At 67.0% G+C, this 57,135-nt stretch carries 49 protein-coding genes, 1 other RNA gene, 2 pseudogenes and 1 riboswitch (2 of these 53 only partly in view); of the genes and pseudogenes, 24 read left to right on the top strand and 28 right to left on the bottom strand.

The annotated features are described in order from the left end of the window. The 10 genes from SLW52_RS00805 to SLW52_RS00760 form a co-directional block, all read left to right on the top strand. Nucleotides 1-243 carry the final stretch of an electron transfer flavoprotein subunit beta/FixA family protein gene (locus SLW52_RS00805; protein WP_295936694.1) on the top strand. 504 nt of this gene lie to the left of the window's left edge, so the window shows 243 of its 747 coding nt (coding positions 505-747); its start codon lies off the left edge, out of view; the stop codon is at nt 241-243. Continuing rightward, nucleotides 243-1,184: an electron transfer flavoprotein subunit alpha/FixB family protein gene (locus SLW52_RS00800; RefSeq protein ID WP_295936696.1), complete on the top strand. Its 942-nt coding sequence runs from the start codon at nt 243-245 to the stop codon at nt 1,182-1,184. Before SLW52_RS00805 ends, SLW52_RS00800 begins: the two co-directional genes overlap by 1 nt. Before the next feature lie 20 nt (nt 1,185-1,204). After that, nucleotides 1,205-2,182 (top strand): lysylphosphatidylglycerol synthase transmembrane domain-containing protein, encoded by a 978-nt coding sequence (locus SLW52_RS00795; RefSeq protein ID WP_320739651.1) that lies wholly within the window; start codon nt 1,205-1,207, stop codon nt 2,180-2,182. A 107-nt stretch (nt 2,183-2,289) separates the two neighbouring features. After that, nucleotides 2,290-3,678, top strand: a complete 1,389-nt coding sequence (locus SLW52_RS00790; RefSeq protein ID WP_320739652.1) for a UbiA family prenyltransferase — start codon at nt 2,290-2,292, stop codon at nt 3,676-3,678. Further along, on the top strand, nt 3,678-4,985 hold the full coding sequence (locus SLW52_RS00785; RefSeq protein WP_320739653.1) for an FAD-binding oxidoreductase: 1,308 nt from the start codon (nt 3,678-3,680) through the stop codon (nt 4,983-4,985). Before SLW52_RS00790 ends, SLW52_RS00785 begins: the two co-directional genes overlap by 1 nt. A gap of 2 nt (nt 4,986-4,987) precedes the next feature. Next, on the top strand, nt 4,988-5,716 hold the full coding sequence (locus SLW52_RS00780; protein ID WP_320739654.1) for an SDR family oxidoreductase: 729 nt from the start codon (nt 4,988-4,990) through the stop codon (nt 5,714-5,716). A gap of 1 nt (nt 5,717) precedes the next feature. Further along, complete coding sequence (locus tag SLW52_RS00775) at nt 5,718-6,662, top strand: NAD-dependent epimerase/dehydratase family protein (protein ID WP_320739655.1); 945 nt, start codon at nt 5,718-5,720, stop codon at nt 6,660-6,662. A gap of 22 nt (nt 6,663-6,684) precedes the next feature. Then, nucleotides 6,685-7,992 (top strand): NAD(P)/FAD-dependent oxidoreductase, encoded by a 1,308-nt coding sequence (locus tag SLW52_RS00770; protein ID WP_320739656.1) that lies wholly within the window; start codon nt 6,685-6,687, stop codon nt 7,990-7,992. Further along, on the top strand, nt 7,989-8,408 hold the full coding sequence (locus tag SLW52_RS00765; protein WP_295936715.1) for a GtrA family protein: 420 nt from the start codon (nt 7,989-7,991) through the stop codon (nt 8,406-8,408). Before SLW52_RS00770 ends, SLW52_RS00765 begins: the two co-directional genes overlap by 4 nt. Nucleotides 8,409-8,484: 76 nt before the next feature. Next, complete coding sequence (locus tag SLW52_RS00760) at nt 8,485-9,699, top strand: hypothetical protein (protein ID WP_320739657.1); 1,215 nt, start codon at nt 8,485-8,487, stop codon at nt 9,697-9,699. A gap of 25 nt (nt 9,700-9,724) precedes the next feature. Here the strand turns inward: SLW52_RS00760 and SLW52_RS00755 are convergent. The 14 genes and pseudogenes from SLW52_RS00755 to SLW52_RS00690 form a co-directional block, all read right to left on the bottom strand. Next, a non-coding RNA gene (locus SLW52_RS00755) (sX9 sRNA) lies at nt 9,725-9,800 on the bottom strand. Then, nucleotides 9,792-10,722, bottom strand: a pseudogene (locus SLW52_RS00750) (IS481 family transposase); the annotation flags it as partial. The gene SLW52_RS00755 and the pseudogene SLW52_RS00750, both read right to left, overlap by 9 nt. A 246-nt stretch (nt 10,723-10,968) precedes the next feature. Beyond that, nucleotides 10,969-13,308: a hypothetical protein gene (locus SLW52_RS00745; RefSeq protein WP_320739658.1), complete on the bottom strand. Its 2,340-nt coding sequence runs from the start codon at nt 13,306-13,308 to the stop codon at nt 10,969-10,971. Between the two features lie 851 nt (nt 13,309-14,159). Then, on the bottom strand, nt 14,160-15,872 hold the full coding sequence (locus SLW52_RS00740) for a rhamnan synthesis F family protein (RefSeq protein WP_320739659.1): 1,713 nt from the start codon (nt 15,870-15,872) through the stop codon (nt 14,160-14,162). Continuing rightward, a complete protein-coding gene (locus SLW52_RS00735; RefSeq protein WP_295936728.1) occupies nt 15,860-17,179 on the bottom strand; it encodes a glycoside hydrolase family 99-like domain-containing protein in 1,320 nt (439 codons plus the stop codon). Before SLW52_RS00735 ends, SLW52_RS00740 begins: the two co-directional genes overlap by 13 nt. A gap of 442 nt (nt 17,180-17,621) precedes the next feature. Then, the gene (locus SLW52_RS00730) at nt 17,622-18,656 is read right to left on the bottom strand and encodes a class I SAM-dependent methyltransferase (RefSeq protein WP_320744229.1); all 1,035 of its coding nucleotides are present in this window, start codon (nt 18,654-18,656) and stop codon (nt 17,622-17,624) included. After that, a complete protein-coding gene (locus SLW52_RS00725; protein ID WP_295936734.1) occupies nt 18,653-19,249 on the bottom strand; it encodes a CatB-related O-acetyltransferase in 597 nt (198 codons plus the stop codon). Before SLW52_RS00725 ends, SLW52_RS00730 begins: the two co-directional genes overlap by 4 nt. Next, on the bottom strand, nt 19,246-20,613 hold the full coding sequence (locus tag SLW52_RS00720) for an ABC transporter ATP-binding protein (protein WP_320739660.1): 1,368 nt from the start codon (nt 20,611-20,613) through the stop codon (nt 19,246-19,248). The genes SLW52_RS00725 and SLW52_RS00720 overlap by 4 nt, the downstream gene beginning before the upstream one ends. Beyond that, complete coding sequence (locus SLW52_RS00715) at nt 20,603-21,442, bottom strand: ABC transporter permease (protein ID WP_295936739.1); 840 nt, start codon at nt 21,440-21,442, stop codon at nt 20,603-20,605. Before SLW52_RS00715 ends, SLW52_RS00720 begins: the two co-directional genes overlap by 11 nt. Beyond that, a complete protein-coding gene (locus SLW52_RS00710; protein ID WP_320739661.1) occupies nt 21,439-22,635 on the bottom strand; it encodes a cystathionine gamma-synthase in 1,197 nt (398 codons plus the stop codon). Before SLW52_RS00710 ends, SLW52_RS00715 begins: the two co-directional genes overlap by 4 nt. A gap of 83 nt (nt 22,636-22,718) precedes the next feature. Next, a complete protein-coding gene (locus SLW52_RS00705) occupies nt 22,719-24,089 on the bottom strand; it encodes a pyridoxal-phosphate dependent enzyme (protein ID WP_320739662.1) in 1,371 nt (456 codons plus the stop codon). Nucleotides 24,090-24,279: 190 nt separating this feature from the next. After that, a complete protein-coding gene (locus SLW52_RS00700; RefSeq protein WP_010340228.1) occupies nt 24,280-24,498 on the bottom strand; it encodes a YdcH family protein in 219 nt (72 codons plus the stop codon). 335 nt (nt 24,499-24,833) lie between these two features. Beyond that, a complete protein-coding gene (locus SLW52_RS00695) occupies nt 24,834-25,706 on the bottom strand; it encodes a hypothetical protein (protein ID WP_152236069.1) in 873 nt (290 codons plus the stop codon). 17 nt (nt 25,707-25,723) lie between these two features. Then, the gene (locus SLW52_RS00690; protein WP_026144112.1) at nt 25,724-26,116 is read right to left on the bottom strand and encodes a DUF4398 domain-containing protein; all 393 of its coding nucleotides are present in this window, start codon (nt 26,114-26,116) and stop codon (nt 25,724-25,726) included. A gap of 99 nt (nt 26,117-26,215) precedes the next feature. On the opposite strand from SLW52_RS00690, the gene SLW52_RS00685 reads away from it, so the two are divergent. Next, nucleotides 26,216-27,355 (top strand): PilT/PilU family type 4a pilus ATPase, encoded by a 1,140-nt coding sequence (locus tag SLW52_RS00685; protein ID WP_017907532.1) that lies wholly within the window; start codon nt 26,216-26,218, stop codon nt 27,353-27,355. A 502-nt stretch (nt 27,356-27,857) separates the two neighbouring features. Here the strand turns inward: SLW52_RS00685 and maiA are convergent. Together maiA and SLW52_RS00675 are read right to left on the bottom strand one after the other, a co-directional pair. Then, nucleotides 27,858-28,514: a maleylacetoacetate isomerase gene (gene maiA, locus SLW52_RS00680; protein WP_152182542.1), complete on the bottom strand. Its 657-nt coding sequence runs from the start codon at nt 28,512-28,514 to the stop codon at nt 27,858-27,860. An 89-nt stretch (nt 28,515-28,603) separates the two neighbouring features. Beyond that, on the bottom strand, nt 28,604-29,593 hold the full coding sequence (locus SLW52_RS00675) for a fumarylacetoacetate hydrolase family protein (protein ID WP_320739663.1): 990 nt from the start codon (nt 29,591-29,593) through the stop codon (nt 28,604-28,606). A 345-nt stretch (nt 29,594-29,938) separates the two neighbouring features. On the opposite strand from SLW52_RS00675, the gene SLW52_RS00670 reads away from it, so the two are divergent. The 3 genes from SLW52_RS00670 to SLW52_RS00660 all read left to right on the top strand — a co-directional run bounded on the left by SLW52_RS00670 (nt 29,939) and on the right by SLW52_RS00660 (nt 32,502). Continuing rightward, nucleotides 29,939-31,312, top strand: coding sequence for a DEAD/DEAH box helicase (locus SLW52_RS00670; protein WP_043093333.1), 1,374 nt, complete (start codon nt 29,939-29,941; stop codon nt 31,310-31,312). Between the two features lie 177 nt (nt 31,313-31,489). Then, nucleotides 31,490-31,849, top strand: coding sequence for a 6-carboxytetrahydropterin synthase QueD (queD, locus tag SLW52_RS00665; protein WP_295957707.1), 360 nt, complete (start codon nt 31,490-31,492; stop codon nt 31,847-31,849). Nucleotides 31,850-32,124: 275 nt separating this feature from the next. Next, nucleotides 32,125-32,502, top strand: coding sequence for a phasin family protein (locus SLW52_RS00660; protein ID WP_026143664.1), 378 nt, complete (start codon nt 32,125-32,127; stop codon nt 32,500-32,502). A gap of 422 nt (nt 32,503-32,924) precedes the next feature. On the opposite strand, the gene bioD is transcribed toward SLW52_RS00660, so the two are convergent. After that, nucleotides 32,925-33,614: a dethiobiotin synthase gene (bioD, locus tag SLW52_RS00655; protein WP_295957705.1), complete on the bottom strand. Its 690-nt coding sequence runs from the start codon at nt 33,612-33,614 to the stop codon at nt 32,925-32,927. Nucleotides 33,615-33,730: 116 nt separating this feature from the next. Here bioD and SLW52_RS00650 point away from each other — a divergent pair, with 116 nt between their 5' ends. The 3 genes from SLW52_RS00650 to btuB all read left to right on the top strand — a co-directional run bounded on the left by SLW52_RS00650 (nt 33,731) and on the right by btuB (nt 36,876). Beyond that, entirely contained in the window at nt 33,731-34,213 is a 483-nt protein-coding gene (locus SLW52_RS00650) for a GAF domain-containing protein (RefSeq protein WP_017912553.1), read from the top strand. After that, nucleotides 34,210-34,647, top strand: coding sequence for a TfoX/Sxy family protein (locus tag SLW52_RS00645; protein WP_295846231.1), 438 nt, complete (start codon nt 34,210-34,212; stop codon nt 34,645-34,647). The genes SLW52_RS00650 and SLW52_RS00645 overlap by 4 nt, the downstream gene beginning before the upstream one ends. Before the next feature lie 25 nt (nt 34,648-34,672). Beyond that, nucleotides 34,673-34,891, top strand: a riboswitch (cobalamin riboswitch). 113 nt (nt 34,892-35,004) lie between these two features. After that, nucleotides 35,005-36,876 (top strand): TonB-dependent vitamin B12 receptor, encoded by a 1,872-nt coding sequence (btuB, locus tag SLW52_RS00640; RefSeq protein WP_320739664.1) that lies wholly within the window; start codon nt 35,005-35,007, stop codon nt 36,874-36,876. A 486-nt stretch (nt 36,877-37,362) separates the two neighbouring features. On the opposite strand, the gene gph is transcribed toward btuB, so the two are convergent. Both gph and dinB read right to left on the bottom strand, forming a co-directional pair. Then, nucleotides 37,363-38,016, bottom strand: a complete 654-nt coding sequence (gph, locus tag SLW52_RS00635) for a phosphoglycolate phosphatase (RefSeq protein ID WP_295947661.1) — start codon at nt 38,014-38,016, stop codon at nt 37,363-37,365. 675 nt (nt 38,017-38,691) lie between these two features. Then, nucleotides 38,692-39,762, bottom strand: coding sequence for a DNA polymerase IV (gene dinB, locus SLW52_RS00630; RefSeq protein WP_193312708.1), 1,071 nt, complete (start codon nt 39,760-39,762; stop codon nt 38,692-38,694). Between the two features lie 200 nt (nt 39,763-39,962). Here dinB and fabA point away from each other — a divergent pair, with 200 nt between their 5' ends. Together fabA and fabB are read left to right on the top strand one after the other, a co-directional pair. Beyond that, nucleotides 39,963-40,478 (top strand): 3-hydroxyacyl-[acyl-carrier-protein] dehydratase FabA, encoded by a 516-nt coding sequence (gene fabA / locus SLW52_RS00625; RefSeq protein WP_043093347.1) that lies wholly within the window; start codon nt 39,963-39,965, stop codon nt 40,476-40,478. Next, the gene (fabB, locus tag SLW52_RS00620; protein WP_152237869.1) at nt 40,478-41,686 is read left to right on the top strand and encodes a beta-ketoacyl-ACP synthase I; all 1,209 of its coding nucleotides are present in this window, start codon (nt 40,478-40,480) and stop codon (nt 41,684-41,686) included. Before fabA ends, fabB begins: the two co-directional genes overlap by 1 nt. 45 nt (nt 41,687-41,731) lie before the next feature. Here fabB and SLW52_RS00615 read toward each other — a convergent pair whose 3' ends face one another. From SLW52_RS00615 to SLW52_RS00590, 6 genes are all read right to left on the bottom strand, one after another. Further along, the gene (locus SLW52_RS00615; RefSeq protein ID WP_320739666.1) at nt 41,732-42,580 is read right to left on the bottom strand and encodes a hypothetical protein; all 849 of its coding nucleotides are present in this window, start codon (nt 42,578-42,580) and stop codon (nt 41,732-41,734) included. 407 nt (nt 42,581-42,987) lie between these two features. Next, a complete protein-coding gene (locus SLW52_RS00610; protein WP_320739667.1) occupies nt 42,988-45,012 on the bottom strand; it encodes a M3 family metallopeptidase in 2,025 nt (674 codons plus the stop codon). Nucleotides 45,013-45,073: 61 nt separating this feature from the next. Continuing rightward, nucleotides 45,074-46,177, bottom strand: coding sequence for a PLP-dependent cysteine synthase family protein (locus SLW52_RS00605; RefSeq protein ID WP_320739669.1), 1,104 nt, complete (start codon nt 46,175-46,177; stop codon nt 45,074-45,076). Nucleotides 46,178-46,298: 121 nt separating this feature from the next. Further along, nucleotides 46,299-46,511, bottom strand: a complete 213-nt coding sequence (locus SLW52_RS00600) for a heavy metal-associated domain-containing protein (protein WP_267092915.1) — start codon at nt 46,509-46,511, stop codon at nt 46,299-46,301. 34 nt (nt 46,512-46,545) lie between these two features. After that, nucleotides 46,546-48,984, bottom strand: a complete 2,439-nt coding sequence (locus SLW52_RS00595) for a heavy metal translocating P-type ATPase (RefSeq protein WP_320739670.1) — start codon at nt 48,982-48,984, stop codon at nt 46,546-46,548. Then, entirely contained in the window at nt 48,981-49,421 is a 441-nt protein-coding gene (locus tag SLW52_RS00590; RefSeq protein WP_267120653.1) for a heavy metal-responsive transcriptional regulator, read from the bottom strand. Before SLW52_RS00590 ends, SLW52_RS00595 begins: the two co-directional genes overlap by 4 nt. Before the next feature lie 120 nt (nt 49,422-49,541). Here SLW52_RS00590 and SLW52_RS00585 point away from each other — a divergent pair, with 120 nt between their 5' ends. The 4 genes from SLW52_RS00585 (at nt 49,542) to SLW52_RS00570 (ending at nt 53,686) form a co-directional block, all read left to right on the top strand. Further along, nucleotides 49,542-49,949 carry a CopL family metal-binding regulatory protein gene (locus SLW52_RS00585; protein WP_284467814.1) on the top strand — a complete coding sequence of 136 codons (408 nt, stop codon included), beginning with the start codon at nt 49,542-49,544 and terminating at the stop codon, nt 49,947-49,949. A gap of 119 nt (nt 49,950-50,068) precedes the next feature. After that, nucleotides 50,069-51,886, top strand: a complete 1,818-nt coding sequence (locus tag SLW52_RS00580) for a copper resistance system multicopper oxidase (protein WP_320739671.1) — start codon at nt 50,069-50,071, stop codon at nt 51,884-51,886. Beyond that, on the top strand, nt 51,883-53,094 hold the full coding sequence (locus tag SLW52_RS00575) for a copper resistance protein B (protein ID WP_320739672.1): 1,212 nt from the start codon (nt 51,883-51,885) through the stop codon (nt 53,092-53,094). The genes SLW52_RS00580 and SLW52_RS00575 overlap by 4 nt, the downstream gene beginning before the upstream one ends. 154 nt (nt 53,095-53,248) lie before the next feature. Beyond that, nucleotides 53,249-53,686: a hypothetical protein gene (locus tag SLW52_RS00570; RefSeq protein ID WP_267085196.1), complete on the top strand. Its 438-nt coding sequence runs from the start codon at nt 53,249-53,251 to the stop codon at nt 53,684-53,686. Between the two features lie 201 nt (nt 53,687-53,887). Here SLW52_RS00570 and SLW52_RS00565 read toward each other — a convergent pair whose 3' ends face one another. Beyond that, nucleotides 53,888-54,361: a hypothetical protein gene (locus tag SLW52_RS00565; RefSeq protein WP_267085197.1), complete on the bottom strand. Its 474-nt coding sequence runs from the start codon at nt 54,359-54,361 to the stop codon at nt 53,888-53,890. A 219-nt stretch (nt 54,362-54,580) separates the two neighbouring features. Here SLW52_RS00565 and SLW52_RS00560 point away from each other — a divergent pair. Beyond that, nucleotides 54,581-54,882: pseudogene (locus SLW52_RS00560) on the top strand (lactoylglutathione lyase); the annotation flags it as partial. Between the two features lie 11 nt (nt 54,883-54,893). Here the strand turns inward: SLW52_RS00560 and SLW52_RS00555 are convergent. After that, a complete protein-coding gene (locus SLW52_RS00555; protein WP_320694783.1) occupies nt 54,894-55,946 on the bottom strand; it encodes a hypothetical protein in 1,053 nt (350 codons plus the stop codon). Nucleotides 55,947-56,029: 83 nt separating this feature from the next. Next, on the bottom strand, nt 56,030-57,135 hold the 3' portion of the coding sequence (glmS, locus tag SLW52_RS00550) for a glutamine--fructose-6-phosphate transaminase (isomerizing) (protein ID WP_043093370.1). It continues 727 nt past the right edge of the window; only the last 1,106 of its 1,833 coding nucleotides appear in the window; the start codon falls outside the window, past its right edge — the gene reads right to left on this strand; its stop codon occupies nt 56,030-56,032.

Below are 57,135 nucleotides of genomic sequence, written 5' to 3'. Positions count from 1 at the left end.
AACCTGCCGGCGGTGATCACCACCGACCTGCGCCTGAACGAGCCGCGCTTCATCAAGCTGCCGGACATCATGAAGGCCAAGAGCAAGCCGCTGCAGACGCTGGCCCTCGCCGACCTGGGCGTGGAGGCCAACGACAGCCTCACCACCACCCACTACGCCCCGCCGGCCAAGCGCAGCCGCGGCGTGATGGTCAAGGATGCCGCCGAACTGGTGGCCGCACTGAAGCAGAAGGGGTTGCTGTAATGACCAAGATCCTCGTCGTCGCCGAACATCTCAACGGGCAGCTCAACGCCGCCACCGCCAAGTGCGTCAGCGCCGCGCAGGCGCTGTCGGCCGAGGCCATCGACATCGTGGTGCTGGCGTCCGATCCGGCCGCGGTGGCCGCCCAGGCCGCGCAGATCGCCGGCGTCGCCCGTGTCCTCACCGTCGCCAATCCCGCCAACGAACACGCCATCGCACAGGTGCTAGGCCCGCAGATCGCCGCCCTGGCGACCGGCTACACCCACGTGTTCGGCCCCTCCACCACCTACGGCAAGGACCTGATGCCGGTGGTGGCCGCCCTGCTCGGCGTCAACCAGATCTCCGACCTGATGGCGGTGGACGGCGACTACGCGTTCAAGCGCCCGATCTACGCCGGCAACGCCATCATCAGCGTGCAGGCCCCGGCCGACCAGATCGTGGTCGCCACCGTGCGCAGCGCCTCGTGGCCGGAAGCGGCGCAGGGCGGCAGCGCGGCGGTCGAAGCGGCCAGCGTCGACGCGGCGCTGCCGAGCCACACCCGCTTCGTCGGTCTCGCCGCCGGCAAGTCAGACCGCCCCGATCTGCAGAGCGCCAAGCGCGTGGTCTCCGGCGGCCGCGGTGTCGGTTCGGCGGAGAACTTCCAGATCGTCTATCAGCTCGCCGACAAGCTGGGCGCGGCGGTCGGCGCCTCGCGCGCGGCGGTCGACGCCGGCTACGTGCCCAACGAACTGCAGGTCGGCCAGACCGGCAAGATCATCGCGCCGGAACTGTACGTGGCGATCGGCATTTCCGGCGCCATCCAGCACCTGACCGGCATCAAGGACGCCGGCACCATCGTCGCGATCAACAAGGACCCGGAATCGCCGATCTTCGAGATCGCCGACATCGGCCTGGTCGGCGACCTGTTCACGGTGCTGCCGGAGCTGGAAAAGGCGCTGGGCTGAGCCGTCGCGGAGACCCGGGGATGATGCCGCACGGCGCCGATGGCGTGCCCGCGCCGCGCCACCGCGCGGATCATCTGGCGCTGTTCGTCGTGCTGTTGTGCGGCGGCTACCTGGCCGCCCTGTGGTGGATCGACCGCGGCAACGGCACGTTCGCCCGGCTAGGCGCGATCTGGCCGTTGCTGGCGCTGGCGGTGCTGCCGGTCTCGGCCAGCTACCTGTTCCGCTTCTGGCGCTGGCGCTGGCTGCTGCAACGGCAAGGCCACGCAGTGTCGTTCTGGCTTGGCTGGGCCGCCTACTTGGCCGGTTTCGCCTTGACCGCCACGCCCGGCAAGGCTGGGGAATTGCTGCGCATCCGCTATTTCGCCCGTATGGGTGTGCCGGCAGGGCGGACGCTGGCGGTGTTCGTCTTCGAGCGCGCCTCCGATCTGCTGGTGATCCTGGCACTGTCGCTGCTGGCCGCGCCGGTCTTCCCCACCCTGGGCACCCTCGCCGCGGTGGTGCTGGGCTTCGTCGCCCTGTTGTTCGGCGCCGCTGCCTGGCCGGCCCTGCTGGCCTGGCTGGAGGGCATGGGACACCGCCTGCCCGGACGCTGGCTGCGGAGGACGGCCCAGTTCGCTGTGTTCGCAGCCATGGAACTGCGTGCCTGCCTGGGCACCGCACAGATGGTGCGCAGCCTGATCGCGGGCGCCGGCGCCTGGAGCCTGACCTCGGCGGTCTTCGTCGGGCTGTGCAGTGGCCTGGGCCTGGAGCTGGATCCGCTGGTCGCGTTCGGCATCTACCCGCTGGCGATGTTGATCGGCGCGCTGTCCTTCGTCCCAGGCGGGGTCGGCACCACCGAACTGGCGATCGTGCTGATGCTGGACCGGCTGGGCGTCGCCACCGCCGATGCCATCGCGGTGGCGGTCGCCGCGCGGCTGGTGACGCTCTGGTACGCGGTCGCCGTGGGCGCCCTGGCGATGGGGGTCACCGAATTCCTGCAACGCCGCCAGGCCGCCTGAACCGCTGGTTATAATCGCGGCCCCGCTATGCATCCCCAGGCCGCAGCATGTCCCTCCCACCCAGCCCTTCCGCCGACCGCCCGGCTGTCTCAGGGCGCGCGCTTTGCGTGGATCTGGACGGCACGCTGCTGAATTCGGACATCCTCTACGAGTCCCTGCTGACCCTGCTGGCGCGCAATCCGCTTTACGTGTTCCTGCTGCCGCTGTGGCTGCTGCGCGGCAAGGCCGCGCTGAAGCGCGAACTGGCCGCGCGGGTCACCCTCCCGGCCGAGACCCTGCCCTACAACGAGCACGTCCTGGAGCTGCTGCGCACCACGCCGCAACGCCCGCGCGTGCTGTGCACCGCCTCCGACCAGTTGCTGGTCGCGCCGATCGCCGCGCACCTGGGCCTGTTCGAAGAGGTCATCGCCAGCGACGGCCAGCGCAACCTGTCCGGCCGCAACAAGGCCGACGTGCTGGTGCAGCGGTTCGGCGAAGGCAATTTCGACTATGCCGGCAATGGCCGCGTGGACCTGCACGTGTGGGACAAGGCCGGCGGCGCCTGGGTGGTCAACAACGGCAACGGCTTGCGCGCGGCCGCCGCACAGCGCACCACCGTGCATGGGCACTGGCCAGCGCCGCCGCGCGCCCGCGCCTGGCTCAAGGCGCTGCGCCTGCACCAGTGGCTGAAGAACCTGCTGGTGTTCGTGCCGCTGCTGACTTCACACCGCTTCCTGGAGGGCGAATCGGTCCTGCAGTCGGTGATCGCCATGGTGGCGTTCGGACTGTGCGCCTCCGGCGTCTACGTCCTCAACGACCTGCTTGATCTGACGCCCGATCGGCAGCATCCGCGCAAGCGCAAGCGGCCGTTCGCCGCCGGCCGCCTGCCGCTGCTGCAGGGCCTGTTTGCCGCCCCCGCGCTGACCGTGGCCGGACTGGTGCTGTCTCTGGCCTGCAACCTGCACTTCACCCTCGTCCTGCTGATCTACTACGTGATGACGCTGGCGTACTCGCTGCGGCTCAAGCGCATCGTGATGATCGACGTGGTGCTGCTGGCGGCGCTGTACACCGTGCGCATCATCGGCGGCGCGGTGGCCATCGACCTGGAACTGTCGTTCTGGCTGCTCGCGTTCTCGATGTTCATCTTCCTCTCGCTGGCGCTGCTCAAGCGCTACACCGAACTGCACGCGATGCTCGGCAGCGGCAAGACCAAGGCCAGCGGGCGCGCCTATTCGGTGGAAGACCTGGTGCTGCTGCAGTCGATGGGCGCGGCGGCCGGCTACATCGCGGTCATGGTGATGGCGCTGTACATCAACAGCCCGGAAAGCGTGCAGCTGTACCGGCATCCGAAGTTGCTGTGGCTGATCTGCCCGGTGCTGCTGTACTGGGTCAGCCGGGTCTGGATCGTGGCGCACCGCGGCGACATGCATGACGACCCGATCGTGTTCGCCGCCACCGACCGGGTCAGCCAGGTGGTCGTGGTGCTGTGCGGACTGTTCGCGCTGAGCGCCATCTGATGGCCGATGCCGGGCAGTCCTGGGGACGCTATCCGCACGCGACGCAGACGCTGCTGCCGATCGCCGACCGGGCGGCGACCCTGCCGGCCTTCGCCGGCACGGCGCTGCCGCGCGGAAACGGCCGCAGCTACGGCGACAGTTGCCTCAATCCCGACGGCACCTTGCTGTGCGCGCGCGGCCTGGACCGCTTCATCGGCTTCGACCCGGCGACCGGCCGGCTGCGCTGCGAGGCCGGGGTCACCCTCGCCGAGATCATCGACCTGGTCATGCCGCAGGGCTGGTTCCTGCCGGTGACGCCGGGCACTCGCTACGTCACCGTAGCCGGCGCCATCGCCAACGACGTGCACGGCAAGAACCATCACCGCACCGGCAACTTCGGCCACCACGTGCGCGCCTTCGAGCTGCTGCGCAGCGACGGCAGCCGCCGCCTGTGCACGCCGCACGACGATGCCGAGGGCTGGTTCGCGGCCACGGTCGGCGGACTCGGCCTGACAGGGCTGATCACCTGGGCGGAGATCCAGTTGCGCCGCGTGCCGGGCCCGGCGCTGGAGACGGAGAACATCCGCTTCGGCTCGCTCGATGAGTTCTTCGCCCTGTCCGCCGCCTCGGCCGACAGCCACGAGTACAGCGTCGCCTGGATCGACTGCCTGGCCAGCGGGCGCGCCCGCGGCCGCGGCCATTTCACCCGCGCCGATCACTGCACCGGCCAGCCCGAAGAGCGCCCGGCCTCGCCCGGCAAGGGCCTGGCGATGCCGCTGACCCCGCCCGTCTCGCTGGTCAACAAGCTGTCGCTGCGGCCGTTCAACGCGCTGTACTACTGGCGCCAGCCCGCACGCAGCAAGCGCCGGCTGAGCCATTTGCTGCCGTTCTTCTATCCGCTGGACGGCATCCGCCACTGGAATCGCATGTACGGCCCGCGCGGCTTCCTGCAATACCAGTGCGTGCTGCCGCCGGCCACCGCGCGCGACGGCGTGGACGCGCTGCTGGCGGAAATCGCCCGCAGCGGCAGCGGCTCCTTCCTGGCCGTGCTGAAGGAATTCGGCGACGTACCTGCACGCGGCATGCTGTCCTTCCCGCGCCCGGGCACCACCCTGGCGCTGGATTTCCCCAACGATGGCGCCGATGTGCTGCGCCTGCTGGAGCGGCTGGACCGGATTGTCGACGCCGCTGGCGGCGCTCTGTACCCTGCCAAGGACGCGCGCATGTCCGCCGCCTCGTTCCAGCGCGCCTATGCCCGCTGGCAGGACTTCAGCCACTATCTCGATCCCCGCTTTTCTTCCGGCTTCTGGCGCCGGGTCACGGAGTGAACATGCAACGCGTCCTCATCATCGGCGCCACCTCGGCCATCGCCGAGGCCACCGCCCGGCACTACGCTGCGCGCGGCGCGGCCCTCCATCTGCTCGGCCGCCAGGCCGCGCGCCTGGACGCGATCGCGTCGGACCTGTCGGCGCGCGGCGGCAAGACCAGCGTCGGCGTGCTCGACGTCAACGACAGCGCCGGCCATGCCGCAGCCTTCGATGCCGCCTGGGCCGCGCTGGGTGGCGTGGACGTGGTGCTGATCGCCCACGGCACGCTGCCCGACCAGGCCGCGTGCGACGCCTCCGTGGAGCTGTCGATGCGCGAGTTCGCCACCAACGGCACCGCCACGATCGCACTGTGCGCCGCGCTGGTGCCGCGCCTGCGCACGGGCGCGACACTGGCGGTGATCTCGTCGGTGGCCGGCGACCGCGGCCGCGCCAGCAACTACCTGTACGGCAGTGCCAAGGCCGCGGTCAGCGCCTACCTGAGCGGCCTCGGCCAGCGCCTGCGCCCGGAGGGCATCAACGTGCTCACCATCAAGCCGGGTTTCGTCGATACGCCGATGACCGCCGCCTTCAAGAAGGGCGCGCTGTGGGCCAAGCCCGACCAGATCGCCAAGGGCATCCTGCGCGCCGTGGACGGTCGCCGCGCGGTCGCCTACCTGCCCGGTTTCTGGTGGGCGATCATGTTCGTCATCAAGTCCATTCCCGAATTCGTCTTCCGCAGGATCAAGCTCTGACATGACCGACAAACACGCCAAGATCGTCATCACCGGCGCCGCGGGCCTGGTCGGCCAGAACCTGATCGTCGAACTGGAGCAGCAGGGCTACACCCAGTTGGTGGCGATCGACAAGCATGCGCACAACCTGCAGATCCTGCGCGAACTGCATCCGGCTGTACGCGTGGTGGAGGCGGATCTGGCCGAGCCCGGCGACTGGATGCGCGAATTCGAGGGCGCGGCGTGCGTGGCCCAGTTGCACGCGCAGATCACCGGCAAGACCACCGACCTGTTCACCCGCAACAACCTGACCGCAACGGCGCACGTGCTCGACGCCTGCCGCGCGGCAAACGTGCCTTACATGGTGCACATCAGTTCCTCGGTGGTGAACTCGGTGGCCAAGGACGACTACACCAACACCAAGCGCGCTCAGGAAGAGATGGTGGTCGCCAGCGGCCTGCGCCACTGCGTGCTGCGCCCGACCCTGATGTTCGGCTGGTTCGATCCCAAGCACTTGGGCTGGCTGTCGCGCTTCATGGCCAGGACGCCGGTGTTCCCGATTCCGGGCGATGGCCGGTTCATGCGCCAGCCGCTGTACGAGCGCGACTTCTGCCGCTGCATCGCCAAGTGCATCGAACGCGAACCGGACGGCGAGGTTTACGACATCGTCGGCGACACCCGCGTGGACTATGTCGACATCATCAAGACCATCAAGCGGGTCAAGAAGCTGCACACCCTGATCGTGCATATCCCGATCGGCTTCTTCGCCTTCCTGCTGCGCCTGTACTCGCTCTTCAGTTCCAAGCCACCGTTCACCGCCGACCAACTGAAGGCGCTGAGCGCCGGCGACGACTTCAAGGGCGTCGATACCGAGGCGGTGTTCGGCGTGCGCCAGACCCCGTTCGAAGACGCGATCCGCGAGAGCTATACCGACCCGCGCTACAGCCACATCGTGCTCAAGCGCTGAACCGTCATACGAGACCAGAACCATGAGTACATTCGCGATCGTCGGCAGCGGCCCCATGGGCCTGATGGCTGCCATGGAACTGCTGAAGAAGGGCCACCAGGTCGACGTCTACGAACGCGATGACCGCATCGGCGGCATGTCCGCGGACTTCGACTTCGACGGCCTGCGCATCGAGCGCTACTACCACTTCATCTGCAAGACCGATTTCCCGCTGTTCAAGCTGCTCGAGGACCTGAAGCTGTCCGACCGCCTGCACTGGACGGACACCAAGATGGGGTATTACTACCAGGGCAAGCTGCACAAGTGGGGCACGCCGTTCGCGCTGCTCGGCTTCCCGCACCTGGGGCTGGTCGACAAGATCCGCTACGCCCTGCACGTCATGCACACCAAGGGCATCAGCGACTGGACCGCGCTGGACAAGGAGAACGCGCGCGACTGGATCACCCGCTGGATCGGCCCCAAGGCCTACAAGGTGATGTGGGAAAAGGCGTTCGCGCTGAAGTTCTTCGAGTACCAGAACGACCTGTCCGCCTCGTGGATCGGCACCCGCATCAAGCGCGTGGCGCTGTCGCGGCGCAACCTGTTCAACGAAAGCATGGGCTATCTGGAAGGCGGCTCGGCCGTGCTGCTGGAACGCATGGCCGCGGAAGTCACGCGCCTCGGTGGGCGCATCCTGCTGTCGCAACCGATCGAGGAAGTCGCCTCGGCCGACGGCAAGGTCACCGGCATCCGCACCCGCGACGGCCATCATGCCTACGACGGCGTGGTGTCGACGGCACCGATCCAGTACGTGCCTGGCATGGTGCCCGGCCTGCCCAAGACCTTCGCCGACCAGGTCGCCGCGATCGAGAACATCCCCGTCGCCTGCGTGATCCTGAAGCTGTCCAAGCCGGTCAGCGAGAACTTCTGGATGAACATCAGCGACGAGCGGATCTCCATCCCCGGCCTGATCGAGTACAGCAACCTCAACCCCGGCAAGGGCCCGGGCGAGCACATCGTGTACGCGCCCTACTACATGCCCAAGACTCATCCGAAATGGCAGTGGAGCAACCAGCAACTGATCGACGAAGTCATCAGTTACCTGCCGATGATCAATCCGGACTTCAAGCCCGAGTGGATCCGCGCAACCCATTGTCATCGCTACGAGTACGCGCAGACCATCTGCCCGCCGGGGTTCCAGGACATGCTGCCGCCGATGAAGACGCCGCTGGCCGGTTTCTACATGGCGGATACGGCGTACTACTACCCGGAAGATCGCTCGATCAACGAAAGCATCGCGGTCGGCCAGACCCTGGCCGATACGGCCGCACTGGGGACGGAAAAGCGGTGAAGGGGCCAATCCTGTCCCGGCAATTCCTCCTGTTCCTGATCGTAGGGGGGTTGGCTGCCGCAGTGAACTTTGGCTCCCGCATGGTTCTGAGCCATTGGATCGCCTATGTACCAGCCATCATCATCGCGTATGTACTAGGCATGATATCGGCGTTCACTCTCAACAAAATTTTTGTATTCAATCAAGCCAGAAATCGTCTACATCATCAGATGCTCTGGTTTACGGCGATTAATCTGGTGGCCCTTGGCCAAACGATCCTTATCAGCCTGTTGCTTGCTCGCTGGCTGCTACCGACACTTGGCATTGATTTTCACAACGAAACCATCGCACACGCCATTGGAGTCGCGGCGCCGGTCATCACTAGCTATCTCGGGCACAAGCGTCTTTCGTTCGCTTCGCCACGCACCATGAACTGAACAGGCTTATCGCATGACAAAGCGTCCTCCGCCCCTCCTCCATCGCCAGTCACAGATTGCTCAACCACAGCTACCTATGTTTTTGGTGATCCTGCTCGTGATCGCTTACAAGAGCAACGATGCGCTCAGCCATCCCCAATTTTGGGCCGAAGACGCCACCATCTTTTTTCAACAACAGTTTGGTCATAAGCTGCCTCAGCTTTGGGTTCCTTACGCTGGCTACCTGCATGCCATTCCTAGATTAGTGGCCTGGGTTGCATCATGGATATCCATTACTAAGGCACCCCTGGTATACAACGCATTTGCCATCGTCTTGAGCGCATCAGCGATTACCATGACTTGCCAGAAGTTGCGCTTGTACGTACCGGCCTGGGTAGTTGCGTTGTCATGCCTGGCGGTTCCGACCAGCGGTGAGATCTTCGGCACGATCACTAACGCGCAGTGGTTCCTGCAATTCGCATTAGGTGCCTGCTGCCTCTCGCCTGCATCTCCACGCCACGCCAACACCCTAGGATGGCTGCGCGTCATAGGCATACTTTTAATGGCATTGACAGGCCCCTTTTCAATCCTTCTCTCGATTATTATCACAGGCATGTTGGCATCCAGTTGGATAGCCAGGAAGTTGTCCTATGATCCATTCGACGGAGCCTTGCGTAGTTTCCTAAGCGAGCGTGACTGGCCAGCGTTATTGGCTCTGGGGCTGGGAGCGATAATCCAGACAGGCGTGCTGTTGGTAGCGCCTCCTACGGAAAGCGCCACGCACCATGACTTGTTAAAGGCCATAAATGCCACCTTCACCGAGCTAGTTCCTATCCATATGTTCGGTAATGACTTCCTTACCGGCACTAGTTGGCTGGTACTCTACGCGTTACTCATCGGGACGCTGGTGCTTTCAAAGCGAATCGATGGTCATGCGCGGCTGCAGGTCATGGGGTTCGCTGTCTTCGCCATACTTGAAACCATCGCTTCCGCCCTGCGCATCACGGATTTGCAACAGATTTACCAGCCAAGCGCAGCCGATCGTTATTTTTATCTCATAAAAGTGGTGTGGTGGTGGGTGGTCTGGCTAGCACTGCGCAGCACTGGAAGTCGCTTCCGCGCAACGGCGATCGTCTCGGCACTGATCTGCCTAGTGGCACTCAACAATCCTCAGTTCCAGAGGCGGGCCGCACTCAGCGATTTCTCCTGGCGTGACCACGCCTCCGACCTTGAGCAACCAGGTACACACACAATCCCCATCAACCCGCCGGGATGGAGCATTACGATCGAGGCGAAAAAGCAACAACAGTGAGCGAAATAGCACTGAAGCTAAGAGTGGTTAACAAGACGTCGCGAGCAGCCCCCAGAGGGGTTTGGACGGCGTGCAGGAACCGCTGTGTACCAGTTGCGTAAACTCACCACGTTGTTCATTGGAACACAGGAGATGGGAGACTTGTAGCCAAGGCTAGCGTGTGGTCGATGCCAGTTGTAGTTATGCAGCCAGCCCTGGAGGGCGTTGGCGCGTTGTGTGGACTCGATATAAGAGCGCGCATAGGCCCATTCTCGCAGGCTGGTCTGCACCAGCCGTTCGGCCTGCCATTGGTGCGCGGCGTGTAGGGTCGGGTTCGCAGATGGCGCAGGCTGAGCCATCGGACAAGGCATCGAAAGCGGCGTGATGTGTATCAGGCGCCGTTGTCGGTCAACACGCTACAAGCACACGCCCAGGCTGCGGTAGTAGCGAACCGCTTGCATCAGCGACCTGGAGACACTGATACCGCGTTCGTCGGGCTCGATGGTGCCGAAGGCCACGCGGGAGTGGTCGTCGATGGCAAGATGGACGTACTCCCAGCCAGTGCCAAGGGAGGTGATCATCGGTCACGCGGTGGCCGGGCTGGCGAAAATTGGCCAGCTTCTTGAGGTCCAGCTGCAGCAGTTGGCCGGGTTGGGCGTACTCATAGCGATTGCGCGGCAGGGCCGGCTCCAGATCCGCTAGCCGGTGCAGGCCGGCGCGGCGCAGCAACCGCGCGATGGTGCTCGGCGCCACAGGCAACTGCTCGGCGATCTGCCGATACGTGTGGTGTGAACGGCGCAGTGAGATGACCTGATCCACGACGCGCTGAGACGTGGCATGGCTTGGGTCTTGAGGCCGGGAATTGCGATCGGTCAAGCACTGCGCCCCCCATTCCTTGAAGCGCTTGAGCCATTTGTAGGCTGTTCGGACGCTGGCACCGGCCGCAAGCGCCGCTTCTTCCACGCGCAGCCCATGAACAAGGATGCGATCCACCAGCAGGGCTCGACCGCGAGGGCTCAAACGGGCATGTTGATGCAGGTTCATCCGGGGCTCCTGGGGGCTGGGTTGGCTTTGCAACCCCATCTTCCAGAGATGCCCCGGATGAACAACCTAATGAGAGATCACAACTAGCGGCATATAACCGTCCGGCCACTTGGCGGCTGCGCGGTAGTTTTGTTAGCTACTCAAAGGGATGACGCAAACTATGCGCGGGAGATTTGACAAGCGCTCGGGCACCCAAGTGATAGCAGTATCGCGCGCAGATCTTGGACTATGTCGCTACTGCGCGTGCTACTCCTCCCCGTCGGCACGGTGAGTAGCTGCCGTGACACCGCTGCATAGCAGCCACCGGTCGCCATCTTTTTGAAGAATCTGTATCTGGGAGTCTACCGGTAGCTGCCGCACATCCACATAGGCTTCAAAACCTGAGTATTCGAGTTCGGGATGGTTGAAGTGACGAGCGACATCAGGACGTGACACACGATAGGCAGGCAATGTGCCAAATTCCGATCCACCCGAACTCATCAGCAGCCGAACCCCCTGATTCGGCCTGCCATGCTCGGCATCAAGGGCGGCCCAGCCCCGAATCACGACCATTGGCTTGACGAGCGCAGAAGGTGCGCCGCCGACCGGGCGGCCATCGATCTCGTCGATACGGCACTGCCCCCCAATGGCGAAAGAAGACGGGCCTGCGCTAGGCGTCCTGGCACCAGCCAGAACCTCATCAACCGACGTGGACGCGGGTATATCCAGACGCGAAAAAACCAAACGATAACTGTGGCGCCAGAGCCAGCGCGTGCCCCGGGCCCCGGCGATACTAAGCGCGGCCACCCGGCGTTGACCAATTAGATTCGCTCGATAATGCGAACTCAACGCCGCGAAGTCCTTGGCATCTCTAACCGTCGGCGATAGCAAGAAACCACTACGCGCCATACCAGGAATGAAGCGAAAATCAGCTGTTGCCTCATCAACATAGCGCACGCGCATCGACAATTCGGGCAACTTGTAAAGCAGAGCAACCAATCTTCCAAGCAGGGTCGGCTGAATATCTACAGTGACCCATACCGGATGTTCCGAATCAGCGACGACCACATCCTCACCCAAGACTGCATCTACCTGACGTTGCACAACAGGAGTCAGCGGCGGCTTGGTTGGCAACGCACGCTCAAGCACAGCGAAGTCGCTGTTGAGTTGCTTCAAGGTATAGCTGCCCAGTAGTGCCGGCCAACTAGCGCCGTCATCGAGCGAAGGATAACGATTGTCGATTGGGGATAGAGCAAAATAGATCCGTGACGGCGGGTTACGAACCAAATGCTCAGCATTGATCATCACCAAGCCAGGAGTGTAAGCGGAATAGCTCTGCAAGATCGGCCGTGGTTTCCAGTTAGCCCCTGTCGCGAGCAACGGCGTCAATTCAACGGGATAGACATCCGCCGGTTCTTGACTGCGCACGAATGGTGGATGTGCCGCCAGTTGTGCAACATCGCGTTCAAACTGCGCTTGCAAGGCGCCTGAGTTATTCAGACGCGCCCATGCACCACGTGCATTTTCCGTCACCATTTCGGTGAAACGAGATACCGAGCCATCCAGCCCCACCGGCTGATAAGAAGACGCAATCAATGCCCAGCCGATCAACCCGATGGCGAAAGCGACTGGACCGCGGCCATCGCCGCTGGTCGGCCCCAACCAAAAGAGGAAGCCCACATAAGCCAAGCCCATCCCGGCGGTTAATGCATGGCCATCATGCCTGACAAACCCCGTCTTGAAGCACACAAATAGATAGGCCGCGAACAGCACAGGAAGATACCAGTGCCGGCGCAGACGGCTCAGCATCGAAACACCTAGCAGGAGAGTCGCCGCAAGGATGAATACGACGATATCAAGCCCACGTCCGGGCACCGACATAGCGCCGGTATATCCGGAGATGATCGGCAATTGCGCGATAAAGTAACCAGGCAGATCACCTATTCGTTGCCCAGCAAGCAACCAGGCGCAAATCAACGCCCCCACTTCCACCACGATAATTAGAAGAGCGCTGCGTGGCGACGACCGCCAGCAGAGCAAGATAGCCACAATAGTCGAAATTCCAACCATTACGCCAAAGTTACCCTTAACCAGCGGCAAAATCGCGTTGGCGGCAGCCAAAAGAGCCAAGGTCATAGTTATGGGCCGGCCACGCTCCACGCCGACACTGGCGACACAAGGCAATAAAAGTGGAAGGAACAAGAACAGCGCATCGCGCCCCCAGCAAAAGCTGATAAGCACCGGCAACCACAGCAGCAGCCAGCGCCGATGCGACGCTACCCATGCCCAAATGCCGGCAAAAAGCGCAACCGCTATTAGTAGCGATCCGCCGATCATCAGCATGTCGGTCGCGGGGTGGTAGACCCGGGTAAAGATCGACGCCAGAGGTCCGAAGGTAAAGATGATGTCTTGGCCAAAGCGCATATGCTGGGCCGTAGCGACGTTCATCGCATAGCTCCAAGAGCCGTCCAATCCAGCGAAGGGCATAGCGGGCGCCCAAGGCGTCACCATCAATATTACGAGCAGGAAAGCTACCACGACCGCATACCGGTTTGATGGCGACGTCGGCTGAATATCGGGGGACTGAATTAAGTGGCGGTCGTTCATGAATTTCTATGATCCAGGCCTTAGGCGGCCATTGTTAAGAACGAGAATGTAGGCAATTGCCAGCATGCTGATATTCAAAGCTCGGCAAGGCTGCACATCGGCGATTCCATTGACCTGATGTCGCGCAGCCTTGGCACACTAAAGGTGGTCCACTGACATACCACAAGGAAGTCCGCCAAACGCAGACTCCCGCATCTGGCATAAGCCTCCACAGCCCGCACAAGACCAATGGTTGATCTCATACGATGCAATAGCATCTTTGCGACATAGCGACATCGACGAATGACTGTAAATTCGCCAAGTGCAAGATATCGGACCTGAGGCACGACGAGAACATCGCCGTTAAACCGTAGCAGGCCACTTGTGCGACAGCAGTATTGCCAGCCGGCATGTCTAAGACATGCTAGCCACCCGGGGGAGCATCCCCTTATGCAGCGCAAAAGGGCGGAAAATCTCGCATAGTTGTAGTTGCCCGTTCGCTTGACGGCTCGGACGCAGAAGAACTCAAGCAATCGAGCGATCATGGCGACGATGTCCTGACTGCAATCGAGCGCAAAAATAGCCGCCTTTCGGCTTGGCATGCCCAGCATCGCGCAGAATGCGCTCCCAGTCCTCCAGCAGGCAGGGTAGAGATGACTCATGTTCATTGAGCCAATAAGCACCTTTAAACGGAGCCTGGCCGCCAGTCGCGTCGGCTGGTACAGGCTCATTGGCGAAACCGAAAGATCTCTGCTGCTCACATTCCAGCACGGAACTCGCCACCTTCTCCGATAAAGCCGCAAAGTACTCGGAAAGATGCTGACGCCATACTCGACTAATCACGCTGCCCCCGCCCCCCGCTGTGCACAACGCTAGTTCACACCATTAGCTGGCAGGACGGCAAGCCCACGCTTTTCGTAGTCTTCGTGTCGGAGCGGGACGCCCGGGCATCGCGTGGTACTTGCGAAATACCCTGACTGCTCAATCCATAGAACGAAGAGGCGTTCGATCACGTGGGCAAGCGTCGCATCGAGTTGACCCGCCTCAGGATCGAACTCGCTCAGGGCAATATTCCGCGCTTTCAAGGCATCCAACGCCACGGGCCGGAACCAAAACATGGTGCCAGCGAAGAACCCAAGGCGAATGCGCGCGTCATCGATAAGCGTTTCCGCGGCCAGCACCCGCAGGCGCTCCTCGTTGCCGCCCCAAAAGCGCGAGTTGCAGACATACGCACTCTCCGGCCCGATGATGCCGCAGGCGGGCTTGTGATCGAAGGCGTGCAGGATCTTCAGCACCGTGAGCGAGGAACCCAGCAATGACTTCATCAGATCGTCGCGCCACTGCCCACCGGCGTTGTGGTAAACGCTTTTCTTCGAATGAAGCTTGCACACCGCATCGTAGCGATCGAGAAGACCGGTGTTGAGCAGACTGACGAACGGACCGACGTCGCGCCCGATGTTCGGATGCACGAAAACGAAGGCGCGGACATTGCGCTCCTGGAAGTAGCGAACTGCGACCCGGTGGTCGGCGACCGACTTGACCGAGACGAACACGTCGTGGTCGACGATCACATTGCGCATGTAACCGTAGATGTTGTCGATCAGGTCCATGTGGTATAGGTGCAGGACGATCGCGAACCGCGCCCGCAGGCTTCCAGGAAGGATCGAGCGCACGCCGTAACGCTCGAGCTCATCCTTGGACGCCAGGACATTCTCCGCCGCGCCAAGGGGCGCCGCCTTGGCGCGCGTCTGGCGCATGCGCTGCACTTCGTGCTCGACCATCGCCCGCAACTGCGGGTCGGTCACCACGCTCGACAGATCGATATCGTTGACGCCATTGGGATCGTCGCGCAGCACCTCGCTCTTGATGAAGCCGAAGCTGCGATAGAGCTCGTCCCAAAGGAAATGCACGGGATTGGCTTCCGCGATCTCCTTGTTGCTCGGAGAGGAAAGGTCGCCGGCAGCGGCGTGGCGACGCTGCAGCCGCGCGGAAACCTTGCCTTCATGACTCGCGTCCGGCTCGAAGGCGGCCGCGATCTTCGCGCCATTCCTGAGCAGGCATTGGGTCAGGCCGATCTCGTAGGAAAGAATGATCTCCCACTTGTCCTCCAGCACACGCACGTCTCTCCAGAAACGATCGAAGTACTGGCTGAAGAACGCATTCTTGCGAAAAACCAGGAAATAGGACTGCAGATGGCGAGCCACCTGGAACGATTGCGTCATTCCCCAGGCATCGCAGTCCACATCGCGCATCTTGGCGAACGCCTTGCCGATGCCGCCACGGTCGATGGTCAAGGCGCTGTCGTTGGCGACGATCAGTTCGTCGTAGGCGTAAAGCGCCTCGACTGCGAAGATGCCGGTACGGAACGAGTAGAAATCGTAGCCAACGTTCTCCCGGACGATCACCTTGATGCGGGCATCGAGCGTGGCGGCCTGCTCCGGCGCCAGTCGAGTGGAGACCAGCAAAATGCGCTCGGCGTGCAACAGTAATTCGTCGAGCAGGCGACGGGTGAACTCGGTCAATAAGCCTTCGGCATCGAAATGAGCGACGACTGCAACGCGGCGCACCGGCTTCATCGGTTCCATGCGTTGTAGACCCGGACGGCGAACGCCCGCAGGCGCGGGAAGGGAAGCAGGCATCGACCAATGAAGGAACGCAAACCGGATGGCGAGGGCGAATTCATTTCGATGCCCTGCGGGTTGGTCCTGCGGACTTCCGCGGAGAGCAGCACGACGTCGTTCACGAGGCGATCGCGATCGTCCAATAGCGCCTTCAGCCGGTCTCCTCCAAGTGTACGCAACAGCCTTTCGTCCTTCAGGACCTCATCCAGTTCCGAGCGATCGCCCGACAACGCTGCATATGTCGCTTCGAGATAGGCAAGGCCATGCTTCAGGTCTGGCTCGAGATGGCACCCTTCGCCCCATTCGTTCCAAGCGTTGATGAAGATCACCTGATCCTCGGGCGCGTTGTTGACGCGGGTGTACTCGACCAGCTTGCGCAGCCAGTACGCGTAGAGCGACGGGGAGGATTCGGCGAGAATATGTGAGGTATGCTGGCGTCTGGCGGTGTTGTCCCAGGACGGGACGATACCGCGATACCAGCGAAACTCAGGCTTAGGGCGACCGATGGACTGCGCGATCACCTTGCGGTAATCGACAATGCCACCACGGAACTCCGGATTGGTGAACTCGATGTGGTGCGTCAGCCGGTTGTCGGCACCAATGAAGGTGTGCGGCGGAAACTCCACGGCGGCATCGAATCCCCATTCGCGCGGATCGACGATGCCATAGAACTGCACCGCCACCAGGTGGATTTCGCCGATGCCGTGCTGCCTGGCGACATCGCGCCAACGCGCGGTGGTCTCCAGGGAATCAGGGAACAGGTCGGCACGGTACACCAATACGATCGGCTTGTCGTCGACGCGAATGGCGCGCCTGTCGCTCAGTAGCGGGAGGATATCCTCAAGGAACCGACGATCCTGATCTTCACCATGTTTCTGCTCCAGCAGCACGTCCTTCTCGAGTCCATCCCAGGTGCGTGTCCAGTTCTCGTTTGCCCAGCAGATGCAGAATGGAAACTCGATGTCGCTTTTCAGATAATTATCGAGCGGCAGCTCGAGAATGCGGCGGCCATCGAACCAATAATAATAGAAACAAAATCCATGAACGCCGTACAGCTTCGCCAACTCTGCCTGCGCACGCATGTTGTCGACCAGGCGCAAATCGTAGAAGCCCAGTTCACGGGGGATATGCGGCTGGTAATGGCCGACGAAATTCGGCTTACCCTTGGCGACATTGGTCCATTCCGTGAATCCCGGCCCCCACCACTCGGAGTTCTCCGCCACGGGGTGGTACTGCGGCAGATAAAACGCGATAGCCTTCACGTGCTCCATTTCCATTCCTAAAAAACGATCGTTACAGGGCCCTTGGACGACCGCCAACCCCGACATTTGAAGCCCCATGAGACGGCATCCGGCGATGGCGCCTGGACACAATGCCCCAGACACCACCCTCACCGTCTAGCGTGAAATTCTACCATTTCGGGGCGATGACCGATGTCCGCACCAGCACCGCGCGTTGACGTTCAGCCTCAATCGCGCCGCGCTGCAGCCTAGCGCGCGGTAAAGACAACAAGCGAGCGCGGCACGGGCCTGCCCCCCCCCCCCCCCTGCAACGCGGGAGTTACGAACGAAACGATTGGCCGCGATCAGCCACCCAAAACGTGCTCACCGCACGCAAAAGCTGGGAGAAGCACGGTGACCCGTCACAGCGACCGGGTCTGACCTGAAGCGGGCAGCTTCGACGCTTGCCCCGTCCCTCAACCCAGAAAGACGATCAAGAACCCCACCACGGGCGCCGCACGCGATCCAGTTTTTGTTCTTGGCTTTCCAAGCGCTGCGCCACAGTCGCGATAGACGCCTGCAGGGACTGCACGTGTGCTTCGACAAGTGCCCGCTGCGCTACGCCGCTTGCTTCCACTTCCTGGGAGATCTGCTGCACGGACTGCGCCAGTTGTTGTACGCCCTGCAACTGCTCCTGGCACAGCTGTTGCAATTGCTGCCACTCATGAGCGCCCAACTCCGCCTGCCGCTGCTGAGTCTGCTGTTGTTCCTGGGTGAGACGCGCAATCTCCGCGCGCTCTGTGGCCAGCGCGACATAAAGGCGTTCGATCTCTTCCATGCCCTTGACGCTGCGACCCAGAGCATCGAACAGATGGTTGATCGGCGCGAATTGCCCGTCCGCCGCAACCTCCGCCAGCTTGACTAGCTCTGGATTTCGGTCCTCGCCCACCAGCAACACACCCAGCCCATGGGTATGAGTGAACTCGAACGACGGGTACTGCCGACTGATCTCGTCCCAGTACTGCCAGACACCGAATTCGCGCTCTCGCACGCAGGTGTCGTGGAACAGCACCACGGCACGCGAGGACAGCTTCGGCAACCAACTCTCAAAGTCCTCCCTCACCGCCTGGTAGGTATGCAGGCCATCGATGTGCAGCAGATCTACCGATCCATCGGCGAAGTACTGCAATGCCTCGCTGAAACGCATCCGCAGCATCTCCGAGATGCCGGCGTAGTAGCGCTGCTGGTAGGTGTGTAGTTCGTTGTAGACATCCTCGCCATAGAACCCGGCATGCTCGTCACCCTCCCAGGTATCGACGGCGAACACGCGTGCCGTCAACATCTGCTCGTCGACCGCCTGGCAAAACGCGAGGAACGAAGCGCCACGGTGCGTGCCCAATTCCACGATCGACTGCGGCTTGAGCTGCTCGATCAACCACGATGCGAAAGGAATATGACCCAGCCAGGCACTGAGCGACAACGAGCGCGGGATCATCAGCATGCTTGAGGAAAATGCGAATCCGATCATGGGACGAACTGCCTCGAAGGAACTGCGGAAATATCTTCACTGCACTCTGCAGCTTCGATGAATGCGGAGATGTCGCTATCGCTCAACAGCGACTCGAATGCGCGGATTTTCTCGATCGGCCAGTCCCACCAGCGAATCTCCAGCAAGCGCGCGACGCTCTGCGCATCGAAACGCATCCGTACCAGGCGCGCCGGATTGCCGGCAACGATGGCGTAGGGCGGCACGTCCTTGCTGACCACCGCGCCGGCACCGATGCAGGCGCCGTCACCGACCGTGACCCCGGAAAGCACCATGGCGCCATGCCCGATCCAGACGTCGTTGCCGATGATGGTGGGGCCTTTCGTATGCGGCAGGCCGTCCTGTCCGGCTCCCGGAGAGTTAAAGGCGATCCGCAGCGGGTAGGTCGTCACCCAATCGGACCGGTGCTCGCCGCCTCCGAAGAGGATCACCCCTTCGGCGATCGAACAGAACGCACCGATCTGGATCCGCTCGGCCTCGGTCCACACCTTGAATCGCGCTTCGCCATAAGTGAAGCGACCGACCGTGATCCGCGGATCGTTCGATACCAGCGGCGGAATGGCACCGTGATTCATCGCTCGGCTCCGACGCGCTTCATCGTCACTTCCTCGAAGGGAATGCCGACGAGCCCGTAGCGAAGCTTGGGCGAAGACACCTGGATCAGCACGGCATCGTGCAACCAGCAGTGCTGCGTGTGGGCATAGGGATCGCCATCGGCGATCGACACCGTCATCGAATACTCGCCATTTGGCAGCAGCGGCAGGGTGAAACGGAAGGACGCCTCCAGGCCGGTCTGCGCCTCGACCGCCATCGGCTGCACGTGCGTGTAGGTATGTTCCCCGAACAACGATTGACCGAGCCGGTCCTTGACGAAGAACCCGATCAACGGGCTTTGCAGCGCCTCGTGCGCGATCGCACGGATCTTCAGCACGACATGTTCGCCGCCTGCGAAGGCCGTGACCGACTCGCCCTGCTCATTGCAGAGCACGACCGAATCGATGCTCGCCACACCGGACTGCCAGCCGTCGGAATGGGCCACGTTGTCGAAGAGCTGGACCTTGAGATCCTTTTCGATGCTCGGCAAGGAAGGGGCCCTCGCTGCCGCGGCGCCTCCCGTCTGCCTGGATTCCAGTTTGACGGTGTCGCCATAGACTTCCTGGGCGCAGTACTCGATATACGCATTGCAGGTTTCCTGGGCGGTACCGTGCATGCGCATCTGCCCGCGATCAAGCCATACGGCGCTCTGGCAGAAATTGAGGACGGAGGAGGTGTCGTGGCTGACGAACAGCAGCGTGCCGTTCTCGCGGAACTTGCGCAAAAAGCGCATGCACTTCTGCACGAAGATCGCGTCGCCTACGGCCAGCGCCTCGTCGATCACCAGGATATCGGCATCGACATGCGCGATCACCGCGAAGGCCAGGCGCACGTACATGCCACTGGAATAGGTCTTCACCGGCTGATCGAGGAAATCGCCGATATCGGCGAATGCCACGATGTCCTCGTACTTCTGGTCCACCTGCTCCCGCGACAGGCCGAGGATCGAGGCGCTCATGTAGACGTTCTCGCGCCCGGTGAACTCGGGATTGAAGCCCGCGCCCAGCTCCAGCAACGCGGCGACGCGGCCACGCACGGCGACCTCGCCGGACGTCGGCTGCAGGGTTCCGCAGATGATCTGCAACAAGGTCGACTTGCCCGAGCCGTTGCGCCCGATGACACCGACCGTATCGCCGCGACGGACATCGAAGTTGACACCTTTGAGTGCCCAGAATTCGCTGTAGTAATCTTTATCAAGGGGCCTGTCTAGGAAACGCCACAGACGCGGCAAGAGAGCCTGCTTTAGACGATCCTGCGGCTGCATGTACACCTGGAAGCACTTGGTGACATCGGATACGCGGATCGCAAGGTCCGACGTGTCCGCGGAGGAGTGATTAGATGACATCGGCAAATCCCCGGCGCATCTTGCGGAAGCACAGATAGCCGAAACAGGCAACGAGCATGGCGAAGACGAAGTACTTGGTCAGACCGACGAAATCCGGCGCATTGCCCCAGACCAGCACGTCGCGCGCCTGCTCGATGATGAACGTGAGCGGGTTGAGATAGATCCACTTGCGCAGCCCCTCGGGCAGCGCGCTGACCGGATAGAACACCGGCGCCAGGAACATCAGAATCGTGGTCAGGATCCCGGTCATCTGACCGATGTCCCGCACGAACACTCCGAGCGCGGAGAACAACCAGGCGAGCCCCATGGTGAACAGCACCAACGGGAGCAGCACCAATGGGAAGTAAAGCACGGTCAGCGGCAGCACGCCGCGGATGAGCACTTGCGCGATCAGCAATACCGCCAACGACACCAGTGCATGGAACAGCGCCGCCCCCATCGCCACCCAGGGCAAGGTTTCCAGGGGAAATACGACACGCTTGACGTAGCTTGCGTTGCCGATGATCAGGGTCGGCGCCCGGTTCACGCACTCTGCGAAAATGCCATGCACCAGGATGCCGACGAAGAGAATGATCGCGAACTCGCCGCGATGCGACGTGTCCTGCCCCCAGCGCGCGTTGAACACCACCGAGAACACGAACGTGTACACCGCCAGCATCAGCAGCGGATTGAAGAACGACCAGGCCAAGCCCATCAGCGAACCGCGATAGCGGCTGATCACTTCGCGCTTTGCCAACTGATAGATCAGCGCGCGATTCGCCAGGAAACTACGCGCCATCGATAGCGGTGAAGTCAGCACGGCGCGCGCCGGTAAACGCACCGAACTCATTTCGCGTCACCTGCCAGAGCCCACTCCAAATCCCCGCGCAAATCCCCCAGATCCTCCACCCCCACGCTCAACCGCACCAGCGCATCGCTGATGCCGAGTTGCTCGCGGCGCGCGACCGGCACCGAGGCATGGGTCATGACCGCAGGATGGTTGACCAGGCTTTCGACGCCGCCCAGGGATTCGGCCAGGGTGAACAGGCGGGTGCGTTCGCAGAAGCGTTTGGCCGCGTCGAAGCCGCCCTTGAGCACGATCGAGACGATGCCGCCGTAGCCGGTCATCTGCCGGCCGGCCAGGGCGTGCTGCGGGTGCGAGGGCAGGCCCGGGTAGATCACCTTCTCCACCGCCGGGTGCGTCTCCAGCCACTGCGCCAGCGCCAGGGCGTTGTCGCAGTGCGCACGCATGCGCAGCGGCAGGGTCTTCAGGCCGCGCAGGGCCAGGAAGCTGTCGAACGGGCCCTGCACGCCGCCCACCGAGTTCTGCAGGAAAGCCAGTTGCTCGGCCAGCTCGGCGTTGTCGCCGACCACGGCCATGCCGCCGACCATGTCCGAGTGACCGTTGAGGTACTTGGTCGCCGAATGCACCACGATGTCCGCGCCCAGCGCCAGCGGCCGCTGCAGCAGCGGCGAGGCGAAGGTGTTGTCGACCACCACCAGCAGGCCGTGCTTGCGCGCGATCGCGGCGATCGCCACGATATCGACGATCTTCAGCATCGGATTGGTCGGGGTCTCGATCCACACCATCTTCGTGGTCGGGCGGATCGCCGCCTCGAACGCGGCCGGGTCGGTCAGGTCGACGAAGCCGAACTCCAGTGCGGCGGTGCGCTTGCGCACGCGCTCGAACAGCCGGTAGCTGCCGCCGTACAGGTCGTCCATGGCGATCACGTGGCTGCCGCTGTCCAGCAGCTCGATCACCGTGGCGGTGGCGGCCATGCCGGAGGCGAAGGCGAAGCCGCGGCTGCCGCCCTCCAGGGCCGCCACGCAGCGCTCGTAGGCGAAGCGGGTCGGGTTGTGGGTGCGCGAGTACTCGAAGCCCTGGTGCTCGCCGGGACTGGACTGGGCGTAGGTGGAGGTCGCGTAGATCGGCGGCATCACCGCGCCGGTGCTCGGGTCCGGGTGCTGTCCGCCATGGATGGCCAGGGTCGCCAGCGCCAGCGCGGAGCCGTCGCCATGGGGGTTCGACGTGTTGTCCGTCATGTGGGGTTACCGGAAAAGGGGCGTGATTCTAGCAGCGCGGTCTGAACGGCCCCATGCAGCCGGGGCCGTTCAGACCGCAGGGATTACTGCACCCGGCGGCGCAGGTAGTTGAGCAGGTCGATCCGGGTGATCAGGCCGAGGAAGGCGCCCTCGTTCATCACGATGGCGACCTGGCCGCGATCGAACACCGGCAGCAGGGCCTCGATCGGCGATTTGACGTCGAGCCGGTCGAGCTTGCTGACCATGGCCGTGGCCACGGGATCGCGGAACCGCGACTCATCGCCGTATACATGCAACAAGACATCGCTTTCGTCGACGATGCCGACCAGTTGGTCGCCTTCCATCACCGGCAGCTGCGACACGTCGTACAGCTTCATGCGCTGATAGGCGGTGGTCAGCAGATCCTTGGGGCCGACCACCACCGTGTCGCGCTGGCTGTAGGGGCGCAGGATCAGGTCGCGCAGGTCGCCGTGCTGCGGGCGCTCCAGGAAGCCGTTGTCCAGCATCCAGTAGTCGTTGTACATCTTCGACAGGTACTTGTTGCCGGTGTCGCAGACGAACACCAGCACGCGCTTGGGCTCGGCCTGTACGCGGCAGTACTTCAGCGCCGCCGCCAGCAGGGTGCCGGTGGAGGAGCCGCCAAGGATGCCCTCCTTGGCCAGCAGTTCCCGCGCGGTGTGGAAGCTCTCGGCGTCGCTGATCGAATAGGCCTTCTTGACCCGGGTGAAATCGGAGATCGCCGGCAGGAAATCCTCGCCGATGCCTTCCACCAGCCAGCTGCCGGACTTCTCGCTGACCGTGCCCTGCTCGATGTACTCGGTCAGGATCGAGCCGACCGGGTCGGCCAGGACCAGTTCGGTGTGCGGCGAGGCGGCGGCGAAGGCGCGCGACAGGCCGGTCATGGTGCCGGAGCTGCCGCAGCCGAACACGATCGCGTCCAGCCGGCCGTCCATCTGCCGCAGGATCTCCGGGCCGGTGCCGAACTCGTGCGCGGCCGGGTTGTCGGGGTTGCCGAACTGGTTGATGAAGTAGGCGCCCGGGGTCTCGGCGGCGATGCGCGCGGCCAGGTCCTGGTAGTACTCGGGGTGGCCCTTGGCCACGTCCGAGCGGGTCAGCACCACCTCTGCGCCCATCGCCTTGAGGTTGAAGATCTTTTCCCGGCTCATCTTGTCCGGCACCACCAGGATCAGCTTGTAGCCCTTCTGCTGGGCGACCAGGGCCAGGCCGATGCCGGTGTTGCCGGCCGTGCCCTCGACCAGCACCGCGCCGGGCTTGAGATCGCCGCGGCGCTCGGCCGCCTCGATCATCGACAGGCCGATCCGATCCTTGATCGAGCCGCCGGGATTGGCGCTCTCCAGCTTCAGGTACAGCTCGCACACCCCGGTGTCGAGCTTGCTGGCCTTGACGATGGGGGTGTCGCCGATCAGGTCGAGTACGGAGGAGTGAATGGCCATCGGGTCCGAATGCGTCGCGCCGCGGCAGCGGCTGGACCGGGCATTATCCGCGCTCGGGGAGGGAAAGTCAGAGAATGCGCGCGGCAGAGACGAAAAAAGCCGCGGTCGCGGCTTTCGGAGGGGATGACGCGGACGGTGGCAAGCCGACGAGGAGGCCAGCCACCGCCCGCGACAAGAGGGAATAGTACGGTCAGTGCGGCTTCTGCTCGTAAAGGCGCAGCAGCTTTTCCTTGGCGGCGAGCTTTTCGCGCTTCATCTGCGCCAGGGTGACATCGTCGATCGGCAGCACGCCGAGCTCGGCGTCCATGCACTTCTTGTCCAAGGTCTTGTGGCGCTGGTAGAGCTGCTTGAACTCCGGATCGGACTTGATCAACGCGTCGATTTCGGTCTGCGGTTGCCCTTCGAACATAGGAATAGCCTCCTTCAGCTAGAAACAAGAACGCCCCGGCCGCTGCGGCACGGGGCGTTGCCTGGGAGCGGAAGCGCGCGAGCCGCCGGCTGCACCGCCACAACGCCTGGAACCGCGGTTCCTGCGGCGTCGGACTGCGGTACGTGCCACTGCGTCATTGGCTCGAACTCCTCCGTTGGCACCAGGCGGCGGGAGTGCCGCCTGGACTACCGACCCTACGCCTCCCCACCGCCGCGGACAAGAGAAGCAGGCCCGCTTTGTCGCATTCAGTTGCTCGGCGCTCAGGCCCAGGGAAAAACCCCGTTAAACGCCGCCGCGCAGGGGCACGACACGGCTCAGGGCGCGATCACCACTTCGGCCGAACGGGCCTTGGTCGAGGGCCCCTTCTTGCCGACCGCCTGCACCCGGTTGGCGGCGACGCCGCCGCCGACCAGGGCCGCGCGCAGGGCATCGGCGCGCTTCTGCGCCACCCCGGCGTCGGTGTCGTAGGCCTCGACCCGCACCTTGCCCTTGCTGATCTGCAGGTACTGCGACAGGGCCTTGGCCTGATTCGCGGCATCGCCCGACAGCGCCGCCTTGCCGGCGCCGAAGGCCGCGCCGGAGAAGGTGAAGACCTCCCCACGGCCCTCGAAGCGCGAGGCCGGCAGCTTGGTGCCGGCGACCAGTTCGGCCTCCTCGCGCGCCAGCTTGGCCGACTTCTGCTGGGCGGCGCTGAGCTTGGCGGTCTGCTGACCGGCGACGCTGGCCAGCGCCGCATCCGCATCTGCCCGTGCGGCCTGCTCGGCCTCGGCCGCCTGACGCAGGCTCTCGGCCTCCTCGGCCTGGATCTGCGCCTGCACGCGCAGGCGCTCGGCCTCCTGCCGGGCGCGCGCGGCCTCGCGGCGGCTGGCCTCGATCAGCAGGTCGCTGCGGGTCTTCTCCAACTGGTCGACCTGGCGTCGGGCGATCTCGGCGCGGGCCATGGTTTCGGCGATCTCGACCCGGCGCTCGGCCAGGTAGCGCGCCTCGTCGCGCTCCTTGCGCTTGGCGTTGGCGAAGTTGGCCACCGCCTGCTGCGCCTGCAGGCGCTCGTAGGCGGCGACATCGGCGTTGAGCGGATCGGCCTGCAGCGCCACCAGGCGCTGGTTGAGCACGGCCAGTTCCGGGTCGTCGGCGGCCATCGCGCCCAGCGGCGCCAGCAGCAACGCCAGCAGGGCCAGGCGGCGCATTCCATGCAGGGCGCGGCTCATGGGCGGCCCTCCCCGGTGCCCAGGGTCTGTTGCAGCTGGGCCACCTCGGCCTGGCGCTGCTTCAACTGTGCATTGGCCACCGCCTCCTCGCTGCGCGCGCGGGCCAGGTCGGCATCGGCCGCCACGCGCAGGGCCAGCTGTGGTGCGGTCTTGCGCTGGCGGCGGTCGAGCGCGGCCTGTTGCGCCTGTTCCAGGCCCTGGCGGGCACTGGCCAGCAGGTCCGGCGCGTACTGGTCGGCATCGGCCTGGACCGCACGCTGCACCGCCTGCTGCGCGGACAGCAGCTCCGGCGAAGCCACCTGGGCGAACGCGGCCGGCGCGGCGAACAACGCCAATGCGCAGGCCATCACATACTGCTGACAACGGAAGTGTGCGAAGCTAGTTTTCATCTAGGGGGGCCGTGGACGGAGACGTCGGTCACGGCCATTGTCGGAAGCCTGTGGCGCGCTTGCAACGGGCGATTGCGGATCGTTGGGGAACCATTGCGCATGGATATCGGCTATTTCCTGAAGCTGATGACCGAAAAGAACGCCTCGGACATGTTCCTGACCACAGGAGCACCGGTCTATATCAAGATCGAAGGCAAGCTGTACCCCCTCGGCGCCACCGGCCTGCCGCCGGGCATGGTCAAGAAGATCGCCTACTCGTTGATGGACGAGGGCCAGGTGCCGCAGTTCGAGCGGGAGCTGGAATTGAACATGGCCATCGCCCTGCAGGACGCCGGGCGCTTCCGCGTCAACGTGTTCAAGCAGCGCGGCGAGGTCGGCATGGTGATCCGCGCGATCCGCAGCAAGATCCCCAGCATCGAGGAGCTGCACCTGCCGCAGGTGCTCAAGGACGTGATCATGACCCCGCGCGGACTGGTCCTGGTGGTCGGCTCGACCGGCTCGGGCAAGTCCACCTCGCTGGCGTCGATGATCGACTACCGCAACAGCACCACCACCGGGCACATCCTCACCATCGAGGACCCGATCGAATACCTGCACAAGCACAAGATGTCCATCGTCAACCAACGCGAGGTCGGCCTGGACACCCACGCCTTCCACAACGCACTGAAGAACGCGATGCGCGAGGCGCCGGACGTGATCCTGATCGGCGAGATCCTGGACGCGGAAACCATGGAGGCAGCCATCGCCTTCGCCGAGACCGGACATCTGTGCCTGGCCACCCTGCACTCCAACAACGCCGACCAGACCATCGAGCGCATCCTCAACTTCTTCCCCGAGAGCGCGCACAAGAACGTGCTGATGAACCTGTCGCTGAACCTGCGCGCGGTGATCTCGCAGCGCCTGGTCAAGGACAGCAGCGGCCGCCGCCGGCCGGCCTCGGAAGTGCTGCTGAACACGCCGATGATCCGCGACCTGCTGCGCCGTGGCCAGGTCCACGAGATCAAGCAGGCGATGGAGGAGTCGCTGGAGGAAGGCATGGAGACCTTCGACCAGTGCCTGTTCCGCATGGTCAAGCAGGGCCAGATCGAGCAGGAGGAAGCGCTGCGCGCGGCCGACTCGCGCGACGGCCTGGCCCTCAAGTTCCGCCTGTCCGAAGGCGGCAGCGGCGAGCACGATCCCTACGCCGACTACGACAGCGGCCCCAGCGCCGCGCCGCGGATCACCCACGGCTTCGTCTGAGGTATCGCCGTGTTGTCGTAGGCGCAGTTTCAGCCGCGACCGGGCGTTCGCAGCCGCCTGGTCGAACTGGCCCCGCAGCGACGGCGGCAACGACGGACCGTAGGCCCAGCGGCGGTCGCCGCGGGTCGCCCTTGCGCGGACAAACGCCACTTCCACGCAACTGCGCGTCGGGACTGAAGTCCCTCCCACAGTGCACCCAGCGAGTACGCCGCAAGCGCGTGTGGAAGCGACTTCCGTTGCGACGCGTGAAGGCCGAAGTGTCCGGAAAACTGCAATCGGGACTGAAGTCCCTCCCACAGCGCACCCAGCGAGTGCGCCGCAAGCGCGTGCGGAAGCGACTTCCGTCGCGACGCGTGAAGGCCGAAGTATCCGGAAAACTGCGGTCGGGACTGAAGTCCCTGCCACATCCTCATGCTCACCGGTGCGGCAGGGGCTGGTGGCCGACTGACAGCAACGGATGCCCGGTCGCGGCTGAAGCCGCTCCTGCGACGATAGTCCCAGCTTACTGCGCGTCGGGCTGGTGTTCCGGGCGCGCCGCGTCGAATGCCGGCAGCGCCAGGCAGGCGCGCTCGATCCGCTCCAGGGTCGGGTAGGCCTGCAGATCCACGCCGAAGCGGCGCGCGTTGTAGAGCTGCGGCACCAGGCAGCAGTCGGCCAGGCCCGGCTGCTCGCCGTGGCAGAAGCGTCCGGTGTCGGGCGACTCGGCCAGCAACTGCTCCAGCGCATCGAAGCCGGTCTGCATCCAGTGCCGCATCCACTCTTCGCGCTCGGGTTGCGGCACGTTCCAGGCGCTCTCGAAGAACTGCGTCACGCGCAGGTTGTTGAGCGGGTGGATGTCGCAGGCGATCAGTTGCGCCAGGCCGCGCACGCGGGCGCGATCGATCGGCGCGTCCGGCAGCAGCGGCGGCTCCGGCCAGCGCTCGTCCAGGTACTCCAGGATCGCCAGCGATTGGCGGATCGGCTGGCCCTCGTGGCACAGGGTCGGCACCAGTTCCTGCGGGTTCAACCGCGCATATTCCGGCGAGTGCTGCTGTCCACCGTCGCGCACCAGGTGCACCGGCAGCGACTGGTAGGCCAGACGCTTGAGCTCCAGCCCGATGCGCACCCGGTACGCGGCGCTGGAGCGCCAGTAGGTGTAGAGCTGCAGTGCCTCGTCCATGCCCGCCTCCGTCTGCGCAATCGACAACGATACCGGTGGACACCCGGGCTGCGGCGCCGCCGGTCGCCCCGGCACCGCCGCCGGCCGGGTCAGGGCAGCGGCGCCTGCTCGATGCGCTGCTCGATCGCACCGAAGATGCTCACTCCGTCACGGTCCAGCATCTCGATCCGCACCACGTCGCCGAAGGACATGTACGGCGTGCTCGGCTTGCCGTCGCGCAGGGTTTCCACGGTGCGCTGTTCGGCGAAGCAGGAGGCACCACGCGTGGTGTCCTGGTTGGCGATGGTGCCCGAGCCGACCACCGCGCCCGCCGCCAGCGGCCGGGTCTTGGCCGCGTGCGCGACCAGTTGCGCGAAATCGAACTGCATGTCCTCGCCCGCCTCGGGCGCGCCGAACCAGGCGCCGTTGATGTGGGTCAGCAGCGGCAGGTGCACCTTGTTGCCCTGCCAGGCCTCGCCCAGTTCGTCGGGAGTGACGAACACCGGCGACAGCGCCGAACGCGGCTTGGACTGCAAGAAGCCGAAGCCCTTGGCCAGTTCCGGCGGAATCAGGTTGCGCAACGACACGTCGTTGACCAGGCCGATCAGCTGGATGTGCGCGGCGGCCTGCGCCGGGCTGACCGCCATCGGCACGTCGTCGGTGACCACCACGATCTCGGCTTCCAGGTCGATGCCGTAGTCCTCGCTGACCACCTTGACCGCATCGCGCGGGCCGTAGAAGCCGGCGCTGACCGCCTGGTACATCAGCGGGTCGGTGTAGAAGCTCTCCGGCACCTCGGCGCCGCGCGCGCGGCGCACGCGCTCGACGTGCGGCAGGTAGGCGCTGCCGTCGAGGAACTCGTAGGCGCGCGGCAGCGGTGCCGCCAGCGCGGCCATGTCCAGGTCGAACTGGCCGTCGGCGCTGCCGTCGTTGAGCGACTCGGACAGCGCGTTCAGGCGCGGGGCGAGGTTGCTCCAGTCCTCCAGCGCGCGCTGCAGGGTCGGCGCGATGCCGGTGGCGCGCACGGCGCGGGTCAGATCGCGGGACACGACGATCAGGGTGCCGTCGCGACCGCCTTCCTTCAGGGAACCTAGCTTCATGTCCGTCCAGTGCTGGGGGCTGAGCCGGCGATTGTACGGCCAGACGCCGGCTTGGTTTCAACTGAAACGGACCCGGATTTTGTGCAGCGCGCCAATTCAGGTACACTGCGCCGGTCTGCATGCGGCCGTCCGTTTCCCTCAGGGACCGCCGGCGAGGCCAGGATCGCAACGATCCGACTCGCCCGCCCCGCCCGACGCCTTTCGTGGTGCTGACGAACCCCAGCCTCGCGCTGCGGGTTGATCCACCCTCTCGCAGCGCGGTTCACGGGAACGCTCCGAGCCTCACCTACTTGCGCCTGCGCGCCGGGTCCGTCCCGGCGTCGGCGCGTTATCCGGAGCATTCTCATGTCGTTCGAATCCCTGGGCCTTGCGCCCTTCCTGCTGCGCGCGTTGGCCGAGCAGGGCTACGAAACCCCCACCCCGATCCAGGCGCAGGCCATTCCCGTCGCCCTGGAAGGCCATGACCTGATGGCCGGCGCGCAGACCGGCACCGGCAAGACCGCCGCGTTCGGCCTGCCGCTGCTGCAGCACCTGGGCACTTCGCCGCAGTCGGTGGGCCCCGGCCCGCGCAAGCCGCGCGCGCTGATCCTGACCCCGACCCGCGAACTGGCCACCCAGGTCCACGACAGCCTGCGCGGCTACAGCAAGTACCTGCGCATCCCCAGCACCACCATCTACGGCGGCGTGGGCATGGGCAACCAGCTCGACGCGCTGCGCCGCGGCGTGGACCTGCTGATCGCCTGCCCGGGCCGCCTGCTCGACCACCTCGAGCGCCGCAGCGTGGACCTGTCGGGCATCGAGATCCTGGTGCTGGACGAAGCCGACCGCATGCTCGACATGGGCTTCCTGCCGTCGATCAAGCGCATCCTCGCCAAGCTGCCCAAGCAGAACCGGCAGACCCTGCTGTTCTCGGCCACCTTCGAGGAAGGCATCAAGCAGCTGGCCCGCGAGTTCATGCACGACCCGCAGGAAATCCAGGCCACCCCAAGCAACACCGTGGCCGACACCATCACCCACCGCGTGCATCCGGTGGACGGTGCGCGCAAGCGCGAACTACTGCTGCACCTGCTGGCCGCCGACTCGCGCAAGCAGACCCTGGTGTTCGCCCGCACCAAGCACGGTGCCGACAAGCTGACCATGTTCCTGGACAAGTCCGGGTTGAAGACCGCGGCGATCCATGGCAACAAGAGCCAGGGCCAGCGCCTGCGCGCATTGAGCGACTTCAAGGCCGGCCGCATCACCGTGCTGGTGGCGACCGACATCGCCGCGCGCGGCATCGACATCGACCAGTTGCCCAAGGTCATCAACTACGACCTGCCGATGGTCGCCGAGGACTACGTGCACCGCATCGGCCGCACCGGCCGCAACGGTTCGACCGGCGAGGCGATCTCGCTGGTGGCGCAGGACGAGGCCAAGCTGCTGCGCGCGATCGCACGCATGCTCAAGCGCGAGATGGACATCCGCGACGTGCCGGGCTTCGAGCCGGTCACGCCGATCCGCTGGGGCAACAACAACCCGCCGGACGAGCGTCCGGGCGGCCAGCGTCCGCCGCGTCGCGGCAGCCACGCCCGTCGCGGCCATGGCGATGCGCCGGCGCACGCGCATGCGCACGCCGGCAGCAAGAAGCCCGGCGGCAGCCACGCCGACGGCGCCCGCCGCCAGGGCCAGGGCCGCCGCCACGGCAACGGCGGCGGCAACCGCCCCGCCGCGCCGCGCTGATCCGTCCGCGGCCACGCGCTGCGCACGCACTCGGGCCGCCCTTCGGGGCGGCCTTTTTTGTCCGCTCCACCCGGCATCGCGCATGTCGCGACACCCTGCCGCACGACGGCGCCGTCGTCGTCGCGCGGCGCCGGCAGCCCGCCATGCCGCTCCACCCCTGACCGTACAATGCTCCCCATGGATATCTTCAAAGTCTTCACCCTCGAAGCCGCGCATCGCCTGCCCAACGTGCCGCCCGGCCACAAGTGCGCGCGCCTGCACGGGCATTCGTTCCGCATCGAGCTGCACGTCAGCGGCGAGCCTGGCGCCGAGAGCGGCTGGGTGATGGATTTCGGCGACATCAAGGCGGCGTTCCGCCCGCTCTACGACCAGCTCGACCACCACTACCTCAACGACATCGAGGGCCTGGACAATCCCACCAGCGAGCGTCTGGCGGTGTGGATCTGGGACCGGCTCAAGCCGGCGTTGCCGCTGCTGAGCGAAGTGGTGGTGCACGAGACCTGCACCTCCGGCTGTCGCTATCGCGGGCAGGGTTGAAGAAGGTCGGGAATGGGGAATGGGGATTCGGGAATCGTAGGGGCGGCACCGCGCCGGCTGAGGGTTTGCGTGCTGCCCGCCTTGCGTCGTTGCGCATCTGGCGCTTTCCAGGCCCGCAGAGGCGTCCGGCAAGGGCTGGCGGAATTGCGCCAAGTAATTGATCAGAAAAGCAGTTTGAACGAATCCTGAGCGGCTTCAGAAAATTTTGTTGCATCGCAGCAGAATGAGCGTATGTTGCACTGCAACAGCAGTCGGCATTCCAACGGAGTTGCATGATGTCCGCTCAATTCAACGATCAGTTCAGCAGCTACACCCAGCAGTTCGCCGCCGCCGCGGCGCGTGCCAACCGCCTGGCGCTGGAGAGCGCCGAGAGCGTGTTCGGCGTGCAGTTGAAGACCTTCGAGAAGAACGTGTCGGCCACCACCGGCTTCCTCGGCGAACTGACCGAGGCGCGCGATCTGGGCACCGTGCAGGCGCTGTGGCCGAAGGGCCTGCAGATCGCCCGCGACAACTTCGAGCGGCTGGCCACGGCCAACCAGGAAGTGTTCGGCCTGGGCCTGAAGGCCTCCGAGGCCATCGGCCAGCTCGCCAAGCACCAGTTCGAAGCGGCGACCGAGCAGGCCGCGCCGAAGGCCAAGCCTGCCGCCAAGTAACACTAGTTTTCGACGTCGCTGCGGTTCGCCGCCCGACGCACGCTCGGTCTGCATGGGTCCCTCCCCCCGTGCAACCCAAGGCCCGGTAGATCCCTCCCTCTACCGGGCCTTTTTTATGGGCGGGATTCGGGAGTGGGGATTCGGGAGTGGTTGATCGCGTGCGTCTTGGCGTTCCTGTCTTTCCTCATGAGAGAGGCTTCAGCTCCGGTGCTTTGCCAGGAGCCGGTAGATCGCCTCTTCGACCGGGCTTCTCCATGCGCTTGCTTCGGGAGTGAAACCCGGCATTCGGGATCAGCCCATCTTGCGGATCCTGGACGCCCTGCTCTTGTGGGAGGGGCTTCAGCCCCGACGCGGCATCGGTCAGGCGTCGGGACTGAAGTCCCTCCCACAAAAACCGGCAACGCAGTGCCACCGGCAGTTGCTCAGCCGGGCGACATGCCCGCCCACGGCTGCAGTTCCGCCGCCAACTGCTCGGCCTGCGGTTGCGGCCGGTACGGCAGGCGCCCCCAGCACGGCATCGGCAGGCGCGCACGCAGCATCGCCATGTTGTCGTCGATGCGCTCCATCGCCGGGTCGATCTCGTTGCCGATCCAGCCGATGCACTGCAGGCCATCGGCGGCGATCGCCGCGGCGCTGAGCCGGGCGTGGTTGAGGCAGCCCAGGCGCAGGCCGACCACCAGCACCACCGGCAGCCGCAGCGCGCGCGCCAGATCGGCCTGGTCCAGCGTCGCCGACAGCGGGGCCGCCCAGCCGCCCACGCCTTCCACCACCACCACGTCGGCCTGCGCGCGCAGGCGTTCGAACGCGGCCGCGATCGGCGCCAGCTCCAGCTGCACGCCGGCATCGGCGGCGGCCAGTTCCGGCGCCAGCGGCAACGGCAGCGCGTAGGGATTGAGATCGTCATAGGCCGGCCGCGGCGCGCTCGAATCCTGCAGCGCCAGCGCGTCCTCGTTGCGCCAGCCGTCGGCCTCGCGCGTGCAGCCGCTGGCCACCGGCTTCATGCCCACCGCGCGCTGGCCGCGCGCGCGCAGGGCGTGCAGCAGCGCGGTGCTGGCGATGGTCTTGCCGATGCCAGTATCGGTGCCGGTGACGTAGAAGGCGGAAACAGCCATGCGAAACCCTGTCGGTTGGCCGGCGGGACGCGCGGCGGCGCGCAGGATAGCCGGGTGCGTCGCGCGCGTCAGCCGCCGCGGTGCCGGCGGACGCAGTGCGCTGCTAGACTCGCGCGATGTTCGCCTCGTCCTCGCTCACCGGCAGCAAGCCGGAACAGTACGCCCAGTTGCTCGATCAGGCCCGTGCCCTGGTCGCCGGGGAGCCCGACCGCATCGCCAATGCCGCCAACCTGGCCGCGCTGGTGTACCACGCGCTGCCGCGGCTGAACTGGGTCGGTTTCTACTTCTACGACGGCAAGGAATTGGTGGTCGGCCCGTTCCAGGGCCTGCCCGCGTGCGTGCGCATTCCGCTGCACAAGGGCGTGTGCGGTGCGGCCGCCAGCAGCGGCCAGACCCAGCGCATCGACGACGTGGAGGCGTTCCCCGGGCACATCGCCTGCGATGCGGCCTCGCGGTCGGAACTGGTGGTGCCGCTGCTGCGCGACAGTGCGCTGGTCGGCGTGTTCGACCTGGACAGCCCCGACCTCGCCCGCTTCGACGCCGACGACCAGCGCGGCCTGGAAGCGATCGCCCAGGTCTTCGTCGACAGCCTGCGATGAGTACCACCAAGCTGCGCAACATCGGCCCCAAGAGCGCGGCCTGGCTGCGCCAGGTCGGCGTGCGCACGCAGCAGGACCTGGAGGCGGCCGGCGCGGTCGGCGCCTTCGTCAAGGTCAAGCGCGCCGGCTTCAAGCCCAGCCTCAACCTGCTGTATTCGCTGGAAGGCGCGCTCAGCGGCTGCCACTGGCAGGAACTGTCCGAAGCACGCCGCGCGCAGTTGCTGGGCGAACTGGAGATCGCGACGGCGGCGCTGCCGGCGCAGCGCGGCCTGCCGGTCGCCGGGCCGGTGGCGACCACGCACTTCGACCGCGACGACACGCGCGACGACGACGCTGCCGACGGCGCCTACGCGCACGACACGCACGACACGCACGACACGCCGATGGGCGACCACTACGGCGACGACGACGGCCACGGCACTCACGCCGACTGAGCCGCGCAGCCAGCGGCGATCGCGTACAATCGCGCCGCTTCAAGGTGACCCACCGGCTCCGGCCAGCGGGTTGAAACGGGAAGCCGGTGCGTCTTGCGACAAGGCCGGCGCTGCCCCCGCAACGGTAAGCGATCCGCGCTGACGACCTGCGCCACTGTGCCCTGGGCATGGGAAGGCGTCGCAGCCGGGAGGTCCGCCTCCCTGATCGCGAGCCCGGAGACCGGCCTTGCAGTTCACTGGTTGCGATGCGGAGGGCGTCGCGGCGTGCCGCGCCGTGTCCGGCGCCGTCCGCTTGCACCTTCCGTTCGCGACTCCCTTGCCGTCACAGCGCGCAGCCGCGCGCCGGAGTTGCCACCCATGTCGTCCCGCCTGCTTTCGGTCGCGATCGCGTCCGCCCTGTCCCTGCCCGCGCTGGCCCACGCCGCCGATGCCGCCACCGACCTCGACCAGGTCTTGGTCACCGCCACCCGCACCCAGATCTCGGTGGAGGACAGCGTGGTGCCGGCGCAGGTCATCGACCGTGCCGAGATCGAGCGCAGCCAGGCCACCTCGCTGGCGCAGCTGCTGCAGGGCCGCGCCGGCATCGGCTTCTCCAACCAGGGCGGCCTGGGCAAGCTGACCACGCTGAACCTGCGCGGCAGCGAGTCGGACCACGTGCTGGTGCTGGTGGACGGCGTGCGCATCGGCTCGGCCAGCGCCGGCCTGGCCGCGTTCCAGGACCTGCCGCTGAGCCAGATCGAGCGCATCGAGATCGTGCGCGGCCCGCGCTCGAGCCTGTACGGCTCCGACGCGATCGGCGGCGTCATCCAGATCTTCACCCGCCGCGGCGGCCAGGGCTTCCAGCAGAACCTGAGCCTGGGCGGCGGCAGCCACGGCCTGCGCGAGGCCGGCGCCGGCTTCAGCAACCGCGGCGAGCGCGGCTGGCTGGCCGTGCAGGGCGGCTACCAGAAGACCGACGGCATCAATGCCTGCAACGGCTCGGCCACGCTGTTCGCCGGCTGCTTCGTCGACCAGCCCGACCGCGACGGCTACCGCAACGTCTCGCTGAGCGCGCGCGGCGGCTACGCGCTGACCGACACGCTGCGCATCGAAGGACAGGCGCTGAACATCGACAGCCGCAACGAGTACGACGGCGACGCGCTGTTCGCCGGCAACGAGGCCGACAACACCCAGCAGGTGTTCAGCGGCAAGCTCGACTGGACGCCCTCCGATCGCCTGCACCTGGCCGCGCAACTGGGCCGCAACGTCGACGACGCGGACAGCTACTACCGTGCGCCGGGCGCACGCACCCGCAGCTTCGTCAGCACCTTCGACAGCCGCCGCGACACCGCCGCGCTGCAAGGCGACATCACCCTGGCCGAAGGCCATCTGCTCAGCGTCGGCAGCGACTGGCAGCGCGAGCACGTTGCCAGCAGCACCGCCTTCGACGTCGACAGCCGCGACAACACCGGCGTGTTCGCCGAGTACCAGGGCCGTTTCGGCGCGCAGCAGGTGCAGGCCAGCGTGCGCAGCGACGACAACGAGCAGTTCGGCGAGCACACCACCGGCAGCCTCGGCTGGGGCCTGGCGCTGGACCATGGCCTCAAGCTCACCGCCAGCGTCGGCACCGGCTTCAAGGCGCCGACCTTCAACGACCTGTACTACCCGTTCGCCGGCAATCCGGAACTGAAGCCGGAGCGCTCCAAGAGCGGCAACCTCGGCATTGCGCAGTATGCCGACAGCTGGAACTGGACCTTCAACGCCTACGAGACCCGGGTGAAGGACCTGATCTCCTACGACGCGGTCAGCTTCCTGCCGGTGAACGTGGACGAGGCGCGCATCCGCGGCGCCGAACTGACCGGCTATGCGTTGCTGGCCGGCTGGGAACTGTCGGCGCAGCTGAGCCACACCGACCCGCGCAACCGCAGCGACGGCGGCAACCGCGACAACTGGCTGGCGCGCCGCGCGCAGAACACCGCGCGTCTGGACGTGGACCGCGGCATCGGCCCGGTCAAGCTCGGCGTCAGCGTGTTCGGCAGCGGCCACCGCTTCGACGACGCGGCCAACCGCGTGCGCCTGGCCGGCTACGGCACCGTCGACCTGCGCGCGGAGTACGCGTTCACCGCGGACTGGACGCTGCAGGCCAAGGCCAGCAACGTGTTCGACCGCGACTACCAGACGGTGAACTGGTACAACCAGCCGGGTCGCGAATACGCGCTGACCCTGCGCTACGCGCCGGCGGCGCGCTGAGCCGGCGTCCCGCGCTGCGCCGATGGCGTAGCGCGGGACGAAAGCGCAGAAACCACGCGTTCTTTTTTTTATGGGCGGCTTCAGCCGTGATCGGCTTTCCCGGGAAAGCCTGTCGCGGCTGAAGCCGTTCCTACAAGAGGCGGCATGTGCGACCACACCGGATGTAGATGCGTGCAGTCTCAAAGCAGGCATGCGCGACGCATCGCGCACGTGGTCGCTCGCGATCAGGCTGCTGGCCGCCGAACGCAAACGGCCTCCCTCGTGCTCATGCACCGCGGCACAAACCTGACAGTTCAGCGACCGCTACGCGCCCGGACCCTCACCCCAACCCCTCTCCCGGGGGGAGAGGGGCTTACTGCGTCCTGCGCTGTAGGCGCGGCCTCAGCCGCGACGGGCTTTCCCAGGAAAGCCTGTCGCGGCTGAAGCCGCGCCTACACCACATTTCCAGGATCTTCGCGCTATACCGAAGCGCTACGCGGCATCGCGTCAGGGCAACTGCAGCAGCTCGCGCAAATCATCCATCAGCAACACCACGTCGGCCGTGGCCAGATCCAGATCGCGCGGATAGCCGTAACGCACCAGCGCCACCGGCATGCCGGCGGCGTGGCCGGCCTGCAGGTCGGTCCCCGAATCGCCGACCATCAGGCAGCGCGCCGGCGGCTGCGCGAACTGCTGTGCCAGGTGCAGCAGCGGCGCCGGGCTGGGCTTGCGCTCGGGCAGGCTGTCGCCGCCGAGCACCGCAGAGAACAGATCGGCCACGCCCAGATGGCGCAACAGCGGCGGCACCATCGCCGACGGCTTGTTGGTGCACAGCGCCAGCGTCACGCCATCCGCATGCAACTGCGTCAGCGCCTCGGCCGCACCCGGATACAGCCGCGGACTGCGCAACAGGCATTCGGCGTAGTGACGCATGAAGGTCGGCATCACCGTCTCGAGCGGCGTGGCGTCGCCGGCATGCCGCCAGGCGCTCTCGACGAGTTTGCGCACGCCCTCGCCGATCCAGCCCAGCACGGTCGCCTCCGGCACGCGCGGCAGGCCGAAGTCGGCCAGGGTGCGGTTCAGCGCCTCGGCGATGTCGGCACCGCTGTTGGCCAGGGTGCCATCCAGGTCGAACACCACCAATGCATAAGGAAATGTCATGTCGTGCCAACACAGAGGGACAAGTGCGCATTGTAGGTGGCGCAATGTCGGACGCGGTTGCGACGCGCGGGCGCGGCGCGGCGCGGCGCGGAAGCTGCCTTCGCTGACACGCGATTGCGACCACGCCACGCCCGCTGCGGCAACGCCGTGACGGCGACCGAGCGCGCGAACCGCGCTCACGCGATCCATCCCGGCCCGAGTCAACCGCTCGATCCCTGCGCTCACGCGCACGACACCCGAGAACATCACCGGTTGGCGATCCCCACCCATGTTTCAATCCACGCATCCGTGAGGACGCGACCAGGTCGATCCGCGTGCCGGAGGATGAAGTCGCTGTTGCAACCCGAGCAGCATGCCCCTGTGGGAGGGACTTCAGTCCCGACGCGGGAGCGACAGCCAGGTTCTCGGCCTGCACCCACATCCCATGGTTGTTTCAACACACGCACACGCGAGAGTGTGCGACCGCTTACGCTGTGCTTGCTGACCGACTCGATGCGCTTTCAATCCACGCCCCCGCAAGGGCGCGACACAGACCCGCCGTCGCCGCACCGTAACCCCAGGTGTTTCAATCCACGCACCGCTCAGGGCGCGACGATAGAGGTTACGACAGTCTCCCGTGGCACACGTTCCCATGCAATCAGCCGGGAAGGCAGTATCCCAGGCGACGCCACCGCCTCAACCGAACAAGCGCCCCTGCGCCTGCCCCGGCTCGCGCTCGTGGAAGCCGGACAGGCCGACGCCGACCAGGCGGTAGCGGGTGGATGCCGGCAGGTCCACCCGCTCGCGCAGCGCCAGGGCGATGTCGATCAAGGCCTGCAGCGAGTCCGGCGGCTGCTCCGGGGTGAAACTGCGGGTGAGGATGCGGAACTGCGCGGTCTTCAGCTTCAGCACCACGGTGCGCGCGATGCGCTCGGTGCGGCGGGTGGCGTTCCAGGTCTTCTCGGCCAGTTGCCGGATCGCCGGCTCCAGCGCCTCCAGCGCCAGGTCTTCGGCGAAGGTGTCCTCGGAGGAGATCGACTGCACCGGCTGGTCCGATTCCACCGGGCGTTCGTCGATGCCGCGCGCGCGCTGGTACAGGCGCAGGCCGAAGCTGCCGAAGCGCGCCTCCAGTTCCGCCTCGCTGCGCGCGCGCAGGTCGCCGACGGTGGCGATGCCCAGTTCCGCCAGCTTGGCCTCCATGACCTTGCCCACGCCGGGCACCTTGTTCACCGGCAACGGGGTCAGGAACGCTTCCACGCGATGCGGTCGGATCACGAACTGGCCGTCGGGCTTGCGCCAGTCCGAGGCGATCTTGGCCAGGAACTTGTTCGGCGCGATGCCGGCCGAGGCGGTCAGTTCGGTTTCGGCGCGGATCTGCGCGCGGATGGTCTGGGCGATCTCGGTGGCGGTGTGCAATTCGCCCTTGGGCGCGGTGACGTCCAGGTAGGCTTCGTCCAGCGAGAGCGGCTCGATCAGGTCGGTGTGGCGCTGGAAGATCTCGCGCACCTGCCGCGACACCGCCTTGTAGCGGGCGAAATCCGGCGGCACGAAGATCGCGTCCGGGCACAGCCGCTCGGCTCGCAGCGCCGGCATCGCCGAGCGCACGCCGAACACCCGCGCCTCGTAGGAGGCGGCGCACACCACCGAGCGCATGCCGCGCCAGGCCACCACCACCGGCTTGCCCCGCAGCGCCGGATCGTCACGCTGCTCCACGGACGCGTAGAACGCGTCCATGTCGACGTGAATGATCTTGCGCATCGACCCCATACCCTACGCCTGCGAACGGTGTGCGCATGATAAGCCCCGCGCTGCGCACGGACTGAGAATGCGCGCCTTGATCCGGCGCAGTGCGCGCGCCACCGCCGCTGCCGACACTACGCGTGCGTACGGATAAAACGTTTGATTGAACGCGCGAAGCTCATGCACTCTTGCGCGCCTCGACTGTCTCGCCTGGGAATGTTCCGCTCATGAGTCGTCTGTCCTCCTATTCGCGCGAGCAATTGCTCGCCAGCGCACGCGGCGAGTTGTTCGGCGCCGACGCCGCGCGCCTGCCCAACGATCCGATGCTGATGTTCGACCGCATCGTCGCCATCGACGAGACCGGCGGCGCGCACGGCAAGGGCGTGATCCGCGCCGAACTGGATATCCGCCCGGACCTGTGGTTCTTCGGCTGCCATTTCATCGGCGATCCGGTGATGCCCGGCTGCCTGGGCCTGGATGCGATGTGGCAGTTGACCGGCTTCTTCCTGACCTGGCTGGGCGCGCCCGGCCGCGGCCGCGCGCTGGGCGTGGGCGAAGTGAAGTTCACCGGGCAGGTGCTGCCCACCGCCAAGCAGGTGGTGTACGAGATCGACATCAGCCGGGTGATCAACCGCAAGCTGGCGATGGCGGTGGCCGACGGCCGCATGTCGGTGGATGGGCGCGAGATCTATATCGCCAAGGACCTGCGCGTGGGCCTGTTCACGTCGACGGAGGCGTTCTGATGCGGCGCGTGGTCATTACCGGAATGGGCATCACGTCGTGCCTGGGCAACGATCTGGACAGCGTGTCGCGCGCCTTGCGCGAAGGCCGCGCCGGCATCCGCCATAACCCGCAGGCGGTCGAGGCCGGCCTGCGCAGCCAGATCGGCGGCGATGTGCAGCTGGACCTGGACGCGGCGATCGACCGCAAGCTCAAGCGCTTCATGGGCGACGCCTCGGCCTACGCCTACCTGGCGCTGCGCGATGCGCTGGCCGATGCCGGCCTGGACGAGGCGGCGATCAGCGACCCGCGGATCGGCCTGATCGCCGGCTCCGGCGGCGGCTCCAGCCACTGGCAGGTGGAAGCGGCGGACCTGCTGCGCAACCGCGGCGTGCGCAAGGTCGGCCCGTACATGGTGCCGCGCACGATGTGTTCGGCGGTGTCGGCGAGCCTGGCCACCGCGTTCAAGATCAAGGGCGTCAGCTACTCGTTGTCGGCCGCGTGCGCGACCTCGGCGCACTGCATCGGCGCGGCGGCGGACCTGATCCGCCACGGCCAGCAGGACGTGATGTTCGCCGGCGGTGGCGAAGAGCTGGACTGGACCATGAGCCTGATGTTCGACGCCATGGGCGCGCTGTCCACCGGCTTCAACGACACGCCGGCGGTGGCCTCGCGGCCCTACGACGCCGCGCGCGACGGCTTCGTCATCGCCGGCGGCGGCGGCATGCTGGTGCTGGAGGACTACGATCATGCGATGGCGCGCGGCGCGCGCATCCACGCCGAACTGGTCGGCTACGGCGTGACCTCCGACGGCGCCGACATGGTGGCCCCGTCCGGCGAAGGCGCGGTGCGCTGCATGCGCATGGCGCTGCAGGGCGTGGACGCGCCGATCGACTATCTCAACACCCATGGCACCTCGACGCCGCTGGGCGATGTCACCGAGCTGGATGCGGTGCGCGCGGTGTTCGGCGATGCGGTGCCGCCGCTGTCCTCGACCAAGGCGCTGTCCGGGCATTCGCTGGGTGCGGCCAGCGTGCACGAGGCGATCTACTGCCTGCTGATGCTGCGCGACGGCTTCATCGCCGGCTCGGCCAATATCGACACGCTGGATCCGCGCGCCGAGGGCTTCCCGATCGTGCGCGAAAGCCGCGACGCGGACTTGCGCACGGTGATGTCCAACAGTTTCGGCTTCGGCGGTACCAACGCCGCGCTGGTGTTCGCCAAGGCCTGACCGTACCCAGGCCGCACGGCGCCTTTGAGGGCGCCGTGGCGCGGCTCAGCGTTCCAGTTGCTTCACGTCGTGTCGCCCGGCGTCCTCGTCCTTGTGCGGTTCCGGCTTGGCCGGTGGCGCTGAGGGCGGAGGCGGCGGTGGTGGCGAAGTCGGCTTCGGTGGATGCCGCTCGACCCACTGGATCGTCGCCGGCGACGGCGGCCAGGATGGCGATGCCGATGGCGCAGACGCAGGCGGCGGCACCGGCTGCAGTCCCATCGATTCGCGCTGGCGGCGGTCGCTGTCCTGGCGTTGCAACTCCTTCGCCAGTTCCTTGTTGTAGCGGGGATTGAGCGCGTCCGGCGGCGGGATCCGATGCATCCGCTCGCCCGGCGGCGTCCATGCCGGCGTGGCGCTCACGGCCTCGGACGCGGACGCCTGCGGTGGAGGGGGCGCCCGCCATTGCGGCGCCAACTGCCGCTGCAGCGGTGCCGGGATCTGCGCTGGACCAGCGGCAGTCGCCGCGCTTTCCAGCGGGCGGTAACGCGCGCGTTCGCGTGCCCACGGCTGGCCGCGATAGTGCGTGTCCCAGTAGCGGTCCAGCGCGAAGCCGACCGTGGGCACACCGAGCGCGGCACCGGGCGCGACGCCCTGCCCGTGTTCGTGAAAGTCGATTGCACCAGCCGGCAGCCAGCCGCGTTTCTCGCGCCAGCTGACATCGCACCAGGCCCAATCCCGTGTGCAGCCATGCACCTGCAACGCGTCGTCGGTGGCCGGCGTGGCCACGCGCGGATACTCCGGCGCCGGGCCGGCGCGCAGACTGGCGCCGATGCGCACCGTGCCGCTGCCGTCCTGCGCCAATGCCGGCGCGGCCATGCCCAACAGCAACGGCGTCCACCACCCTGCTCGCTTCATGCGGTCCTCCTTGTGCAGTGCGGCAGTGTCCTGCGCCGCGATCGCGGCGGCGAAGATCGCCGTGCCGCTGTGCTGTGTTCTAGCACAGAGGATTCGGGATTCGGGATTCGGGATTCGGGATTCGGGATGATCAGTCTGCGGCTGTTGAAAGCCGGGATGGGAATTGGGGGACGTCGTGCACGGAACAACATCACGATCAAGCTATCTGACAAACGTGGCTGCCTTCCGATGAAAAAGGTCGCCGCTTTTGTGGGAGGGGCTTCAGCCCCGACGGGCTTTCCCGGGAAAGCCCGTCGGGACTGAAGTCCCTCCCACAGTGCAATCGCAACCACTACGCCTGCGCAGGAAAATCTCGAATCCCGGCTTTCAACAGCCGCAGGCTGTCATCCCGAATCCCCAATCCCGGCTTATCCGGCCATGCCGCTGTGCCGCAGCAACGCCTCCAGTTCCGGCACGCGACCGCGGAAGGCAGTGAAGTTCTCCAGCGCCGGGCGGCTGCCGCCGCGCGAGAGGATCTCGCGCAGGAAGCGCGCGCCGGTGTCCGCCAACTGGTCAGGCGCTTCCTCGAATGCGGCATACGCGTCGGCGCTGAGCACCTCGGCCCACTTGTAGCTGTAATAGCCGGCCGCATAGCCGCCAGCGAAGATGTGGTTGAACTGGTGCGGGAAGCGGTTCCACGCCGGCGGCCGGTTCACCGCCACGGCGTCGCGCACGCGCTCGAGCAACTGCAGCACGCTGTCGGACTGCGCATCGAAGCTGTGGTGCAGCTGCATGTCGAACAGCGCGAACTCAAGCTGGCGCACGGTGAACATGCCGCTCTGGTAGTTCTTCGCCGCCAGCATCTTGTCGAACAGTGCGCGCGGCAGCGGTTCGCCGCTGTCCAGGTGCGCGGTCATCGCCTGCAGGCGCGGCCACTCCCAGCAGAAGTTCTCCATGAACTGGCTGGGCAGTTCCACCGCGTCCCATTCCACACCGTTGATGCCGGCCACGCCCAGTTCGCCGACCTCGGTCAGCAATTGGTGCAGTCCATGGCCCATCTCGTGGAACAGGGTGGTGACCTCGTTGTGGGTGAAGGTGGCCGGCTTGCCGTCGCTGCCGCGGCCGAAATTACACACCAGGTACACCAGCGGGGTCTGCACGCCGTCGGCGCGCTCGCGGCGGTTGCGGCAGTCGTCCATCCAGGCGCCGCCGCGCTTGCCTTCGCGCGCGTACAGGTCCAGGTAGAACTGCCCGACCAGGCGCCCCTGCGCATCGATGAGGCGGAAAAAGCGCACGTCCGGATGCCACACCGGCGCGCTGTCGGCCTCCACGCGCAGGCCGTACAGGTCGTGGATCAGGCCGAACAGGCCCTCCAGCACCTTGGGCTCGGTGAAGTAGCGCTTCACTTCCTGCTCGGAGAAGCTGTAGCGCGCCTGCTTGAGCTTTTCGCCGGCATAGGCCAGATCCCAGGCTTCCAGCGTGTCCAGGCCCAGGTGCTCGCGCGCGAATGCCTCCAGTTCGGCGCGGTCGCGCTGCGCGTAGGGCTTGGCGCGTGCGGCCAGATCGTGCAGGAAGTCCAGCACCTGTGCCGGATCCTGCGCCATCTTCGTCGCCAGCGAATACTCGGCGTAGCTGGCGAAGCCGAGCAGCGCCGCCAGTTCGCCGCGCAGGGCGAGGATGCGCCCGATCGCCGCGCTGTTGTCCAGCGCCGCATCGCCGAACTCCGAGGCGCGGATCGCGTTGGCGCGGTACAGCGTCTCGCGCAACGCGCGGTCCTCGGCGTACATCTGCACCGGCAGGTAGCACGGCATCTGCAGGGTCAGCTTCCAGCCCGGTTGGCCTTCGCGTTCGGCCGCTGCGCGCGCGGCGGCGATGCTGTCCTCGGGCAGGCCGGCCAGGCGCGCCGGGTCGTCGATCCACAGCGACCATGCATCGGTGGCGTCGAGCACGTTCTGCGAGAACTTGGCCGACAGCGCCGACAGTTCTTCCTGGATCGCGGCGAAGCGCTGCTTGTCGGCCTCGCCTAGCTCCGCGCCGCCAAGGCGGAAATCGCGCAGCGCGTTGTCCAGCACCTTGCGCTGCGCCGCGCCGAGCGTGGCCGCCTGCGGCGATTGCGCCAGCGCGCGGTACTGCGCGAACAGCGCCAGGTTCTGCCCCAGCGCGCTGGAAAAGCGCGTCACCTTGGGCAGGTTGACGTTGTAGGCCTCGCGCAGCGCCGGCGTGTTGACCACCGCCTGCAGGTGGCTCACCTGACCCCAGGCGCGCCACAGGCGCTCGGTGGCATCGTCCAGCGGCGCCACGAAGCTATCCCAGCGCACCGGCGCCACCGTCTCGGCGGCGGCCACGGCGGCCTCGGCCTGCGCCAGCAGCGTGTCGATCGCCGGGCCGATGTGCTCGGGCTGGATCGCATCGAAGCGCGGCAGGCCGGAAAAATCGAGCAGGGGATTGGTCATCGCGGAAGTCTCGGTAGCGGGGGAAGGACCGGCGCGGCCGGCCACGAAAAGCAGATGGCGGTCAGTCCAGCGCAGCACAAGGCAGCGGCGGCAGGCCGGCGCCGGCCACCGCCGCGGCCAGCTGCGCATCGGCCTGCTCCACGTCGATGCCGTGCTCGGCGTACCACTGCGGCCGGTAGTAGCTGTGCCCGTAGCGATCGCCGCTGTCGCACAGGATGGTGACGATGGCGCCGCTGCGGCCCTGCTCGCGCATGCGCGTGGCCGCCTGCAGCACGCCGACGAAGTTGGTGCCGGTGGAGCCGCCCACGCGCCGGCCCAGGCGCGCGCTGACGTAGCGCATCGCCGCCAGGCTCAGCGCGTCGGGCACCTTGACCATCGCATCCACGCAGTTGGGGATGAAGCTCGGCTCCACCCGCGGCCGGCCGATGCCTTCGATGCGCGAGCCGCCGGTGCTTTCCAGGCCGGCGTAGTCGCGTCCGGCCAGGGCCTCGCGGTAGCCGTCGAAGAACAGCGACACCTCCGGGTCCGCGCACAGGATGCGGGTGGGATGGCGCCGGTAGCGCACGTAGCGCCCGAGCGTGGCCGCGGTGCCGCCGGTGCCGGGGCTGCACACGATCCAGGCCGGAATCGGATGCGGCTCCTCCTGCATCTGCCGGAAGATCGACTCGGCGATGTTGTTGTTGGCGCGCCAGTCGGTGGCGCGTTCGGCGTACAGGAACTGGTCCATGAAGTGGCCACCGGTCTCGCGCGCCAGCTGCACCGAATCGGCATGCAGGTCGCAGGCGCGCCCGACCAGGTGGCAGCGCCCGCCCTGGAACTCGATCGCGGCGATCTTCTCCGGCGAGGTGGTGGCCGGCATCACCGCGATGAACGGCAGCCCCAGCAGGCGCGCGAAATACGCCTCGGAGACCGCGGTGGAACCGCTGGAGGCCTCGATCACCGGCCGCCCCTCGCGCAGCCAGCCGTTGGCCAGCGCGTACAGGAACAGCGAGCGCGCCAGGCGGTGCTTGAGGCTGCCGGTGGGATGGCTGGACTCGTCCTTGAAATACAGGTCGATGCCGGGGAAACCGGGCAGGTCCAGCGGGATCAGGTGGGTATCGGCCGAGCGGTTGAAGTCGGCTTCGATCTTCTGGATGGCGGCGGCCACCCAAGCGCGATGGGTCATGGCGGTGCGGGAGCGGAGAAATCGCGCCCACGATACACGCCCGGCCACGCGCCCGGGCCATGCGCGGCAGCGGCCGCCACGCCGGCGTTCACCTGGCGTCGGAGCGGCGTCGGAGCGGCGCTCAGCCAGCGGCCACGCTGAAGCCGGCGTCGGCGATCGCCTGCTCCAGCGCGGCCACGTCGATGCGCGCGGGGTCGTAGTCGATGCCGACGCGCCCGCCTTCCAGCAGCACCGTGCTGGCGGCCACGCCCGGGCAGGCGTCGAGCACCCGCTGCAGCCGTGCGCTGCAGCCACCGCAGCTCATGCCGTGGACCAGAAGATCGAGATGGTGCATGTCAGGCTCCAGGGTCAGGAAATCGAATCCGCGCTCATTGCGGACGCCAGCGATTCAGCAGCAGCGCGTTGCCCAGCACCGAGACCGAACTCAGCGCCATCGCCGCGCCGGCGATCACCGGGTTGAGCAGGCCGAACGCGGCCAGCGGGATGCCCAGGCCGTTGAAGACGAAGGCGAAGAACAGGTTCTGGCGGATCTTGCGCACCGTCGCCGCGGACAGGTCGATGGCGGCGGCGACACCGGCCAGGTCGCCGTGCATCAGCACCACGTCGGCCGCCTCGATGGCGATGTCCGAGCCGCTGCCGATGGCGAAACTGACGTCGGCCGCGGCCAGTGCCGGGGCATCGTTGATGCCGTCGCCGACCATGCCCACGCGTGCGCCCGGCACCGCCTGCAACTGGCGCACATGCGCGGCCTTGTCCTGCGGCAGCACCTCGGCCTGCACCTGCTCGATGCCGAGCCGCGCGGCCACCGCCTGCGCCGCGTGGCGGTTGTCGCCGCTGAGCATGGTCACCGCGATCCCGCGCGCCTGCAGCAACGCCACCGCCTCGGCGGCATCCTCGCGCAGCGGATCGGCGATGGCGATGTAGCCGGCCACCGCGCCATCCACCGCCACCCCGACCACGCTGTGGCCCTGCGCCTGTGCCGCCTCGGCCTGGCGGCGCAGCGCAGGGTCGGCCGGCGCGGCGACCAGGCCATCGAGCCATGCCAACGCGCCCAGCGCGACCTCGCGCCCGTCCACGCGGCCGCACACACCCTGCCCCGGCAACGTCTGCACCGCCTCAGCCGACGGTGCCGGCACGGCCGCGCGCACGCCCAACTCGGCGGCGCGCTGCACGATGGCGCGCGCCAGCGGATGCGCCGAGCCGGTCTCCAGCGCCGCGGCCAGGCGCAACAGCGGCGCGGTCTCGGCCGCGTCGGCGACCAGCACCGCGGTCACCTGCGGCTGGCCCAGGGTCAGGGTGCCGGTCTTGTCGACCACCAGCGCGGTCAGCGCACGGGCGCGTTCCAGCACTTCGGCGTCGCGGATCAGGATGCCGGCGCGGGCGCCGACGCCGGTGCCGACCATGATCGCGGTCGGCGTGGCCAGGCCCAGCGCGCACGGGCAAGCGATCACCAGCACCGCCACCGCGTGCACCAGCGCCTCGGCGAAGCTGCCGCGCAGCGCCCAGGTCGCGCCAAGGGTGATGGCGGCGATCGCCAGCACCGCCGGCACGAACACCGCGGCGATGCGGTCGACCAGGCGCTGGATCGGCGCGCGCGAGCCTTGCGCGGCGTCGACCATGCGCACGATCTGCGCCAGCAGGGTGTCGGCGCCGACACCGGTGGCGCGCGCGCGCAACAGGCCGAGCTGGTTGACCGTGGCCGCGTGCAGGCGACTGCCCGGCGCCTTGGCCACCGGCAGCGCCTCGCCGGACAGCATCGCCTCGTCCACGCTGGAGTGGCCGTCGAGCACCTCGCCGTCCACCGGCACGCGCTCGCCGGCAGCGACCACGAACACGTCGCCGACCGCCAGTTCCGCCGCATCCACCTCCACGACGACGCCGTCGCGCTCGACCCGTGCGGTGGTCGGCGCCAGGTCGAGCAGCGCGCGCACCGCCGCGGTGGTGCGGCGCTTGGCGCGCGCTTCGAGCAGGCGCCCGAGCAGCACCAGGGTGATGACGCTGGTGCTGGCCTCGAAGTACACGTGCTGGCCATGCAGGCCGGCCACGGTGACCACGGCGCTGTACAGATAGGCCATGCCGGTGCCCAGCGCGACCAGCACATCCATGTTGGCGCTGCCGTTGCGCAGCGCGCGGTAGCCGGCGCGGTAGAAGCGCGCACCGATCCAGCACTGCACCGGCGTGGCCAGCAGCAACTGCAGCCAGCGCGGCAGCGGCTCGGCATGCGCACCGCGCAGGGCGTCGCCATCCAGCATGCCGAGCATCTGCCCCCAGAACGGCAGGGTCAGCAGCACCGCTGCGGCGAACAGGCCCAGCTCGCGCCGCCAGGCGTGCCGCTCGCTGCGCTCGCGCTCGGCCAGCTGCGCCGGGTCCATGGCCTGGGCGACGCGCGCGCCGAACCCGGCGCGTTCAATCCGTGCGACCAGCTCCGCCGGCGCGACCGCACCAGGCACGATCTCCACCCGCGCCTTGGCCGAGGCCAGGTTGGCGTGGCCGGCGAGCACGCCCGGGGTCTTCGCCAGCACCGCATCGATGGACCCCACGCAGGACGCGCAGTGCAGGCCGCTGAGTTCCAGGGTCACGGTCTGGGTCGGCACCGAGTAGCCGGCCTGCCGGATGCGCTGCAGCAGCGTCGGCAGCTCCACCTGCTGCGGGTCGTAGTCGACCTGCACGCGCGCGCCGGCATAGCTGGCCTGCGCCGCCACGCCGGGCAGACGCGTGAGCGCTTTTTCCACGCCCGCCGCGCAGGCGGCGCAGGTCATGCCCTGCACCGGCAAGGTCAGCGAGGCGGTGGTGCGACCCGTGCTCATCGCGACGGCTCGCCGGCGGCATCGCCGCGGATGTCGCCCAGGATCGGGCAGGCGTCCGGCGCACCGCGGCCGGGGCACTCCTCGACCAGCGCCGCCAGGGTATTGCGCATCTCGGTCAGCTCGGCGATGCGCCGATCCAGCGCCTGCAGGCGCGCGCTGGCGCGCTGCTTGATGCCCTCCACGCCGTGCACGCGATCGTCCTGCAACGCCAGCAGCTCGCCGATCTCCTCCAGCGAAAAGCCCAGTTCCTTGGCGCGGCGGATGAAGCGCACCCGCTGTACCGCCGCGGCGTCGTACTCGCGGTAGCCGGAGGCGCGGCGCGGGGCGAGCGGCAGCAGACCCTGGCGTTCGTAGTAGCGCACGGTGTCGATGGCGACATCGGCCTGGCGGGCGAGCGCGCCGATGGTGAAGCGGGTGGTGGCGGGGTCGGATCGCATGCGCACACCCTACTCCCTGGACTCGGGTCCAGAGTCAAGCCTTGCCGCATGGCGGTCGCTTGCCGCGCACGCCGGCTTCGGTATCCTCTTGTTCCTTCTGCCGCCACGTCCTGCCTGTCCGTGCCAACCTTCGCCGTCCTGCTGCGCCTGCTGCTGTGCCTGAGCCTGCTGCTCAACGGCACCGCGGCCGCCATGGCGATGCCTGGCATGGCGACGCACGGCACTTCGACGCACGACACCGCTGCCACGGTCGCCAGCGCGGCGCCGGTGCATGCGGCGATGCCCTGTCACGACGCACCGCCACCGCCGCCGGCCGACCACGGCGAGCACTGCCACGACCATGCCGGCAAGCACGGCAACTGCGGCAGCATGGCCGGCTGCCAATGTCCGCACGCGCAACCGCTGCCGGCCTTGCTGGCGATGCCGCTGGCGCTGCCACGCTTGCCCCGCACCCTGATTGCCGCCGCTCCCCAGGCCGCGCACGGCGCGCCCGGCCTGCCGCGGCTGGAACGCCCTCCCAGCGCCTGAGCGCGCGCGGCCGCCTGTTGGGCGGCCTCCTGGCGGCAGCCCACTGGCGCTGCCGCGTCCGTGCCTGCAGCGTCCTTCGGCGCTGCGCGGCGCATCGCATCCGCTGACGGACATCGCACATGAACCCATCTTCCTCCGGCCTGCCGGCGCTGCCGTCGCGGCGCCGCTTCGTCACCGGGCTGGCGCTGGGCGCCGCCGCCGGCCTCACCGGGCTGCCGCTGCGCAGCGCCCACGCCAGCGCGCTGGCCCGCAACGGCGCCGCGCCTTACGTGCTGCACGGCACTGACCTGGATCTGAGCATCGGCAGCACCCGCGTCAACTTCACCGGGCGCGAGCGTCCCGCCATCGCCGTCAACGGCAGCGTGCCGGCGCCGCTCCTACGCTGGCGCGAAGGTGACACCGTCACCATCCGCGTGGCCAACCGCCTGCCCGGCCACACCCAGACCTCGGTGCACTGGCATGGCCTGCTGCTGCCGGCCCACATGGACGGCGTGCCGGGCATGAGCTTCGACGGCATCTACCCGGGCGAGACCTACCAGTACCGCTTCGCCCTGCGCCAGTCCGGCACCTACTGGTACCACAGCCATTCGCTGCACCAGGAGCAGGCCGGGCTGTACGGCGCCATCGTGATCGACCCGCGCGAGCCGCCGCCGTACCGCTACGATCGCGAGCACGTGCTGCTGCTGTCGGACTGGACCGACCTGGATCCGGCAGCGCTGTTCCGGCGGCTGAAGCAGATGCCGTCCTACGACAACCTGTACCAGCGCACCGTCGGCGATTTCCTGCGCGACGCGCGCGAGGACGGGCTGCGCGCCACCCTCGCCGACCGCGGCATGTGGGGGCGCATGCGCATGACCCCCAGCGACCTGTCCGACGTCAACGGCAACACCTACACCTACCTGCTCAACGGCATGACCCCGGCCGGCAACTGGACCGGGCTGTTCCGTCCCGGCGAGAAGGTGCTGCTGCGCTTCATCAACGCCTCCAGCATGAGCTACTTCGACGTGCGCATCCCCGGGCTGAAGATGACCGTGGTCGCCGCCGACGGCCAGTATGTGCATCCGGTGAGCGTGGACGAATTCCGCATCGCCGCGGCCGAAACCTTTGATGTGCTGGTCGAACCCAGCGGCCAGGACGCCTACACGGTGTTCGCGCAGGACATGGGCCGCACCGGCCACGCGCGCGGCACCCTGGCCGTGCGCGAGGGCCTGCAGGCGCCGGTGCCGGCGAACGATCCGCGCTCGCTGCTGCGCATGCAGGACATGGGCCATGCGATGGCCGGGCACGCCGGCATGGACCACGGCGCCGGCACGGGCATGCAGGGCATGGAAGGCGGCTGCGGCGCGAACATGCACATGGCCGGCATGCCGGGCATGGAGCACGCCGCGCACGCGGCTTCCAGCACTGCCGCCGCGCCTACGCATCCAGCCAGCGAACGCGGCAATCCGCTGGTGGACATGCAGTCCGCCGCCACCGCGCCGCGGCTGGACGACCCCGGCACCGGCCTGCGCGACAACGGCCGCCGCGTGCTGACCTATGCCGACCTGCACAGCCTGTTCGAGGACCCGGACGGACGCGAGCCGGGGCGCGAGATCCAGTTGCACCTGACCGGCAACATGGAGAAGTTCGCCTGGTCGTTCGACGGCATTCCCTTCGCCAGCGCCGAGCCGCTGCGGCTGAACTACGGCGAGCGCCTGCGCATCGTGCTGGTCAACGACACGATGATGCAGCACCCGATCCACCTGCATGGCATGTGGAGCGACGTCGAGGACGCGGCCGGCCGTTTCCAGGTGCGCAAGCACACCGTGGACATGCCGCCGGGCACGCGCCGCAGCTACCGCGTGCGCGCCGATGCGCTGGGCCGCTGGGCCTACCACTGCCACCTGCTGTACCACATGGACGGCGGCATGATGCGCGAAGTGCGGGTGGACGCATGAGCCGCCTCCGCCTTGCTCCGCTCGCCCAGGCCACCGGCCTGGCGCTGCTGCTCGCGCACGCTGCGGCGCAAGCGCAGCATGCCCACACGGCCGACACCGACGGCGGCGACGCACCCACTGCCGCGCCCTGCGCCTGCCCGGCACCCGCTGCCACCACACCCATGGCGGGCGCTGCGGAGGCATCGCAGCCCGACACGGCAATGCACGGCGCCATGGACCATGCAGCCATGGGGCATGCCGCGCACGCGCCGACCATGCAAGACACGCCTGCGGCAGAGCACGCCGACGCCCTGTCGCACGCGCACATGGACCACGCCACGAAGGACCACGCGGCCGCGCCGGCGTCGCAGGTCGATCACAGCCACCGCGCGCATCACGCACACGACGGCATGCATCACGACGGCATGGACCATGCGATGCCCACCGCGCCCGCGCCGACCGCGAGCGCGAGCGCGAGCGCATGCCAGTGTCCTGCGAGCGCCGACACGTCGCTGCCACGCGAGCCGATCCCGCCGATCACCGACGCCGATCGCGCAGCCGCATTCCCCGTGCTGCGCGACCACGGCATGGCGCACGGCGCGGCGCACACCGGCTACCTGCTGGTCGATCGCCTGGAGGGCTGGGACAACGCCCACGGCAGCGGCCAGGCCTGGGAGGCACGTGGCTGGTACGGCGGCGACATCGACCGGCTGTGGCTGCGCAGCGACGGCGAACGCGATGGCGGCCGCACCACGGCCTCCTCGCTGGAACTAGCTTATGGCCGCGCGATCTCGCCCTGGTGGGACATGCTGATCGGCGCCAGGCAGACATTCGCGCCGGGCCGCGCGCGAACCTCGGCGGCGTTCGGCGTGCAAGGCATGGCGCCGTACAAGTTCGAGGTGTCGGCCATGCTGTACGTCGGCGAGGGCGGCCATGCCAGCCTGCACCTGGAAGGCGAGTACGACGTGCTGCTGACCAATCGCCTGATCCTGCAGCCACGGCTGGAAGCGGAACTGGCCGCGCGCGACGATCCGGCGCATCGCATCGGCAGCGGCCTGACCACCGTGGAGGGCGGGTTGCGCCTGCGCTACGAAGTCACCCGCCGGTTCGCGCCGTATGTCGGCGTGGAGCACGTGCGCAGCTTCGGCGACACCGCCGACCTGCGCCGCGCCGATGGCGAGGCGGCGCGCGAGACACGCTGGGTCGCCGGCCTGCGGTTCTGGTTCTGAGCGGACGGCAACGCGGCGCGGCGCTGTCCGTCGACAGTCGTTCTCCCCATCCAGGGTCGGCCGCAGTTCACCCGGTACATGCGAGGGTTCGGGCGGCCCTGTGCGCACCACGCACGCGGGGCTGTCACCGTCGATCGCCCAGGAGACCCGCTCGATGCACGAATCCGCCAACGCCGCCGTTCCCGCGGCCCGCCGGTGGCTCGGCCAGGCAGGCATCGCCTGCCTGGCCGTGCTCGCCGCTTGCGCATGTTCGACCGCCATGCAGCAACGCCCTCTGCTGCCGGACGGCACCCACGCGGCTGCCGACGCGCAGGACGCCAACGCGGCCAATGCCGTGATCGTCTACTTCGATCGCAGCGGCGACGTCGAGCAGACCAAGCACCGCATCACGGCAGCGGCAGCGGACTTGCATGCCCCGGTGCTGTACACGCTCGACCGCATCGGTGCCATCGTGTTGGGCGTACCGACCGGGAAGACCGCCGAACGGCTGATCGCCGACGTCGGCGGCATTGCGGGCGTGCTGATGGCGGTGCCCGATGGCCAACAGCAACCGCAGCAGGGCGCGTCGCCGCCCTCCTTGCAGCTGAGGTAATCGCCGGGCTGATCCCGGCCACCGCGCGCGCATGCGGGAAAACGCGCCGATGGCCTGGGCGCGTCCGCGTGCGACCCGGTTCGCCGTCTCCGTAGGCGCGGCGCTGGCGATTGGCAGGATCGGCCGCGACACGCGTCATCCAAACGCCCGTCGCGACGGACGCCGCTCCTGCGCGAGCGACTGCCGCAAGAGCGCCACGGCTCACACGTGCAGCGCCGCCTGCAACCCCGCCACCTCGTGCCGCGGCGGACGCAGCGCCCCCAGCGTGCCGACCAATTCGCGATAGCTGCGCGCGAGCTGCGCGAACAGCCCCGCGTCGCTGTCGCGGGTCTCGGCGACTTCGGCATAGGCGCCGCGGCCGAGATCGATGAAGTAGTCCACGCTGACCCGACGTCGCGCCGCCACGCCAGGGAACAGCCCGGCGATCAGCAGGCAACCGTCGCCGACCTCGCGCAAGGCGTCTGCACGCGCACGCCCCACCTGCTCCTGCGCATGCAGCCAGGCCAGCGCCTGGATGCGCGCCAGCAACTGCGCGTCGCGCTGGTAGCGCAGCAGCACGAACACCAGATAGTGCTCGCGCGATTCGTCCAGCGGCCGGCCCAGGCGCTGCCCGGCCTCGTGCACCAGCGCCTGCCACAGCTCGGCCGGCGCCCCCTGTCTGAAAGACTCGTACATGCGTCCTCCTGCGTGGTGGGAACCCTCGCAGGAAGCTTATGCATAACCCAGGCCAGTGCGTTAGCAGATCGGCGGCGCCTCTGCCAACAGGCGGAGCGGCACGACTCTCTCGCCGCGCTCTACATCGGCCGCTACGCCGTCGCCCTTGGAATTGCGCCAAGCCGCACAACGCGGCGCCTCCCCCATGCGAGACCGCCATGCCCACCACCGAAGGTACAGGTGCCGGCAGACCCGGCGCAGCGGCAGATGTGGACGGCCGGCCCGGCGTGCTGGAATCGACCCACAACCACGGCAGCGAACGGCTGGATGGCCCGGTCTACCACGACGGCAACAGCGAGCCGCGCGGCTTCGGCCAGCTGTGCGTGTCGGTGCCGGACCTGCATGCGGCCTGCGCACGCTTCGAAGCGCTGCACGTGCCGTTCCAGAAGCGCCTGAGCGACGGGCGCATGCGCAACATCGCCTTCATCAAGGACCCGGACGGCTACCGGGTGGAGATCATCTCCAACACCTCCAGCGACTGAGCGCAGCGCGCTCAGGCATGCTGCGGCGCGATCACCACGTTGACCCGCAGGCCTAGGCGGCCGGATTCAAGATCTTTCTTGAGCACCGCCGGGTTGTCCAGCAACCCGGCCGGATCGTAGATCAGGCACACCAGGCGCTTGACGCCAGGATGCTGGCTATAACGGGCGGCATCGATCACCAACTGATCGACGATCTCGCGATCCCGCAGCCCATCGCGCGTCATTTTCACTTCGATCGCGACCTCGTTGTCGTCGAGCCGAAAATCCATCCGCGAACTGTTGCCGGCATAGCTCGGCGTGTACTCCTCGGCACGCACGTGCAGGTAATGCAGCTTCAACAGCGCGTGCAGAGCATCCTGCACGTCGTACTCGTCGACGAAGGTCATAGCCGTCCGTGTTGCGTGGCGCTTGCCGATCTGCCGTACGAACGCGTGGAAGTTCTGCAGCAGGTTGAACAACTGCGCCAGATCACCGCCCGGCGTGCTCGCATCATCGACGGCTGGCGCTGGATCGGCGTAGGACCGTTCCAGCAAGCGCTGCTCAAACTGGCGTTGCGGCTTCGATGCTGGGCGCAGGATGAAATGCAGCAGCACGACGGCACCTGCCATGAGCGCCAGGTAGAAGATCAGATAGCGGGGATCCAGTCGGACGTCGATATCGGGCACATAGCTGGCCCGCACGTGGTCCGCCGCCCCCTGCCCCCGGGCGACGACCAGATAGTGGACCACCACCACCAGCCCGGACATCGATCCGCTGCCGGCGTAGAACTCGTCCGGGCGTTCGACCGGAGATCCCTCGGGAGACGCGTTGTAGCGCTGCATCTGCGCGAACAGCGGCGCCGTGCGCGCCCTGAACTCCTCCGACAGCAGGAACTGCTGCACCCTGGAATTGCTCAGGTCGTGCGGCTGGAAGATCGGCCAGATCAGCAGCAGATAGCTCAGCGTGATCATCACCGCGGACAGCACCGTCGCGGACAGGGCCAACCGCCGCATCCATTGCACCCGTTCGATCAGCGCCCGCAGCGACGCCTGCGGCGACCCACGCGTTTCGTGGACATCCTGCATCGTGTCGCTCCTGGGTTGCAGGCGATGGACGCGCCCTCGCCGCCAGCATAGCGCAGCGTCGGCATCGCCCTGCGCCCCGGCGACTACTCCACCGTCACCGACTTGGCCAGATTGCGCGGCTTGTCCACGTCGGTGCCGCGCGCCAGCGCGGTGTGGTAGGCCAGCAACTGCACCGGCACGGTGTGCAGCACCGGGCTGAGCACGCCGGCATGGCGTGGCGTGCGGATCACGTGCACGCCCTCGGATTCGCTGAAGTTGCTGTCCTGGTCGGCGAACACGAACAGCTCGCCGCCGCGCGCGCGCACTTCCTGCATGTTCGACTTCACCTTCTCCAGCAAGGTGTCGTTGGGCGCGATCACCACCACCGGCATGTTGGCGTCGACCAGCGCCAGCGGGCCGTGCTTGAGCTCGCCGGCCGGATAGCCCTCGGCGTGGATGTAGGTGATCTCCTTGAGCTTGAGCGCGCCTTCCAGGGCGATCGGGTAATGCAGGCCGCGACCCAGGAACAGCGCGTTGTGCTTGTCGGCGAAGCGCTCGGCCCATACCGCGATCTGCGGTTCCAGGTTGAGCACGTGCTGCACGCTGCCGGGCAGGTAGCGCAGTTGCTCCAGGTACTCGGCCTCCTGTTCGGCGCTCAGCCGCCCGCGGCGCTTGGCCAGCACGCAGGTGAGCTGGAACAGCGCCGCCAGCTGGGTGGTGAAGGCCTTGGTCGAAGCCACGCCGACCTCGGCGCCGGCGCGGGTGTACAGCACCATCGCGCTGGCGCGTGGGATCGCGCTCTCGGGCACGTTGCAGATCGACAGGGTCTTGGTATGGCCCAGCGCCTTGGCGTATTTGAGCGCCTCCATCGTGTCCAGGGTTTCGCCGGATTGGGAGATGGTCACGATCAGCTGCCGCGGATTGGCGCAGGCATCGCGGTAGCGGTACTCGCTGGCGATCTCCACGCTGCACGGCAGCCCGGCGATGCCCTCGATCCAGTAGCGCGCGGTCAGCCCGGCGTAGTAGCTGGTGCCGCAGGCCAGGATCTGCACGCCGTCCACGTCGGCCAGCAGCGCCTCGGCCTTGCTGCCGAACAGCGTGGTGTCGAAGCCGCCGGCGTCGAACAGCGCCTCCAGCGTGTCGGCCAGCGCGCGCGGCTGCTCGTGGATCTCCTTCTGCATGAAGTGGCGGTACGGGCCCAGCTCGAGTG

Origin of the sequence: Xanthomonas sp. LF02-5, from assembly GCF_034105325.1 — a bacterium.
Taxonomy (GTDB): domain Bacteria; phylum Pseudomonadota; class Gammaproteobacteria; order Xanthomonadales; family Xanthomonadaceae; genus Xanthomonas_A; species Xanthomonas_A sontii.
The sequence above is the reverse complement of the archived record's forward strand: the minus strand, read 5'-3'. Positions and strand labels throughout refer to the sequence as shown.

Coding starts and splice junctions, on each gene's coding strand:
- queD (WP_295957707.1), top strand. CDS start 31,490: ATGGATATCTTCAAAGTCTTCACCCTCGAAGCCGCGCATCGCCTGCCC.
- SLW52_RS00740 (WP_320739659.1), bottom strand. CDS start 15,872: ATGGAACCGATGAAGCCGGTGCGCCGCGTTGCAGTCGTCGCTCATTTC.
- SLW52_RS00730 (WP_320744229.1), bottom strand. CDS start 18,656: ATGATCGGATTCGCATTTTCCTCAAGCATGCTGATGATCCCGCGCTCG.
- SLW52_RS00575 (WP_320739672.1), top strand. CDS start 51,883: ATGAGCCGCCTCCGCCTTGCTCCGCTCGCCCAGGCCACCGGCCTGGCG.
- btuB (WP_320739664.1), top strand. CDS start 35,005: ATGTCGTCCCGCCTGCTTTCGGTCGCGATCGCGTCCGCCCTGTCCCTG.
- SLW52_RS00690 (WP_026144112.1), bottom strand. CDS start 26,116: ATGAAAACTAGCTTCGCACACTTCCGTTGTCAGCAGTATGTGATGGCC.
- gph (WP_295947661.1), bottom strand. CDS start 38,016: ATGACATTTCCTTATGCATTGGTGGTGTTCGACCTGGATGGCACCCTG.
- SLW52_RS00555 (WP_320694783.1), bottom strand. CDS start 55,946: ATGCAGGATGTCCACGAAACGCGTGGGTCGCCGCAGGCGTCGCTGCGG.
- SLW52_RS00685 (WP_017907532.1), top strand. CDS start 26,216: ATGGATATCGGCTATTTCCTGAAGCTGATGACCGAAAAGAACGCCTCG.
- SLW52_RS00725 (WP_295936734.1), bottom strand. CDS start 19,249: ATGAATCACGGTGCCATTCCGCCGCTGGTATCGAACGATCCGCGGATC.
- SLW52_RS00675 (WP_320739663.1), bottom strand. CDS start 29,593: ATGAAGCTAGGTTCCCTGAAGGAAGGCGGTCGCGACGGCACCCTGATC.
- fabB (WP_152237869.1), top strand. CDS start 40,478: ATGCGGCGCGTGGTCATTACCGGAATGGGCATCACGTCGTGCCTGGGC.
- SLW52_RS00670 (WP_043093333.1), top strand. CDS start 29,939: ATGTCGTTCGAATCCCTGGGCCTTGCGCCCTTCCTGCTGCGCGCGTTG.
- maiA (WP_152182542.1), bottom strand. CDS start 28,514: ATGGACGAGGCACTGCAGCTCTACACCTACTGGCGCTCCAGCGCCGCG.
- fabA (WP_043093347.1), top strand. CDS start 39,963: ATGAGTCGTCTGTCCTCCTATTCGCGCGAGCAATTGCTCGCCAGCGCA.
- bioD (WP_295957705.1), bottom strand. CDS start 33,614: ATGGCTGTTTCCGCCTTCTACGTCACCGGCACCGATACTGGCATCGGC.
- SLW52_RS00580 (WP_320739671.1), top strand. CDS start 50,069: ATGAACCCATCTTCCTCCGGCCTGCCGGCGCTGCCGTCGCGGCGCCGC.
- SLW52_RS00710 (WP_320739661.1), bottom strand. CDS start 22,635: ATGACGGACAACACGTCGAACCCCCATGGCGACGGCTCCGCGCTGGCG.
- SLW52_RS00715 (WP_295936739.1), bottom strand. CDS start 21,442: ATGAGTTCGGTGCGTTTACCGGCGCGCGCCGTGCTGACTTCACCGCTA.
- SLW52_RS00745 (WP_320739658.1), bottom strand. CDS start 13,308: ATGAACGACCGCCACTTAATTCAGTCCCCCGATATTCAGCCGACGTCG.
- SLW52_RS00565 (WP_267085197.1), bottom strand. CDS start 54,361: ATGTACGAGTCTTTCAGACAGGGGGCGCCGGCCGAGCTGTGGCAGGCG.
- SLW52_RS00605 (WP_320739669.1), bottom strand. CDS start 46,177: ATGACCCATCGCGCTTGGGTGGCCGCCGCCATCCAGAAGATCGAAGCC.
- SLW52_RS00720 (WP_320739660.1), bottom strand. CDS start 20,613: ATGTCATCTAATCACTCCTCCGCGGACACGTCGGACCTTGCGATCCGC.
- SLW52_RS00615 (WP_320739666.1), bottom strand. CDS start 42,580: ATGAAGCGAGCAGGGTGGTGGACGCCGTTGCTGTTGGGCATGGCCGCG.
- SLW52_RS00695 (WP_152236069.1), bottom strand. CDS start 25,706: ATGCGCCGCCTGGCCCTGCTGGCGTTGCTGCTGGCGCCGCTGGGCGCG.
- SLW52_RS00795 (WP_320739651.1), top strand. CDS start 1,205: ATGATGCCGCACGGCGCCGATGGCGTGCCCGCGCCGCGCCACCGCGCG.
- dinB (WP_193312708.1), bottom strand. CDS start 39,762: ATGGGGTCGATGCGCAAGATCATTCACGTCGACATGGACGCGTTCTAC.
- SLW52_RS00775 (WP_320739655.1), top strand. CDS start 5,718: ATGACCGACAAACACGCCAAGATCGTCATCACCGGCGCCGCGGGCCTG.
- SLW52_RS00700 (WP_010340228.1), bottom strand. CDS start 24,498: ATGTTCGAAGGGCAACCGCAGACCGAAATCGACGCGTTGATCAAGTCC.
- SLW52_RS00570 (WP_267085196.1), top strand. CDS start 53,249: ATGCACGAATCCGCCAACGCCGCCGTTCCCGCGGCCCGCCGGTGGCTC.
- SLW52_RS00600 (WP_267092915.1), bottom strand. CDS start 46,511: ATGCACCATCTCGATCTTCTGGTCCACGGCATGAGCTGCGGTGGCTGC.
- SLW52_RS00590 (WP_267120653.1), bottom strand. CDS start 49,421: ATGCGATCCGACCCCGCCACCACCCGCTTCACCATCGGCGCGCTCGCC.
- SLW52_RS00735 (WP_295936728.1), bottom strand. CDS start 17,179: ATGGAGCACGTGAAGGCTATCGCGTTTTATCTGCCGCAGTACCACCCC.
- SLW52_RS00650 (WP_017912553.1), top strand. CDS start 33,731: ATGTTCGCCTCGTCCTCGCTCACCGGCAGCAAGCCGGAACAGTACGCC.
- SLW52_RS00770 (WP_320739656.1), top strand. CDS start 6,685: ATGAGTACATTCGCGATCGTCGGCAGCGGCCCCATGGGCCTGATGGCT.
- SLW52_RS00660 (WP_026143664.1), top strand. CDS start 32,125: ATGTCCGCTCAATTCAACGATCAGTTCAGCAGCTACACCCAGCAGTTC.
- SLW52_RS00595 (WP_320739670.1), bottom strand. CDS start 48,984: ATGAGCACGGGTCGCACCACCGCCTCGCTGACCTTGCCGGTGCAGGGC.
- SLW52_RS00645 (WP_295846231.1), top strand. CDS start 34,210: ATGAGTACCACCAAGCTGCGCAACATCGGCCCCAAGAGCGCGGCCTGG.
- SLW52_RS00610 (WP_320739667.1), bottom strand. CDS start 45,012: ATGACCAATCCCCTGCTCGATTTTTCCGGCCTGCCGCGCTTCGATGCG.
- SLW52_RS00760 (WP_320739657.1), top strand. CDS start 8,485: ATGTTTTTGGTGATCCTGCTCGTGATCGCTTACAAGAGCAACGATGCG.
- SLW52_RS00705 (WP_320739662.1), bottom strand. CDS start 24,089: ATGGCCATTCACTCCTCCGTACTCGACCTGATCGGCGACACCCCCATC.
- SLW52_RS00780 (WP_320739654.1), top strand. CDS start 4,988: ATGCAACGCGTCCTCATCATCGGCGCCACCTCGGCCATCGCCGAGGCC.
- SLW52_RS00785 (WP_320739653.1), top strand. CDS start 3,678: ATGGCCGATGCCGGGCAGTCCTGGGGACGCTATCCGCACGCGACGCAG.
- SLW52_RS00800 (WP_295936696.1), top strand. CDS start 243: ATGACCAAGATCCTCGTCGTCGCCGAACATCTCAACGGGCAGCTCAAC.